The sequence below is a fragment of the Novacetimonas hansenii genome, from assembly GCF_014843995.1.
Classification (GTDB): domain Bacteria; phylum Pseudomonadota; class Alphaproteobacteria; order Acetobacterales; family Acetobacteraceae; genus Novacetimonas; species Novacetimonas hansenii.
Genome location: NZ_CP062147.1, coordinates 3,458,994 through 3,516,664, shown reverse-complemented (window position 1 = coordinate 3,516,664; position 57,671 = coordinate 3,458,994). Strand labels below are relative to the sequence as shown.

Annotated in this window: 50 protein-coding genes, 1 tRNA gene and 1 other RNA gene (2 of these 52 cut by a window edge); 27 read left to right on the top strand and 25 right to left on the bottom strand. The window is 62.6% G+C overall.

Annotated elements, in window-relative coordinates:
* Both ettA and IFJ82_RS15480 read right to left on the bottom strand, forming a co-directional pair.
* Positions 1–404 carry the beginning of an energy-dependent translational throttle protein EttA gene (gene ettA / locus IFJ82_RS15485; RefSeq protein WP_003617198.1) on the bottom strand. The gene continues 1,276 nt to the left of window position 1, outside the view, so 404 of the gene's 1,680 nt are visible here — the first part of the coding sequence; its start codon is at positions 402–404; its stop codon lies beyond the left edge, outside the window.
* 97 nt (positions 405–501) lie between these two features.
* Positions 502–575: transfer RNA gene (locus IFJ82_RS15480), tRNA-Ile, on the bottom strand.
* Positions 576–845: 270 nt separating this feature from the next.
* Between IFJ82_RS15480 and ppa the strand changes: the two genes are divergently transcribed.
* Positions 846–1,373, top strand: a complete 528-nt coding sequence (gene ppa, locus IFJ82_RS15475; protein ID WP_003617200.1) for an inorganic diphosphatase — start codon at positions 846–848, stop codon at positions 1,371–1,373.
* Positions 1,374–1,445: 72 nt separating this feature from the next.
* Here ppa and IFJ82_RS15470 read toward each other — a convergent pair whose 3' ends face one another.
* The 7 genes from IFJ82_RS15470 to IFJ82_RS15440 form a co-directional block, all read right to left on the bottom strand.
* Positions 1,446–2,762: a glycosyltransferase family 4 protein gene (locus IFJ82_RS15470; protein ID WP_192265162.1), complete on the bottom strand. Its 1,317-nt coding sequence runs from the start codon at positions 2,760–2,762 to the stop codon at positions 1,446–1,448.
* 77 nt (positions 2,763–2,839) lie between these two features.
* A complete protein-coding gene (locus tag IFJ82_RS15465; protein WP_192265160.1) occupies positions 2,840–4,159 on the bottom strand; it encodes a hypothetical protein in 1,320 nt (439 codons plus the stop codon).
* A gap of 142 nt (positions 4,160–4,301) precedes the next feature.
* Positions 4,302–7,379, bottom strand: a complete 3,078-nt coding sequence (locus IFJ82_RS15460; RefSeq protein ID WP_225578713.1) for a glycosyltransferase — start codon at positions 7,377–7,379, stop codon at positions 4,302–4,304.
* Positions 7,366–9,309 carry an SEL1-like repeat protein gene (locus tag IFJ82_RS15455; protein ID WP_192265158.1) on the bottom strand — a complete coding sequence of 648 codons (1,944 nt, stop codon included), beginning with the start codon at positions 9,307–9,309 and terminating at the stop codon, positions 7,366–7,368. Before IFJ82_RS15455 ends, IFJ82_RS15460 begins: the two co-directional genes overlap by 14 nt.
* A gap of 12 nt (positions 9,310–9,321) precedes the next feature.
* Complete coding sequence (locus IFJ82_RS15450) at positions 9,322–10,812, bottom strand: HlyD family type I secretion periplasmic adaptor subunit (RefSeq protein ID WP_075625230.1); 1,491 nt, start codon at positions 10,810–10,812, stop codon at positions 9,322–9,324.
* Entirely contained in the window at positions 10,809–13,064 is a 2,256-nt protein-coding gene (locus IFJ82_RS15445) for a peptidase domain-containing ABC transporter (protein ID WP_192265156.1), read from the bottom strand. Before IFJ82_RS15445 ends, IFJ82_RS15450 begins: the two co-directional genes overlap by 4 nt.
* 77 nt (positions 13,065–13,141) lie before the next feature.
* The gene (locus tag IFJ82_RS15440; protein ID WP_062808487.1) at positions 13,142–13,627 is read right to left on the bottom strand and encodes a hypothetical protein; all 486 of its coding nucleotides are present in this window, start codon (positions 13,625–13,627) and stop codon (positions 13,142–13,144) included.
* A 261-nt stretch (positions 13,628–13,888) separates the two neighbouring features.
* Between IFJ82_RS15440 and metH the strand changes: the two genes are divergently transcribed.
* The 6 genes from metH to ybaK all read left to right on the top strand — a co-directional run bounded on the left by metH (position 13,889) and on the right by ybaK (position 21,988).
* A complete protein-coding gene (gene metH / locus IFJ82_RS15435; protein WP_192265154.1) occupies positions 13,889–17,398 on the top strand; it encodes a methionine synthase in 3,510 nt (1,169 codons plus the stop codon).
* Positions 17,399–17,474: 76 nt separating this feature from the next.
* Entirely contained in the window at positions 17,475–17,915 is a 441-nt protein-coding gene (locus tag IFJ82_RS15430; RefSeq protein WP_075595685.1) for a nucleoside triphosphate pyrophosphohydrolase family protein, read from the top strand.
* A 232-nt stretch (positions 17,916–18,147) separates the two neighbouring features.
* A complete protein-coding gene (locus IFJ82_RS15425) occupies positions 18,148–18,813 on the top strand; it encodes a CvpA family protein (RefSeq protein ID WP_225578712.1) in 666 nt (221 codons plus the stop codon).
* 91 nt (positions 18,814–18,904) lie between these two features.
* Positions 18,905–20,380, top strand: coding sequence for an amidophosphoribosyltransferase (gene purF, locus IFJ82_RS15420; RefSeq protein WP_062809753.1), 1,476 nt, complete (start codon positions 18,905–18,907; stop codon positions 20,378–20,380).
* A complete protein-coding gene (locus IFJ82_RS15415; protein WP_192265152.1) occupies positions 20,380–21,144 on the top strand; it encodes an SDR family NAD(P)-dependent oxidoreductase in 765 nt (254 codons plus the stop codon). Before purF ends, IFJ82_RS15415 begins: the two co-directional genes overlap by 1 nt.
* A gap of 370 nt (positions 21,145–21,514) precedes the next feature.
* On the top strand, positions 21,515–21,988 hold the full coding sequence (gene ybaK / locus IFJ82_RS15410) for a Cys-tRNA(Pro) deacylase (RefSeq protein WP_192265150.1): 474 nt from the start codon (positions 21,515–21,517) through the stop codon (positions 21,986–21,988).
* 300 nt (positions 21,989–22,288) lie between these two features.
* Here ybaK and IFJ82_RS15405 read toward each other — a convergent pair whose 3' ends face one another.
* The 3 genes from IFJ82_RS15405 to IFJ82_RS15395 are packed head-to-tail and all read right to left on the bottom strand — an operon-like array spanning position 22,289 to position 23,661.
* The gene (locus IFJ82_RS15405) at positions 22,289–23,044 is read right to left on the bottom strand and encodes an OmpH family outer membrane protein (RefSeq protein ID WP_048859121.1); all 756 of its coding nucleotides are present in this window, start codon (positions 23,042–23,044) and stop codon (positions 22,289–22,291) included.
* Complete coding sequence (locus IFJ82_RS15400) at positions 23,034–23,204, bottom strand: hypothetical protein (RefSeq protein WP_155734120.1); 171 nt, start codon at positions 23,202–23,204, stop codon at positions 23,034–23,036. The genes IFJ82_RS15405 and IFJ82_RS15400 overlap by 11 nt, the downstream gene beginning before the upstream one ends.
* Before the next feature lie 4 nt (positions 23,205–23,208).
* Positions 23,209–23,661 (bottom strand): hypothetical protein, encoded by a 453-nt coding sequence (locus tag IFJ82_RS15395; RefSeq protein ID WP_003617230.1) that lies wholly within the window; start codon positions 23,659–23,661, stop codon positions 23,209–23,211.
* Positions 23,662–24,033: 372 nt separating this feature from the next.
* Between IFJ82_RS15395 and IFJ82_RS15390 the strand changes: the two genes are divergently transcribed.
* Positions 24,034–24,561 carry a GNAT family N-acetyltransferase gene (locus tag IFJ82_RS15390; protein WP_192265142.1) on the top strand — a complete coding sequence of 176 codons (528 nt, stop codon included), beginning with the start codon at positions 24,034–24,036 and terminating at the stop codon, positions 24,559–24,561.
* 249 nt (positions 24,562–24,810) lie between these two features.
* On the opposite strand, the gene IFJ82_RS15385 is transcribed toward IFJ82_RS15390, so the two are convergent.
* The 3 genes from IFJ82_RS15385 to thyX form a co-directional block, all read right to left on the bottom strand.
* A complete protein-coding gene (locus tag IFJ82_RS15385) occupies positions 24,811–25,428 on the bottom strand; it encodes an MlaC/ttg2D family ABC transporter substrate-binding protein (protein ID WP_192265140.1) in 618 nt (205 codons plus the stop codon).
* 24 nt (positions 25,429–25,452) lie between these two features.
* Positions 25,453–26,271, bottom strand: coding sequence for an MlaA family lipoprotein (locus IFJ82_RS15380; protein WP_003617235.1), 819 nt, complete (start codon positions 26,269–26,271; stop codon positions 25,453–25,455).
* Between the two features lie 387 nt (positions 26,272–26,658).
* A complete protein-coding gene (gene thyX / locus IFJ82_RS15375) occupies positions 26,659–27,612 on the bottom strand; it encodes an FAD-dependent thymidylate synthase (RefSeq protein ID WP_192265138.1) in 954 nt (317 codons plus the stop codon).
* 79 nt (positions 27,613–27,691) lie between these two features.
* Between thyX and ssrA the strand changes: the two genes are divergently transcribed.
* The 4 genes from ssrA to IFJ82_RS15355 all read left to right on the top strand — a co-directional run bounded on the left by ssrA (position 27,692) and on the right by IFJ82_RS15355 (position 31,149).
* Positions 27,692–28,037: a transfer-messenger RNA gene (ssrA, locus tag IFJ82_RS15370) on the top strand.
* Positions 28,038–28,325: 288 nt separating this feature from the next.
* The gene (locus IFJ82_RS15365; protein ID WP_192265136.1) at positions 28,326–28,931 is read left to right on the top strand and encodes an SspB family protein; all 606 of its coding nucleotides are present in this window, start codon (positions 28,326–28,328) and stop codon (positions 28,929–28,931) included.
* Positions 28,932–29,034: 103 nt separating this feature from the next.
* On the top strand, positions 29,035–30,705 hold the full coding sequence (locus tag IFJ82_RS15360) for a fumarate hydratase (protein WP_192265135.1): 1,671 nt from the start codon (positions 29,035–29,037) through the stop codon (positions 30,703–30,705).
* A gap of 51 nt (positions 30,706–30,756) precedes the next feature.
* On the top strand, positions 30,757–31,149 hold the full coding sequence (locus tag IFJ82_RS15355; protein WP_003617248.1) for a VOC family protein: 393 nt from the start codon (positions 30,757–30,759) through the stop codon (positions 31,147–31,149).
* 511 nt (positions 31,150–31,660) lie between these two features.
* On the opposite strand, the gene IFJ82_RS15350 is transcribed toward IFJ82_RS15355, so the two are convergent.
* Both IFJ82_RS15350 and IFJ82_RS15345 read right to left on the bottom strand, forming a co-directional pair.
* Complete coding sequence (locus IFJ82_RS15350; RefSeq protein ID WP_192265133.1) at positions 31,661–32,149, bottom strand: kinase inhibitor; 489 nt, start codon at positions 32,147–32,149, stop codon at positions 31,661–31,663.
* Positions 32,150–32,271: 122 nt separating this feature from the next.
* Complete coding sequence (locus IFJ82_RS15345; RefSeq protein ID WP_003617252.1) at positions 32,272–32,493, bottom strand: hypothetical protein; 222 nt, start codon at positions 32,491–32,493, stop codon at positions 32,272–32,274.
* Between the two features lie 242 nt (positions 32,494–32,735).
* Here IFJ82_RS15345 and queA point away from each other — a divergent pair, with 242 nt between their 5' ends.
* Genes queA through IFJ82_RS15320 form a run of 5 tightly spaced genes read left to right on the top strand, consistent with a single transcriptional unit; the run spans position 32,736 to position 37,189 of the window.
* Positions 32,736–33,794, top strand: coding sequence for a tRNA preQ1(34) S-adenosylmethionine ribosyltransferase-isomerase QueA (gene queA, locus IFJ82_RS15340; protein WP_192265125.1), 1,059 nt, complete (start codon positions 32,736–32,738; stop codon positions 33,792–33,794).
* The gene (gene tgt, locus IFJ82_RS15335; RefSeq protein WP_192265117.1) at positions 33,791–34,951 is read left to right on the top strand and encodes a tRNA guanosine(34) transglycosylase Tgt; all 1,161 of its coding nucleotides are present in this window, start codon (positions 33,791–33,793) and stop codon (positions 34,949–34,951) included. The genes queA and tgt overlap by 4 nt, the downstream gene beginning before the upstream one ends.
* Position 34,952: 1 nt before the next feature.
* Positions 34,953–36,053 carry a tRNA epoxyqueuosine(34) reductase QueG gene (gene queG / locus IFJ82_RS15330; protein ID WP_192265116.1) on the top strand — a complete coding sequence of 367 codons (1,101 nt, stop codon included), beginning with the start codon at positions 34,953–34,955 and terminating at the stop codon, positions 36,051–36,053.
* Positions 36,054–36,058: 5 nt separating this feature from the next.
* Complete coding sequence (locus IFJ82_RS15325) at positions 36,059–36,334, top strand: ribbon-helix-helix domain-containing protein (RefSeq protein WP_003617259.1); 276 nt, start codon at positions 36,059–36,061, stop codon at positions 36,332–36,334.
* Positions 36,335–36,361: 27 nt separating this feature from the next.
* Positions 36,362–37,189, top strand: a complete 828-nt coding sequence (locus IFJ82_RS15320; RefSeq protein ID WP_062808496.1) for a TerB family tellurite resistance protein — start codon at positions 36,362–36,364, stop codon at positions 37,187–37,189.
* 13 nt (positions 37,190–37,202) lie between these two features.
* On the opposite strand, the gene IFJ82_RS15315 is transcribed toward IFJ82_RS15320, so the two are convergent.
* Positions 37,203–37,523 (bottom strand): hypothetical protein, encoded by a 321-nt coding sequence (locus tag IFJ82_RS15315; protein WP_192265114.1) that lies wholly within the window; start codon positions 37,521–37,523, stop codon positions 37,203–37,205.
* Positions 37,520–38,647: an Mrp/NBP35 family ATP-binding protein gene (locus tag IFJ82_RS15310; protein WP_003617263.1), complete on the bottom strand. Its 1,128-nt coding sequence runs from the start codon at positions 38,645–38,647 to the stop codon at positions 37,520–37,522. Before IFJ82_RS15310 ends, IFJ82_RS15315 begins: the two co-directional genes overlap by 4 nt.
* Before the next feature lie 289 nt (positions 38,648–38,936).
* On the opposite strand from IFJ82_RS15310, the gene IFJ82_RS15305 reads away from it, so the two are divergent.
* From IFJ82_RS15305 to IFJ82_RS15285, 5 genes are all read left to right on the top strand, one after another.
* A complete protein-coding gene (locus IFJ82_RS15305) occupies positions 38,937–40,136 on the top strand; it encodes an OpgC family protein (protein WP_408901717.1) in 1,200 nt (399 codons plus the stop codon).
* 42 nt (positions 40,137–40,178) lie between these two features.
* Positions 40,179–40,856 carry an SGNH/GDSL hydrolase family protein gene (locus IFJ82_RS15300; protein WP_075625236.1) on the top strand — a complete coding sequence of 226 codons (678 nt, stop codon included), beginning with the start codon at positions 40,179–40,181 and terminating at the stop codon, positions 40,854–40,856.
* A gap of 110 nt (positions 40,857–40,966) precedes the next feature.
* Complete coding sequence (locus IFJ82_RS15295) at positions 40,967–42,517, top strand: DegQ family serine endoprotease (protein WP_371861372.1); 1,551 nt, start codon at positions 40,967–40,969, stop codon at positions 42,515–42,517.
* Positions 42,517–43,605 carry an FUSC family protein gene (locus IFJ82_RS15290; RefSeq protein ID WP_075595663.1) on the top strand — a complete coding sequence of 363 codons (1,089 nt, stop codon included), beginning with the start codon at positions 42,517–42,519 and terminating at the stop codon, positions 43,603–43,605. Before IFJ82_RS15295 ends, IFJ82_RS15290 begins: the two co-directional genes overlap by 1 nt.
* Before the next feature lie 886 nt (positions 43,606–44,491).
* A complete protein-coding gene (locus IFJ82_RS15285; protein ID WP_192265112.1) occupies positions 44,492–45,955 on the top strand; it encodes a mannitol dehydrogenase family protein in 1,464 nt (487 codons plus the stop codon).
* 137 nt (positions 45,956–46,092) lie between these two features.
* Here IFJ82_RS15285 and IFJ82_RS15280 read toward each other — a convergent pair whose 3' ends face one another.
* Complete coding sequence (locus IFJ82_RS15280; RefSeq protein WP_062809755.1) at positions 46,093–46,587, bottom strand: GNAT family N-acetyltransferase; 495 nt, start codon at positions 46,585–46,587, stop codon at positions 46,093–46,095.
* A 131-nt stretch (positions 46,588–46,718) separates the two neighbouring features.
* Here IFJ82_RS15280 and IFJ82_RS15275 point away from each other — a divergent pair, with 131 nt between their 5' ends.
* The 3 genes from IFJ82_RS15275 (at position 46,719) to mdoH (ending at position 50,889) form a co-directional block, all read left to right on the top strand.
* Entirely contained in the window at positions 46,719–47,060 is a 342-nt protein-coding gene (locus IFJ82_RS15275) for a winged helix-turn-helix domain-containing protein (protein ID WP_003617275.1), read from the top strand.
* A gap of 140 nt (positions 47,061–47,200) precedes the next feature.
* The gene (locus IFJ82_RS15270; protein ID WP_003617277.1) at positions 47,201–48,736 is read left to right on the top strand and encodes a glucan biosynthesis protein; all 1,536 of its coding nucleotides are present in this window, start codon (positions 47,201–47,203) and stop codon (positions 48,734–48,736) included.
* Positions 48,724–50,889: a glucans biosynthesis glucosyltransferase MdoH gene (gene mdoH / locus IFJ82_RS15265; protein ID WP_117129594.1), complete on the top strand. Its 2,166-nt coding sequence runs from the start codon at positions 48,724–48,726 to the stop codon at positions 50,887–50,889. The genes IFJ82_RS15270 and mdoH overlap by 13 nt, the downstream gene beginning before the upstream one ends.
* A 404-nt stretch (positions 50,890–51,293) precedes the next feature.
* On the opposite strand, the gene IFJ82_RS15260 is transcribed toward mdoH, so the two are convergent.
* Positions 51,294–51,773: a hypothetical protein gene (locus tag IFJ82_RS15260; RefSeq protein ID WP_192265110.1), complete on the bottom strand. Its 480-nt coding sequence runs from the start codon at positions 51,771–51,773 to the stop codon at positions 51,294–51,296.
* A gap of 742 nt (positions 51,774–52,515) precedes the next feature.
* On the opposite strand from IFJ82_RS15260, the gene IFJ82_RS15255 reads away from it, so the two are divergent.
* Positions 52,516–53,835: an MFS transporter gene (locus IFJ82_RS15255; protein ID WP_062808499.1), complete on the top strand. Its 1,320-nt coding sequence runs from the start codon at positions 52,516–52,518 to the stop codon at positions 53,833–53,835.
* A 230-nt stretch (positions 53,836–54,065) separates the two neighbouring features.
* Here the strand turns inward: IFJ82_RS15255 and IFJ82_RS15250 are convergent, their stop codons facing one another.
* From IFJ82_RS15250 to IFJ82_RS15235, 4 genes are all read right to left on the bottom strand, one after another.
* Positions 54,066–54,344, bottom strand: coding sequence for a hypothetical protein (locus IFJ82_RS15250; protein WP_040511321.1), 279 nt, complete (start codon positions 54,342–54,344; stop codon positions 54,066–54,068).
* A 165-nt stretch (positions 54,345–54,509) separates the two neighbouring features.
* Positions 54,510–55,571, bottom strand: a complete 1,062-nt coding sequence (gene hisC / locus IFJ82_RS15245; protein WP_003617291.1) for a histidinol-phosphate transaminase — start codon at positions 55,569–55,571, stop codon at positions 54,510–54,512.
* A gap of 138 nt (positions 55,572–55,709) precedes the next feature.
* Positions 55,710–56,258 (bottom strand): ankyrin repeat domain-containing protein, encoded by a 549-nt coding sequence (locus IFJ82_RS15240; RefSeq protein WP_192265108.1) that lies wholly within the window; start codon positions 56,256–56,258, stop codon positions 55,710–55,712.
* Positions 56,259–56,764: 506 nt separating this feature from the next.
* The gene (locus IFJ82_RS15235; protein ID WP_192266612.1) at positions 56,765–56,941 is read right to left on the bottom strand and encodes a hypothetical protein; all 177 of its coding nucleotides are present in this window, start codon (positions 56,939–56,941) and stop codon (positions 56,765–56,767) included.
* On the opposite strand from IFJ82_RS15235, the gene tkt reads away from it, so the two are divergent.
* On the top strand, positions 56,889–57,671 hold the start of the coding sequence (gene tkt / locus IFJ82_RS15230) for a transketolase (RefSeq protein ID WP_040510373.1). 1,335 nt of this gene lie beyond the right edge of the window; only the first 783 of its 2,118 coding nucleotides appear in the window; it begins with the start codon at positions 56,889–56,891; the stop codon falls past the right edge of the window. The genes IFJ82_RS15235 and tkt overlap by 53 nt on opposite strands.

Here is a 57,671-nt window from a genome sequence, read left to right as displayed (position 1 = left end):
ACTTCCTGTAGTTCCGCCTGTTCGGCAAGCAGGGTGTTCATCTCTTCGTCGGACATGGGTTCGGCGAACTTCATCGAAATTTCGTTGAAGCGGTCCACAGCCTTTTTCAGCTTCCCGAAGCCAAGGGCGACGTTCTCGCCCACGGTCAGGCTCTCGTCGAGCTTGGGCTCCTGTTCGAGGTAGCCGATGGTCGCACCTTCGGCGGCCCAGGCCTCGCCACCGAATTCCTTTTCGATGCCGGCCATGATTTTCAGCAAGGTGGACTTGCCCGCGCCGTTGACACCAAGGACACCGATCTTGACGCCGGGCAGGAACGACAGGGTGATCCCCTTGAAGACCTCGCGCCCACCCGGATACGCCTTGGTCAGGTCCTTCATCACATAGACATATTGCGTGGCGGCCATGACGGTCAGGCTCCCGAAAGCTGAAGGATATAGGAATGTGCAAGGAACATGGTTGAAGGCCCCTACGGCGAAGGGCCGCGTTCGTGCAACATGGGCCTGCGCCCGGCAGGACTTGAACCCGCAACCAAGCCGTTATGAGCGGCCCGCTCTAACCAATTGAGCTACGGGCGCGCAGGCAGGCCTTGATTCGCGCATGTGCGCGCTTTTTGCAAGATGCGATAGGGCCCGGGGATGCCGAATTTAGATCTTTTTTCACCGACACCCCCCTCACGGCAAAGATGACATACGTGTAACGTCCATGATCTGGCTCATGTCCGTGGGGCGCGATTGACTGTATCGGGCATGGACAGGACACGCGTGATGGCGGGGTGTTGCCCCGCAGGATCAGGCGTGTGAATTCGAAAGCGACAGAATAACCCTTTGCATGGCAGGAGCCATAAAGTGGACGTATCCAAGATTTCCCCGGGCAAGGACGTGCCCAACGACATCAACGTGGTCATCGAGATCCCGCAGGGATCGGGCGTGAAGTACGAAATCGACAAGGACAGCGGCGCGGTCGTCGTTGACCGTATCCTGTTCACGCCCATGGTCTATCCCGCGGCGTATGGGTTCATCCCCAACACGCTGGCGGCCGATGGCGACCCGACCGATGCGCTGGTGCTGCTGCCGGCTGCCGTGGTGCCGGGTTGTGTGGTGCGTGCGCGTCCCATCGGCATGCTGAAGATGGAAGATGAAAGCGGCCAGGACGAAAAGATCATCTGCGTCCCCCACGACAAGGTGCATCCGTACTATTCCAAGGTCGAGAAGCTTGAAGACCTGCCCGAGATCACCCTGAAGGAGATCGAGCATTTCTTCACGCGCTACAAGGACCTTGAAAAGGGCAAGTGGGTGAAGGTGTCCGGCTGGGCCGACAAGGAAGAAGCCGGCAAGGCGATCCTGGATTCCATCAAGGCCGTCACCAAGAAATAATGCCATTACGGGGTGGCGGGCCGGTCGGTCCCACCGCCCCCGTGGTTGCGTCAGGTTGCGTGTGCGTGGGGGTCAGGCCACCACGGCGCGTGCCTTGCGTGTCGGGGTCCTGCGTGTCTGGGCCTTGTGTGCCGCAGTTTTGTGTGCCTCAGCCTTGTGTGCCGGGGCCTTGTGCCCTGTCAGGCGTTCAATCAACGCCATGTAACGGGCCATGTAATCGCCCATGTCCAGCGTGCGGACAGCTTCCGCACGGACCCTGCCCCGCAGTCGCCGTGACAGCGTCTGATCCTCCAGAAGTTCAAGGACACCATCCGCGATGCGCCCTGGCTCCAGGAATGGTACCAGACGCGCGGTTCTGGCGTCCTGTAGGAATTCCCGTACAGGTGGGGTGTCGCTGCCGACGATGGCGCATCCGCAGGCCATCGCCTCCCGCAGGGACCATGACACCACGAACGGATATGTCAGATAGACATGCGCGTCGGAGCGTTGCAGCAGGCCAATGAAACGGTCATAGGGCAGCCTGCCGACGAAATGCACCCGCGTAGGGTCGATCCATGCGCCCAGTTCCGAGAGCATCCGCTCACGCCAGCACCCCTGGGGCGGCGGGGTGCCGTAACTGACGCCATCACCCCCCACCACGATCACCCGCACATCCGTCCGTGCGCGCAGGATACGCGGCAGCGCACGCATGAAGACATGGAAACCGCGATAGGGTTCAAGGTCGCGCGCGACATAGGTCACAAGTTTTTCGCGGGGGGAGATGCGGACATCCTCCAGTGCGAAGGGACGGGTCGCGGCGCGTGGGTCGGGACGGCACTGCGTCAGGTCCACCCCTTCATGCAGCAGCGTAATGCGTGGGCGTGCCCAGTCGGGATAGGTGTCGCGTTGGAAGCGTGTGGGGCAATGGCCCCATCCCGGCTGTGCCAGTGCCTGCAGGTTGAGGGTGTTGCGCGCACGCACCATGGGCGCCGACGCCGCGGGGAAGGGGAATTCGGGGTCAAAGCCGACATCCAGCCCCGATGGATGATAGAAGAATTCATAATATCCCAGCATCGGCACACCGGGATATACATCGCCAAGGTCCAGCAGTTCGCCCCAGCCATGATGGCCAATGATGATATCGGGGACGAAGCCAAGGTCACGCAGCGTGCGCGCCGCCTGCGCCACCTGTGCGGCGCGTTGCATGGCATGGGCGATTTCACCCACGGGGGGTGGCCCGCCAACCTTTGCCGGTGGGGGCATGCGGTATCCCACCCGCCTGACCCCGGGCATCATGCCCTGCCCGGTCTCGCTTATGAAAACAAGTTCATTGCCCCCCTGCGCATGAAGATGGCGCAGGAGGTGCAGGAACTGTCCGGGGAAGTTCTGGTGGACGAACAGGTATTTCACCTGTCACGCCCCCCTGTGCCCGCCCATGGCGCGGGGCCGGGCCGGGGCAGGTGTGGGCATGGTGATGGCATGATGCGTCAGGTCCGGCGCCGGGTTGCGGCCTTCTTGCGTGCCTTGAGCAGCGCCACCCGCGAACCCGGCGCCTTGCGACCGCGACCGGGATGGATATCCCTGGGCGGTATGTCCGTGGCATCGACCTGCGTGTCCCTGACCTGTGTGTCCTTGGCCTGTGTATTCACGGCCTGTGCATCCATGGCCTGCGTGCGCGCCCTGGATGCGGTTTTCGCTGTTACTTTCGCCGGGCTTTTCTTGGTGCCACGCGTTGTGCCCGCGCGTGGGGCGGTGGCCGCAGCAATGGCGGAGGGAGCCTGTTCCCCCGCCATATCCCTGCGCGCGGGGCGGCCGCCGCGTCGTGTGCGTGTTGCCGCAGGCGCCGCTTGTGCCGCTGATACCTCATCAAGCAGATCAAGTACCTGCGTATCATGCGCCATATCGACCGCCATGTCGGCATTTTCCGGCATGATGCCCCCCGTCATGTCGTCCTGTGCCGTGCGCGGGGTGATTTCGATCCTGAACGCTTCGAGTGGCGACAGATCATCGGACATGACGGCGATATCCTCCACCGGTCCGATATGGCTGCCATCGATAAAGGTGGCGCTGACGCGGCATATGAACTGTTCCGCGGCCTTGCCTGTCAGGCGCACGCGCAGTCCCAGCAGGGGCAGCGCCATGCCACGGCTGCCGCAATAGGTGCCCCCTTCCACCCAGGGGGAGAACCATCCCTGTCCGAGTACGGCCTGGTATTCGATCTGACCCGGTGTGACGGGATCGTCGGGCAGGATGGAGAAACCCTCAATCCACGCATGGCCACCGACCGTTCCCATCCATTCGTCACATGTGACATGCACATCCCCGCGCCGCTGGATATGGGCGACGATGCCGCTGCCACCGGTTTGGGGTGCGGCGATGGGGGGGGCGGTCGCGGGCCGGGGGGCAGCCTGTTGCATCGCGGTCGCCGGAGCGGCGAATGGCGCCGCCGCGGCGGCTGGTGTCGTGGGGGTATAAAGCCGGGCAACCTGCAGATTGGGCCGCACGTCGTCATGGGCGGGATCGTGATAGGTCGTGACCAGTATCCATGTGGGCCGGTTGTCCACCCGCACCAGCGCCGCACCACGATCGAGGCCAAGCCACCCGTCATCATCAAGGCCACGGATCGTGATCGCACCATCCGGGTCCGTGGGTGAAGGGGTCACGCGCACCCCCGGCAGGCCGCCAAGCCCCCCCATCCCGGGCGGGCGGGCGACGGGGGCGTGAAAGATGCAGAACGTCCCGGGTTCCAGCAGCATCAGTTGCGCGGAGACCCCGACATTGAGGATTCGGTCAGGCCGCCCGGTCATGCGGGGGCGTCCGGCTGGCGGGAATGTGCGCGGGTGGGCTGCACAGGACATGTCAAAGGCCGGGCATGGGCCGGATTACGGATCAAGGCCGGATTTCCCCCGTTGGCTGTATCGCGTGTCATGGTCGGGCATGCCCTGCCGGTCAGGGCGGCAGGGTGCGCGGCCCATAAGACATGAAAAACATGTTCAATTGGTGAACGCCCATCGACAGCGGCACGGTGGTCCCGCGCCGGGTTGCGCGGATGCGTTCAGCCACCGCCCCGATATCGAACGATACGCAGGGCAGCCCCGCCCGCCACAGCAGCCCCAGCGTAAAGCACCATGTTTCAGGACAGACGGAGGGGACGAACCCGATATCCGCCTGTTGCGCGCGGACAAGGGACAGGGCCTCGGCATCGCCATAACGTCCGGTGATGAAGACATGGCCCGTCGCCAGCAGTTGCGCGTCGTCGGCGGTGTATCCAGCAACGACATATTCCACCGGCAGGCCATGCGCGTGTGCATCGCGCGCCGCGTCACGCAGGATGTCATATCCTTTTTCCATCCCGATCGCGCCCGCCACAAGGACACGTACCCGGCCCGTGCGTGGGTGTGCGGCGATGGTGTGCATATCCTGCGGCACGGGGGTGGCCGCCACCAGTTCGGGGAGTGAAAGCGTGGGGCGGTCGTCTTCAGGCGGGCGGACATGTACGGCCTGCGCCGGGAAATGCCGCGCCAGTCGGCGCGCGACATCATGCGATGGCACGATGACCTGCCGTGCATGCGCCATGTCGTGCCCGAAACGGGTGCGCAGGGCCACGATGCCGCCGTCCCCTTCGTGTTCCCCTCCATCGGGGTCAAGCAGGCTGCCCAGTGCCGTCACGCAGCGGGTGCAGCCATCGATGTCGGGTTCCCCGCAGTAACGGCCCGACGGCCCGACCATGGCGATACGCGGGCACAGTCGCGCATAATCATGCACATACATTTCATAGGGGACGCCAAGCGCCATGCACAGTTCACGCAGGCGCGGCCCATGGCCCAGTGCATGGTGCCATTCCACGGCGCGCACGCCCTCTGTCCGCAGGAAGGCCAGCAGGGCATCGCGTTCCATTGGCCAGCGGAATGTCAGCACCGGCATTTTCAGCCCCTGCGTCCCGTCGCAGTCTTCCTCAATGCAGAAGCCTGGGGTGTCATGGGGGGAGCTTTCATTGGCGGGACGCAGGATCAGCGGACGTATGCCCCGTGCCCGCCACATGCGTGCGCGTTCGGTGATGACACGGTCCACCCCGCCGCGCATGGAATGGGTGGCCAGCACCACGGCACGCGAAAACCCCTGCGCGCGTGACATGCGCCGCCACAGCACCACCCCCATGCGCCGTCGCGCGGGGGCCAGCGGGTCGCGCGCCACATGATCGCGGATCAGGGCGTCATATCCGGGGTAAAGGCGGTTGATTACCCACAGATTGCGTTGCATCAGCGTATGGCGCGCCATTCCGAACGATGCGCCGCCCACATGCCCGACAAACGCGCCGGGGGCCGCGACATGACGCCAGCCCAGCCGTGTGGCCCGCATGCAGAAATCGTTTTCTTCTCCATATCCCTGCGCGAACAGCTCGGTCCGTAACGGGCCGGTCGCGTCCAGACAGTCATGGCGGATAAACATGCAAAAACCATGTGCGGTGGGGATATCCACCGCCCGTCCCGCATTGGCGGTGCGTGCGGCGTCCATCAGCATATGCACCTGTCGTGCATCGGGGGGCGGGATATCGCCGGTATCGGCGTGCGGGTCGGGCCATGTCAGGATGCTGGCATCGTTGGAAAAGGGGGTGACGGTGCCGGTGTCGGGCCGCCCATATGCCACGATCGCCAGTTCCTCCAGCCAGCCCGGCGCGACCAGGGCATCGCTGTTGAGGAGGACGACATCATCCCCCCCCGCATGCGCCAGCCCGGTATTGACGGCATGGGGAAATCCCCTGTTGGTTGCATGGCGCAGCAGCGTGATCGCACCGGTTGTCCCAAGACGGTCAAGGTCTGCGGCCAGCGTGGGGTCCGGTGTGGCATCATCCACAACGATGACAGACATCACAAGGCCACTGGCGGATTGCGGGCGGGCGTGCAGGACACTGTCGATACAGGCCAGTGTCAGGTCGCGGTTGCCATGGGCGGGAATGATGACATGCACCCGCCCATTGCGTGACGGCATGTCGCGACGCCGTGCGCCTGCCTGCGTCGTTCCCGCGCGCCGTGGGGTGGGCAGGGGGCCAAGCAGGATCGGGCTGCCGGGCAGGTCGCATCCGCCGGGGGTCTGCACATGCACGCAGCCGGTGGCGGGCAGGGCGTTGCGTGTAATGTGGAACGCGCGTGGCCGTGCCAGTGGCGGCAGGCCGGGGCAGGGGGGCGTGGCCTGTGTGGCGTCGTGTGGGGGGACAAGTGTCGCGCCATGGGCGTCGCGTATCAGGATGCGCGGCGTATGCGCCGGGTCTGCCGGGTGCCATGCCCATCCCCGGATTCCACCCCGGTCAAGCCTGACCGCCCCGACGATACGACGGATGGCGGCGGGGTGCAGCGGGCTGCCCAGCAGGTCGCGCCCATGGGGGTCCGTGGCCGTCATCGTCGCAGCACGTGCGGCCCGGTCGGGCAGGGCGTACGATGTGGCCGATCCATGGCCATCACGCGGAACCCGCATGTCGGCCCTGACCGCGATATCCCCGGTCTTCATGTGTGGGGCCACGCCTGCGGGCAGACCGCCCCAATGCACGGTCCCGTCGCCGGTCATGCCGATCCATCCCGGCAGGTCCAGCGCGGTGCAGACCCGTGTGGCGCAGCCCCCGATGGCATCATCGAACCCATGGCGTGACAGAACATGGGCGACGATCGTGCGGGCATCCGCCCATTGTGCAAGGGCGATATGCGCCAGCGCCAGCAGGGTCCACCCCTCGCGGAAGTCATGTCGGCGCATCAGGGGGTGCAACAGGCGTACGACACCCGCATGATCGCCCATGCCCATCCGGCCCACCGCCAGTGCGAATGCGATATCCGCATCCTGCGGCGCCAGACGCCACGCCCGTTCCAGCCATGGCCCGGCCATGGCGTCCTCCCCCCGTGCGATCAGTGATTGCGCATGGCGCATGGCGGCGTGGGCATCCCCACCGGTGGAAGAGTCGTGGGGGGGACTTTCCCCCGAACTTTTCCCCCTGGGGGCGTCCCCCGGTGGAAGGGGCGCAGCATTATCGCGTGGCACGTGCATCCCCCGATGCCTGCTTGCGTGCGGCTTCCCCCGGCATGGCCATGGGGGTGGCGGTGCGTATGGTATCAGGCGTTATGGCGTCATTTGCGGTGTCAATGGTGGGAGCATGTGCGGCGCCATGCGAAATGTCGGGGGCAATGTCGGGCACGCAGGCAACGGACAGGCGCGCCAGTTCCCGTGTCGCCTGCGTCACGCCCTGTGCCTGCGCGCGGCGCAGCCATATGCGCGCGCGCGCCAGGTCGGTCGTGCCCGCCAGCCCCCGGGCGAAGTAGCGCCCCAGCATCAGTTGCGCCAGCGGGTTGCCCCTTTTTGCGGCTTCGGCGAACCAGTGCTGTGCCTGCGCGCGGTCGGGGGGGACGTCATGCCCGCCACCATACATCGCCCCCAGCGAAAACATGGCATCGGCCAGCCCCTGTCGCGCAGCTTCGTAATACAGCGCCAGCGCACCGGCATGGTCACGGGGGCCACCCTGTCCCGTCACGCGCATCTGTGCCGCCACGGCCTGTGCTTCCGCCATGCCGCTGCATGCGGCCTGTTCGATCCAGTGGCGGCCCGTCACCGTGTCTGCCGTTACGCCCTGCCCACCTAGCAGCATGCGTCCGTACCAGTACTGCGCATTGACCACCCCTGCCTGTGCCGCCTGACGCATCCATTGCGCCGCGTGGATGGGATCGGGGGCGTGGCCGAACCCTTCAAGAAGGCATTTGGCGTAATTGAAGGCCGCGACCGGATCACCCCGCGCCGCCGCCCGTGCGAACCCGTCCGTCAGCGTGCGGTGTTCATCCCCGTCGGCCTCGCCGTCCCTGCCGGATGGTGTGTGGCGCGCGGGCTGGTCCGCGATGTTGTCGAGTATGGCGGCAAGGTCCGCCGTCGCCGCGTCGTCCCCACATGCAACCGCACGGCGCAGCCAGTGGGCCGCCGCGCGTGGGTCGGGCATGGGCAGGCCCCGGCCGGACATGCACATCATCGCCATCATGCGGCACCCGTCGGCGCGTCCCCCCTCCGCCGCGCGCCGGTACCATGCAACCGCCTCATGGTCACTGGCCATTTCGGCGATGCCGCGCGCATGCAGGTCCCCCACGACGATTGCCGCCTCCCGGTCGCCATGCAGGGCCGCGCGGCGCAACCATGTCTCCGCGCGCAGGACATCACGCGCCACCCCCCGTCCGCGCAGCAGCGCCATGCCATAACGCGCGCAGGCGGGACGGATATCCTGTTCGGCGGCCTGCTGGTACAGTTCCGCCGCCGCCCCAAGGTCCACCTTTCCCCCGCGCCCGGTTTCATGCAGCAGGCCCAGCACGTAACACGCACTGCCCAGCCCTCCTGCCGCCGCCCTTTGCAGGGCGTCCATCGCCGTCGCCGCATCCGCCTGCAACCGAGCAAGGCCCAGCCCCAGATATCCCTGCACGCATCCGGCTTCGGCCGCGAGGGTGCTCCAGCGTTCCGCCGCCGCGATGTCGCGTAATTCCTGTGGCCCGTTCGCCAGCAGGTGACCATACAGCGCCTGCGCATCAGGCAGCCCCATTTCCGCCGCGCGGCCGATCCATCGCGTGGCTTCCACCGGGTCGTGCTCAGGGACAGGCATTGCCTCCCCACCAGGCAGCAGCGTCTGCGCCTGGTCCGTGCGCGGGATGTCCAGCAGCAGCAGCATGCCGAACGTAAAACATGACTCCGCATGTCCCGCCTGCGCCCCGCGCAGCAGCCACCGCGCGCCCTCGGGAACACTTAGCGGCGTGCCGGTCCCGTCGAGATAGGCTTGCGCCACGCGATACTGCGCCTGTGGCATCCCCTCGCGCGCCATCTGGCCCAGCAGGGCGAACCCGCGCGCCGCTTCCCCCCCTTCAAGCAGGCGGCAGGCGTGCTCGTAGGCGGCCTTTGGTGCGATACCTGCAAAGAAACGGTCGAAAACGCGCGTGATTTTCATGGTGCCGGCAAATCAGGGTTCGCGCATGCCGTCAGTCATCGCAGGCACCAGCTTGTTCAGCAGGTACTGCATGATGGTGCGTCGCCCGACATGGATATCTGCCTCCACCGGCATGCCGGGCTGTGGGCGGAAGAAGGGTGGAACGCCATGCAGGGTATAACGGTCGATCGCCAGCCGCACGCGGTAATAGGCCGATTGTGGGTCGCCCGTCACATCCGGGGCGCCACCCTCCTGCGCCGTCATGCCGCCCGCACTGTTGCCCCCCCCGACAAAGGAGTCCGCGCTGATGACGCGCACCGTCGCGTCCGCCCCACCATATTGCGTATACGGGAAGGCCGAGAATTTCAGCAACGCCCTGTCGCCGGGCCGGACATAGCCGACATCCAGCCCCCGCATCACCGATTCCACCTCCAGCCGTCCGTCAACGGGCACAAGCGTCATCAGCGGTGATGCCGCCTGCAGCACCGATCCGGTGGACAGGCGCGCGATGCTGAGTACCACGGCATCCTTTTCCGCGCGCATCTGCACCAGCGTATGGTGCAGCATCGCCTTGCGATAGCTGCTGTCCGCATCGGCAAGGTGATGCTGCGCGACGCTGAGATCCTGATAGATCGTGGCCTGCCAGTTGCCGATATAGCCATCGCGCTGCGCCTTCATCGCGTCGAGGCGCGCGCGTGTGGCATCCGCGTCGTGGCGGGCGGTGATCTGTGAACGCACGACCTCCATCAGGCTGTCCTGCGAGGCAAGGGTGGACAGGCGGCTGCCGACCTGTTCGTGTTGCAGGCGTACGCGCATGTCGCGCACATCGCTTGCCACCTTCGCGCGTGCGGCATACATCGCCGTGCTGGCCTCATATCCCTGAAGGTCGCTTTGCAGCCCGACGATCTGGCGGTCGTAATTGGCCACCTTGGCCGAATATTCGGACCTGCGGCGCATGAAATCCGCCGCTTCCTGTATCGAGGCCGGGTCGGACATGTCCGGGGCGTAATCGTGGCCCGCCGCCTCCGCCGTCAGGCGCGCCACTTCCGCGCGATAGGACGCGGCCTGCTTGCGCATGTTTTCCACGTCGGCATCGCTGATGGTGGGATCAAGCTGCGCCAGTACGTCGCCCTTGTGGACAATATCCCCCTCATGCACGTCGATCGAACGGATGATCGACGTTTCCAGTGGCTGCACCACAAGGGTGCCATCCGCCGCGACCAGCCGCCCGTTGGTCATGACCACGCGATCCAGCGGCAGGAACGTCATCACCAGCAGGCCCGCAATGGCAAGCCCCCCGATCACCCAGATGATATACAGCGCCGCATCCTGTGGCGGCATGTCGATCAGCGCCGCGCTGGGGGAATAGAACTCCAGCAGGCCGGGCGGCATCGCCGGTGTCGTGTCGTTGTCGGCACGGGGGAGCAGGCGGGCGAGCCTGCGGCCGGTATCGGCACCTGTCGCGCCGTGTGTGCCGCCATCCGGGGCGCTGGCATCATGGGGGGGCATGTCGCGCTCGCTCATTCTTCGGGCTCATGAAGGTCGGGCAGCATGTCTTCGCCCGATGCGGCTGGGGGGGACGACTGGTGCCGGTTCTGCTGTTGCCACAGGGTGCGATAGATCTCGCATCGCCGGAGCAGGACCGCATGCGGGGCGATATCGACCACCTTGCCCTGATCCATCACGCAGATCTGGTCACATTCCATCAGCGATGACAGCCGGTGGGAGACGATGACCATCGTGCGCCCATGCGCCAGGCGTTGCAGGTTCGCGTTGACCAGAGCCTCGCTTTCGGGGTCAAGGGCGGATGTCGCCTCGTCCAGGATCATCAGGCGCGGGTCTGAAATCACCGCCCGCGCGATGGCAAGGCGCTGGCGCTGCCCGCCGGAGATGTTGGTGGACCCTTCCTCGATCCATGTTTCATACCCTGCGGGCATGCGTTCGATGAACTCTTCCGCCCCTGCAAGGCGGGCCGCGCGGACCACGGCCTCCATCGTCAGGCCGGGCCGGCCGGCGACGATATTGTCGCGGATGGTGCCACGGAACAGGAAGTTGTCCTGCAACACCACCCCACACGACCGGCGCAGGTAGGTCAGGTTGATTTCACGCAGGTCGATCCCGTCAAGCCGGAGATAGCCGGTATAGGACCGGCTGACGCCCTGCAGCAGGCGCGTGATCGTGGATTTGCCCGACCCGCTGCGTCCCACCAGTCCCAGCATGGTGCCCGCCGGGACATTGAATGTGACATCCGACAGCGCGGGTGTGGATGCGCCGGGATAGGTGAAGCAGACATCGGAAAAAGACAGCGCCCCGTGGATGGGCGGGCGCATGCCGGTGGTCAGGGCCTGCGTCTCGGTGGGGCGGTTCAGCACCGATCCCGCCTCGCCCAGGGAGGCGCGGACATCGTTGAGATCGTCGATCAGGCGCGCCAGCCCCACCAGGGGGGCCGCGACCCGGCCGCCAAGCATGCTGAAGGCCATCAGCGCCCCGGCTTCCAGCCCGGTGGAGGTGGAGCTGATGGCCAGATAAGCCCCGATCAGGATGATGCCGCGATTGATGAACAGGTCGAGCGGCATGACCATCATGTTGATCCAGTTGCCCATCCGCCCCGACGCCAGCGAGGTGCGCACGACATCGGCGGTGTGTTCGTCCCACAGGTGGCGACGGCTTGGTTCCAGCGCCAGCGTCTTGATGGTGCGGATGCCCGAGACGGTTTCATACATGACGGCGTTGCGCGCCATTTCCGCGTTGACCTGCCGTCCCACCAACCGGCCCATCGGGGCCATGCCGATGACGACCACCAGCCCGATTGCGCCGGCGGCGGCGATCGTCATCCATGCCAGCGTCGCGCTGAGCCAGAACAGCAGCGGCAGGATCACCACCAGTGTGAAAAGGTCAAGGAAGGTGGACAGCAGCCGCCCCGTCATGAACTGACGCACCTTGTAAATGGCGGACACGCGCCCGATGATGTTGCCCGCCTGCGCACGTTCGAAAAATTCCAGAGGCAGCGCCAGCAGCCTGTCGAAGACCGTGAGCGAGATTTTGGTATCAAGGCGCGTACTGATCACCAGCGTCAGTTCCCGCCGCCCGTAGGTCAGCAGGGTTTCATAGAAGCTCATGACGATCACAAGCCCGCTGATGGAAATCAGCGTCGCCATGGAGTGGTAGTTCACAACCCGGTCGATCACCTGCATGACGATCAGCGGCGGGAAGATCGCAAGGATGCTGATGACCATGGAGGCCAGGATGATATTGCGCAGCAGGGAACGTTCGCCCATCACCATGCGCGCCAGCCATGCGGCGTCGATCGGGGGTTCGGACTGGCGCGTCTCGCTACGCGCACGCACCAGCAGGACGTCGCCTGTCCATGCCTGGTGCATGCGCAGTTCGTCCACCGCCACAGGTGCGCTGCCGTCCGGGGCGAACGGGTCCACCAGCCAGACGACGCCGTCACCGGCATCCGCGCCAACCATCAGCCCCGCCGAACCGTCGGTGAACATCAGCACGATGGGCGGGATGTCGCGCATCTGGACCAATGTGGCCCACGGCATGTGCATCCCGCGTGCGCTCAGGCCGTTTTCTTCCAGCCAGCGGGCAAGGGACGCGACGGAGGGAACCTCCTCGCCCGGTTCCGCCCGGTAATCGCGGACCTCCAGGTCGATACCATGAAATTTCGCCGCCCGAACCACCGCCTGCAACCGTACCGTGACGGATGCGTGGGGGTCATCTTCCGGTGGGGGAAGGGCGGGATCTGTCTTCGGGTCCAGATAGCCCACGGCGATCCCCTGCTTGCAAGACTTTGGCCAGATGAAGCCTGCAAACTAGGTCCAGAAAGCAAAATGTTTCTTAACGCCTAGGCATTTTCGATATCCGTGGCGTCAACCACGCGATAACGCGCGCGGACAACGACGTCGGTCGTGACGTCGCGACGCAGCGCGGGCACGAAGGCGGCGTCGGCGATGACCACCACGCGCGTGAACCATGTGATCCCACCTGTCGCGCGCCTGCGGAACAATGCGCCCAGCAGCGTGCCGATTCCGCCGCGCCCGAGACAGCACCCACATCCCGGCCCATGCCCGAACGCGGTGGGCGAGGGCGTGGGCAGGATTTCCACCGCCGCCCACCCGTCCGCCGCCTGTCCATCCGTCGTCAACGTCGCCAGGGGCATCGCGTGGGGCGGCACCGCGTGGGGCACAGGCCCGACGCGCACGAGTACGGTATGGGCATCAGGTGGGGGAAGGGGGGCGGCGGTGGCATGCAGTTCAAGGCGGATGCGTCCGTCATGTGCTCCATGCGCATCATGTACGTCCATATCGGGGCGTGGCGCGATGTTGTGCATGACGGGTATCCTTATGTGATATCGTATGGCCCGGCGCCCACCCTGTGTGCCGCCCGGCACCTGGCCGGAACGTCGCGGGCGGGCGGGGGTGTGGCGCGAAGTGCGTCACTCCCGCATGCCCGAACTGGACAGGCATGCGGGAGTGAGGGAATAAGTGGGCGTGGACCGGTATGTTTGCGATACCGTTTGCAATTCATCCTCCATGCGGCCCCGTTCGCGGCGCGGTAACATCTTTTGCGCATATGACAGATCAGGATACCCATGACCACTCGTCCCCATCTCCTTGACGCCCTTCGTGATCAGGTCTTGCTGTGTGATGGCGGGATGGGGTCGCGCGTCCAGCTTCTCGATCTGGAGGTGGAGCGTGATTACTGGGGGCAGGAAAACTGCACCGAAATCCTGAACCTGTCGCGGCCCGAACTGGTGCGTGAAATCCACCGTGGCTATTTCGAGGCCGGGGCTGACATGGTGGAAACCAACAGCTTTGGTGGCTCTCCCATCACGCTGGGGGAATTCGGGCTTTCCGATCGGGCGCGTGAGATCAACCGCACCGCCGCCCATCTTGCCCGTGAGGCGGCGGAGCAGTTTTCGGATGGCCGCCACCGCTATGTCGTGGGGTCGGTCGGGCCAGGGACAAAGCTGCCGTCGCTGGGCAATATTGATTATGATACGCTTGAATCCGGGCTTGCGGAACAGTGCCGTGGCCTGATCGAAGGTGGCGTGGACTGCCTGCTGATCGAGACGTGTCAGGATACGTTACAGATCAAGGCGGCGGTCAACGCGGGCAAGATCGCGCGCGCCGAACTGGGCACCGATACCCCCATTTTCGTGCAGGTCACGGTGGAAACCACCGGCACCTTGCTGGTCGGTCCCGATATCGGGGCGGCGGCAACGGTGGTCAATGCGCTCGATGTGCCGGTGATGGGCCTGAACTGCGCCACGGGGCCGCAGGAAATGGCCGAACATGTGCGCTGGCTGTCGGAAAACTGGCCGGGCATGATTTCGGTCCAGCCCAATGCCGGCCTGCCCGAACTGGTCAATGGCAAGACGCATTATCCCCTGACGCCACAGGATATGGCAACATGGGTCGAACGCTTCATTGTCGAGGACGGGCTGAACCTGATCGGGGGGTGCTGCGGCACGTCCACGCCGCATACGCAGGCGCTTGACGCGATGCTGCGTCGCCGTGCGCAGGAGGCGGGCGGCAGCCTGCGTCCTGCCCCCGTGCCGCGCAGGCCGGTCTGGATCCCCTCTGTCGCCAGCCTGTATTCGCAGGTGCCGCTGCGCCAGGAAAACAGCTATTTCTCCATCGGGGAACGTTGCAACGCCAATGGGTCGAAGAAATGGCGGCAGTTGCAGGAAGCGGGCGACTGGGATGGCTGTGTCGCCGTCGGGCGCGAACAGGCGGCCGAAGGGTCCAACGCGCTTGATATCTGCACCGCGTTCGTCGGGCGCGATGAAATGCGCGAGATGAATGAGGTCATCACCCGCTTCACCTCCTCGGTCAATGCGCCGCTGGTGATCGATTCGACAGAAACCCCGGTCATCGAGGCCGCGTTGAAGCTGCATGGCGGCAAGCCGATCATCAATTCGATCAATTTCGAGGATGGCGAAGCTGCCGCCAATGACCGCCTGAAGCTGGCGCGTAAATTCGGTGCATCGGTCATCGCGCTGACCATTGACGAAGTGGGCATGGCCAAGACGGCCGAGGACAAGTTGCGCATCGCCACGCGCCTGGTTGATTATGCCTGCAACCAGCATGGCCTGCCGCAGGCCGACCTGATGATCGACCCGCTGACGTTCACCATCGGCACGGGGGTGGAGGACGACCGCAAGCTGGGCCTGTGGACGCTGGAGGGTATCCGCCTGATCCATGAGCGTTTCCCCGACATCCAGATCGTGCTGGGCCTGTCGAACATTTCCTTCGGGCTGAACCCGGCGGCGCGCGCGGTGCTCAATTCCGTCTTTCTTGACCATGCGGTGCGCGCAGGCATGACGGCGGCGATCGTGCATGTTTCGAAAATACGTCCGCTGCACCTGATCGCGGAGGAAGAGGTGAAGGTGGCCGAGGACCTGATCTTTGACCGCCGTGCGCCGGGATATGACCCGTTGCAGCGCATGCTTGAACTGTTCGCGGACCGCAAGGCCGCTGATGCGGTGAAAAAGGTGCGTGCCGAAACGGCGGCGGAACGCCTGAAGGACCGTATCGTCGATGGCGACCGCAAGGGGCTGGAGGATGACCTGGCAGAGGCGATGCGTGACATGGCCCCGCTGGATATCATCAATACCGTCCTGCTCGACGGGATGAAGGTGGTGGGCGAACTGTTCGGGTCGGGCAAGATGCAGCTTCCCTTCGTCCTGCAGTCCGCCGAGACGATGAAGGCCGCCGTCGCGTGGCTTGAACCGCACATGGAGCGCAAGGAAGGACAGGCGCGCGGCACGATGGTGCTGGCGACGGTCAAGGGCGATGTCCATGACATCGGCAAGAACCTGGTGGACATCATCCTGACCAACAACGGCTATCGCGTGATCAACCTTGGCATCAAGGTGCCGGTGGCGGACATGATCGCCGCCGTGCGCGAACATGGTGCCGATGCGATCGGGATGTCCGGGCTGTTGGTGAAATCGACCGTCATCATGCGCGAGAACCTGGAGGAAATGAACCGTCAGGGGATCGAAACGCCGATCCTGCTTGGGGGGGCCGCACTGACCCGCAATTATGTGGAAGAGGACTGCGTCGCTGCCTATGGCGAGGACGGGCGCGTGGCCTATGCCCGCGACGCGTTCGACGGGCTGTCGCTGATGGACAAGGTGGTGAAGGGCGAATTCGATGCCTATATCGCCGCCATCCAGTCGCGCCGCGCAACCAAGGCCGCACGCAGCACGCCACGTGATCTGGAACAGGCGGAAAATCGTGGCTTTGCCCCCGCCGACATTCCCGCCGTGCGTGCGCGGCGCGAACGCCTGACGCGTGATGAACCGGTGATTGCCCCCCCGTTCTGGGGCGCGCGCGTGCTGGAAGCGACGCCTGAAGCGGTGCTGCCGTTCCTCAATGAACGTTCGCTGTACCAGTTCCAGTGGGGGTTTCGTAAACAGGGGCGTTCCCTGGATGAATTCATGGTCTGGGCGCGGCAGGAACTGCGCCCGGTCATGCGCCGCATGCTGGCGATGTGCGCGCAGGATGACATCCTGCGCCCGCAGGCGTCCTATGGTTACTGGAAGGCGGCGGGCGAGGGGAATGACCTGATCCTGTTCGATGCCGATGGCACGACGCCGGTGGCCCGTTTCACCCTGCCGCGCCAGCCGCGCGCGGATGGGGAATGTATCGCCGATTTCGTGCGTGACATCGACGATGCGCAGCGCGACGTCATCGGCCTGCAGGTCGTGACCGTGGGGCAGAAGGCGTCCGACATCGCACGCCAGTGGTTCGAGGCCGACCGGTATCAGGATTACCTTTACCTGCATGGCCTGTCGGTGGAGATGGCCGAGGCGATGGCCGAATATACCCATAAACGCATCCGTGCCGAACTCGGCTTCGCGGCAGAGGACGCGCGCGACATGAACAAACTGCTGCAGCAGGGCTATCGCGGGTCGCGTTATTCCTTCGGCTATCCCGCCTGTCCGCGTCTGGAGGAGCAGGAACCGATCCTGAAACTTCTGGATGCTGAAAAAATTGGCGTGACGCTGACGGATGGCTTTCAGCTTCACCCCGAACAGTCGACTTCCGCGCTGGTGATCCTCAACCCCCACGCCAAATATTTCTCCATCTGATGGGGCGCATCGCGCGCGCAGGTGATGCCGCGTGCGCGTTGTTGACCGCGGACCCGTTGGCCTCCATCATCGGTCCATGTCCCATCCCGTCCCCCCTGACCGTGCCGATCCGGATTCTGGCCTGCGGGCCGGGAAGGTGATGGCGCGGCTTTATGAACGCCTGCGCGCGCGGGCGGGCAATGACGGCGCGGCCCCTGCGGGGATCGCGCCCGATGCACGGGAACTGGCGCATATCCGCGCGGCGGCGCGGCAGTTCACCATCCATGCCGAACAGTGCCTGCTGGCGCTGATGACCGAGGAACATGGCGAACTGGTGCGCCACAGTGCCGATGCCCTGTCCGAACTGGTGCGGACATGGGTGGCGTGTGGCGTCAACCCCGAGGATGTCTGGATCGAACTGGACCGTCGTACGCGCATGGGCAACCTGTTGCTGGCGTTGAACACGGCCGAACGGCAGAACACGGCCCCCGTCCTGCGCCGTCGCCCGTGGAAGATCCGCACGACCAAACTGCCGTAAGGTCCATCCTGCGCCGCGCATGGAAAACAAAAGAATTTTCTGGCGAGTTTTGTGCCCCTCCCCAAAAGAAGTGCCGCATTTTAAAAGAGGCGACACCAGAGATTTCTATCTTTCCGCCAGCGGTTCTGCCTCTCATCCGCAATGTTGGTCATGCGGGGGATGAATTGATGGTTTTCCCCCTATGAACCGTAACAGGCAGATGGCATAAGCACCCCGGCGGCGGGGCATCGCCATGGGTGCGGACGCCCTGTATTCCCGCCGGAACAGAAGGAACAGCGCGATCCATGGATCGGGTCCATGCCCGCAGCGTGCCTGCCATTGGGGCACGCAGGATTTTTGCCCGGTTGATCCCTCCCTGCCTGTTTTGCGGCGGATGAACTGGATCGACATTGCCTGCCTGTCCATTGTCGGGCTGTCGGCGGTGGTTGGCGCCGTGCGTGGCTTTTCACGCGAAGTGCTGGGCATTGCCGCATGGGCCATGGCGGGCGTCCTGTCTTTAAGCTGGCACGGTTTCCTCATTCCCTATGCCGCGCAATGGATACATACGCCGCTGCTGGCGCGTGCGGCCGCGCTGGGGATAATGTTCATCGCGCTCCTTGTGGTTTTCATCACGACAGCCCATCTGTCGGGTCAGGCCGTGCGTGGTTCCGTCCTGGGTGGAATCGACAGGGCGCTGGGGCTGCTGTTCGGGGTGCTGCGCGGGTATGCGTGCCTGCTTGCACTGTATATGGCGGTGTCTTTTCTCATGCCGCAGGACGCATGGCCCGACGCCATGAATGACAGCCGGATTGTCCCCCTTATCGGCGACAGTACGACGTACCTGTCGCATTTTACGTCCGATTCCATCACACCACATCTTGCGCAACCGGCGCGAACGCGTCATGACGCGCCAATCTGAACCTTCCGCCGGTCCCCGCCGCCGCTGTCCGCCAAGGAAAGATCGCTGATCCATGTCCCGCATCCGCTTCTCCGCCTCGTCCGGTTCTCCCATGCAGGCATGCGCGCCGAACGATGACGTTCCGGCCCAATGGCATGATGATGACAAGCCGCATGAGGAATGTGGCGTCTTTGGTGTATGGAACACCAAGGGGGCGTCGGCGCTGACGGCGCTGGGCCTGCATGCGCTGCAACATCGTGGGCAGGAAGCCACCGGCATCGTGTCCTATGACGGTGAACGTTTCCACACGCACAAGGGCCTGGGCCTGGTGGGTGATGTCTTTGGCGATGCGCAGGTAATGGCAACCCTGCCGGGGCACAGCGCGGTCGGCCACAACCGTTACGCCACCACGGGTGCGACCCTGATCCGTAATGTGCAGCCCCTGTTCGCCGATTTTGAATTCGGTGGCCTGGCCGTGGCGCATAATGGCAACCTCACCAATGCCGAAACCCTGCGCAAGGCGCTGGTGCGCCGTGGCTGCATCTTTCAGTCCACCACCGACAGCGAGGTGTTCATCCACCTGATCGCCATTTCGCTGTATGCCAGCGTGGAAGATCGCCTGATCGACGCGCTCAAGCAGGTGCTGGGCGCGTATTCGCTGGTGGCGCTGTCGCGTGACGCGCTGATGGGTGTGCGCGACCCGCTGGGTGTGCGTCCCCTGATCCTTGGGCAAATCCCTGGCGAGGAGGGCGAAGGCCCGACCTGGGTGCTGGCGAGCGAGACCTGCGCACTTGATATCGTCGGCGCGGAGTTCGTGCGTGATGTGGAACCGGGCGAGATTGTCGTCATCAATGATGAGGGCATTCGCTCCATCCGGCCCTTCAACACCAAGCAATCGCGTTTCTGCGTCTTCGAATATATCTATTTCGCACGTCCTGATTCCGTCATGGATGGCAAGGCGGTGTATGACACGCGCAAGCAGATCGGCGTCGAGCTGGCCCGCGAAAGCGCGGTGGAAGCGGATGTGATCGTGCCGGTGCCCGATTCCGGCGTGCCGTCGGCCATGGGCTATTCCGTCGCCAGCGGCATTCCCTTTGAACTGGGCATCATTCGTAACCATTATGTGGGCCGTACGTTCATCGAACCCACCGACCAGATCCGCAACCTTGGCGTAAAGCTGAAACATTCCACCAATCGCCCGGTACTGGATGGCAAGCGGGTGATCCTGGTGGATGATTCGATCGTGCGTGGCACCACCTCGCGCAAGATCGTGGACATGGTGCGCGCGGCAGGCGCAAAGGAAGTGCATATGCGCATTTCCTCGCCGCCGACAATGCATTCGTGCTTTTATGGTATCGACACGCCCGAACGCAGCAAGCTGCTGGCCGCACAGCACAACCTTCAGGAAATGGCTGAACTGATCGGCGTCGATTCGCTGGCGTTCATTTCCTTTGACGGGCTGTATCGTGCGCTGGGTTACAAGGACCGTGATGCGGCGTGCAACCGGTATTGCGATGCCTGTTTCACCGGCGATTATCCCATCGAACTGGTGGACTACAACGCTGAACATCCCAACGTCCCGGCGTGATGCCGCCCCTCGTGCGCCGATTGCCTGAAGGGTCGGTCGCACTTGTAACCGGCGCCAGCCGGGGGATCGGGCGCGCGATGGCCTGCGCCCTGGCCGAAGCCGGTGCGCACTGCATCCTTGTGGCGCGGACGGTGGGCGGGCTGGAACGCACGGATGACCTGATCGCCGCGCGCCATGGTGACGCGGGGGACAGGACGGCGCGGCGGGCCACGCTGCTGCCGATGGACCTTACCGATGGCGCGGCGCTTGATCTGCTTGGCCCATCGGTCATGGCCCGGTTCGGGCGACTTGATATCCTTGTTCATTGTGCTGCGACGCTGGGTGTGCTGACACCTGTGACCCATATGGATGTGGCGGCATGGCAGGACTGCCTTGCCCTGAACACCACGGCGGCATGGCGGCTGATCCGCACGACGGCCCCCCTGCTTGAAGGGGCGGCACATGGGCGTGCTGTGTTCCTGACGGATGCGCATGCCTGTGTCCCCGCGCCCTTCTGGGGTATGGTGGCGGCGTCACGCGCGGCGCAGGATGCGCTGGTGCGGACATGGGCGTGTGAAATTCCGGCAACGTCCGGCCTGCGGGTCAATCTGTTCGATCCCGGAATTGTTGCGACACGGATGCGCAGGCAGGCCATGCCCGGTGGTGATCCCGCCCCCCTGCCGCGCCCGGAACAGGTGGTACGGCAGATCGTGCCCCTGTGCCTGCCCGGTGAAATGCGACACGGACAGCGTATTGTCGCCATGCCTGTTGTGCAGCAGGGCTGATTCCTGGGTTTTTGGGACAGGCCCTGCCATAAATTTCTTTAGAGATTATTTGAAAACAAACCATTGGTAAAAAACAGGAAAAGTTTTTGGGTGTCGCCTTTTTTCAAAAAGGCGACGTCTTCTGAAGCTTTTTGGAAAAAGCTTCACCAAAAACCTTTATAATTTCAGGATGTAATCGCGCCTGATTTTTTAAATTCAAGGCGGCTGTCCGGGGGGCAGGCATTGCAGGGTGTGGCCTTGTGGTTTTGTGAGGTCATGCGCCCCAAAGGGGGGATATTCCTTGGCGGGTTACAGGGCAGCGTCCTGAGGAGTGTCACGGGCAAGCATTACGGTTGTGCATTTGGCCGTATCTGGCCCTATACTGCGCCACATGAGCAAGAGCACACCCGCGACGGCTGCCCTCGATGAGGCCGGTGTCGCCTATACGGTTATTCCGTATGAATATGATTCCAGTGCCGATCAGGTCGGCAATCATGCAGCCCAGGCAATCGGGGAACCGCCGGAACGGGTGTTCAAGACCTTGATGGTGGAGGTCGATGGCCGTGGTGCCTGCGTGGTCGTGCCGGTTGCACGCAGTATCAGCATGAAGAAGGTTGCCGCAGCATTCGGTGGCAAGTCCGCCCAGATGATGAAGCCACCCACGGCCGAACGCGCCACCGGGTTCAAGGTGGGCGGCATCAGTCCATTCGGGCAGAAGAAGCAGGCCCCGACCGCCATTGCGCAAGAAGCGCAGGACGAACCCTATATGGTCATCAACGGGGGAAAGCGTGGTCTTCTGGTGCGCCTGTCACCAGAAGACGCAATTCAGGCCAGTGGGGCATTCCCTGCCGACCTGCTGTCGTAACTGCCGCATGCCCGGACAGCGGGTGTGGGGGCATTTATGAAGGGGGCTGGTGACGCTTTTAAACACGCTGTGAAAAGATGTCGCCATTTTGAAAAAGGGCGACATCTGGCCGTTCTTGTGATCCGGTAGTGGATGTTTGGAGAGACTGTTTAAAACGTCAGGCTTGATACCATCCTGAAATCATAAAAGTTTTTGGTGAAGCTTTTTCCAAAAAGCTTCAGAAGACGCTGCCTTTTTCGATCGAAAGGCGGCACCCAAAAACTTTTCTTTTTTATCAATGGTTTGTTTTCAAGCAATCTCTTACTGCTGTTCGCCGCCCTGGTCATTCATCTGGAACGGTGCGACGGGGTATTTGCCGGACTTTGCGATTTCCTCAGGGTCTTCGTTGGGGCCGGGGATATAGACCGATGGCAGCGTGGTGTTGAGGTGGGTCACGACCTCGTTGCTGATATCGAGCGTATTGTCATGCAGCGCCGCAGTACCCGCCTGAAGCACCATCGTCATGCCGCGTGCGCGCGCAATGGCGGAGACGATCTGCTGGATTTCGCGCTGTACCTGGTTCAGGCCGACCTGCGCATCTTCTTCCAGGATACGGTTGCGATTACCGAACTTGGTCCGGTCATCCATGACACGCTTTTGCAGTTCCTGCTGCTGTGCGGGGGTGGGGGCTTTCCCGCTCTTGAGGATACCCTGACGGATGCCCTGCAACTGGGTTTCCTCCGCCCGGACGTCACTGACGAGGGATTCGCGACGGGTGCCAAGTTCCTTTTCGATTTTCTGCACCGCAACCGACTGTCCCATGATCATCTGGGTGTTGAACACACCAATCACGGGCGCCGTGGGACGCACGCCAGCGGGCAGCGGTTTGAATTCTGGCACCGCAGGCATCGGCAGGACCGGCGGCTGCTGGGGCTGGGCCTGTTCCGCGCCGGGGGCCACACCCTGCGCCATCGCCGCGACGGGCGTCACGCTCAGTGCCAGCGCCAGCGTGGCCCAGCGTCCGAACCCTGCCCGCTGACGGGTCGGGGCAAGCCCGGCATTGCGCTTAGCTGTCATAATCCATATCCATGATTGTTCCGCCATCGAATATCTTTGGGTAGCGGATCATATGGCGAATTAACAGCCCCGGCCCCATAAAAAAGCCCCTATAAAAAACATGTCGTTGCGCCATGCGCGGGGCCGACGTGACGGTGGCGGGGCACAGCATGCCCGCCATGGTGTCACAGGCGCCACAACAATGGTGTATGTGACAGGAAGATCACGAACAGCCCGCCGATGAAGGCGATGCGGAACCCACGGTTTGCCCCGGCCTCCAGCAACTGGTCGCGGGTCAGGACCTGCATGAAGGGGTCATACATCCGCCCACGCTGTGTTTCGGGCATGCCGGACAGACGCCCGCGCCACTCGTTCCTGTGACGCAACTGCTCGGTGGTGGAAATGTTGACACGTTCATAGAGCGAGGAGACATAAGCATCCAGATCCTCGATTCGGAACATGATTTCACGGGCGTTTTTTACGGCGGCATGGGGACCGGTCCGCACCAGACGCAGGCAGCGCAGGCGAAACGGGGTGATTCCGATATGTTCGGCCGCCTCAGGCATTGAAAGCATGCGCTTGAGGGGAAACATATGAACCGTAGCCTGCGGATCGTCAGAAATGATGGGGCCGGTCATGATATGTGATAAAATCGACCATCATTCCTTGCGGTGTCAAACGGAATATGGCCGTGGCGTAAGGGCTGCGCACATATGACCCATGCAGTGCCCCCCATGGTCCTGCCCGCCTGACCGGCCCTTCTGCGGCAGGCTTTGCGGGGTCACGGCGTCGTTCCCCGATGTGGCCCAGGGGGCCTGGAATATGTCGGGGGCGATATAAAAACGCAGCCGATATAAAAAACAGGACAAATGCCTTGTATCGCAGATAACATGACATGGGGCTGATGCGGGTCGGCTGATACGGTATGGGGCGATCCTTCCCCGGCCCCTGATATCCAGGTCGTCCCCGATGCGTGCATCGGGGTACGTCATGCAAAGGTGAGGTTACACATGGAACGTCGCATTCGCACCGGACGACTGGAACTCAAACCTGTTTCATGGCGGGACATTGATGACGTGGCACGCCTGAAGGCGAATGCCGGTGCCGTGGGGGTACGCTGCTGCGGTATTCGTTCCCGTGGGCAGAGCGAGGCCGATGTGGCCGCAAGCATCTTCAGCTGGGGCCGCAATGGCGTGGGTATTTTCGCCGTGCGGGAAATGGGCCGTTTTGTCGGAATGGCGGGGGTGCGTCCCGGCGGGGAGGAAGGGGTCTATGAATTCGAATTCGCCCTGTGCCCCACGCGCGCGGGCCGGGGCCTGACGCGGGAGGCCGCGGGCGCCGCACTGGCTTTTGCGCATGATGCGGGGGTGGAGCGCGTGATCGCCCACGTGCCTGATGGGGACATCATGGGACGTCAGATCATCGGGGGCAGCGGTATGGCCCTGTGCCAGCATTATGCCACGCCCGACGGGCGGCAGATGTTGCTGTATCACAGTGTCCGCCGCCCTGCCGTTATGCCGGGCGTGGCGATTCACTGACGCGATATGGGGGCCATCAACGGGGCTGTGCCGCATTGTTTCAGGAAGGGGCCGTGTCCGCCTGATGCCGCCTTGTGAACACGGCCTATGCCAAAGCTTTCTGGAATTCAGGGATATGTTTCGGGAACGGGGGCGGGTTTCAGGTCGTGGCCTGCCGATTCCATAAGATCCTGAGATGTCAGCCCTGAAACAGGAACGGGGCGGGACATGGTCCCACCCCGCACCAGCGCAGCGCGCGATTGCGCGTATTCAGTGATGGTTGGCAAGCTGCTTGGTCAGGGCATGCAGCAGGGCATCGACATTGCCGCCATTGCGCGCGATGTAGGAACTGTAATCCTGCCGTTGCGTCAGGCGCAGGCTGGCGCCTTCGCCCACGACATCCACGACCTTTGGCGCACCGCTGCTGGAACTGATGACCCATTCCGTATTGGCGGCCGGTTGCCCGGGGCGGTTGATGACGGTGGACACCGCAATATCTTCGCCTGAAGGCGTGGCCGGTCCTACGGTAAAGGAAACGCCACGATAATCGCCGATCTTGTCCGTGATGGCGTTGACAAGAACCTGGTGGAACAGTTGCAGGTAATGGGTCTGCTGTTCCGGTGTGGCAATGCGCCAGTAACGCCCGATGCAGTAACGCCCGATTGCATCGACATCGACATTCTGTTCCAGCAGGGGTTCGATCTGCTGTTTCTTCTGCGGCAGGGAAATGTCGTTATTGACGATGGCCACCAGCTTGTTGCCAAAATCATGGACAAACGTGCGGGCCTGCGCACCGCTGTCAACGGCATGGACGGGGGCTGTTACCGACAGGGTGCCGGCTATTGTAAGAAGACCCAGTGCATGGCGACGGGTGAAAGATGTCTGCATCGCTGTGTCCCTGTATGGTTTTTTTTATCTGTTGCTGTACCAATCCGGCACCGTGGCCCGGTGGTCGGCCTTGATGGCCGCGGCCTGCGCCTTGCGCTGCTGCTGATAGGCGCTGCGGATCGTGGCGTAGGGATCAAGCGAATCCTTCAGGACCTGATCGAGCGCATCGACATTGGTGGCCATGCCGTTGATGGTGCCCATGATGCTGTAGGCCCAGTTGAATGTCACCAGCCCATAGCCACGTGGCACGTAGTTCCATGGCGCAAGCCCGACATCAATGCCATACCCGATGCCGTCACGGAAGGAAGATGGCCCCAGCGCCGGCAGGAACAGGTAGGGTCCCGACGGAACCCCCCATGTCGCCATCGTCAGGCCCGCATCATTGTCATGGTGCTTGTACCCGGCATAGGCGGCAACGTCGATCAGCCCGCCAAGGCCTGCCGTCATGTTGATGCACCAGCGCACGAAGGCATCGCCCGCGCGACGGGATTTGCCCGCGCCCACGTCGTTAAAGAACACGACCGGTTCATTCATGGTCTGGTACAGGTTGCCGAACGAATTGCGCAGCGGACGCGGCACGGCCCAGATATATGCCTTGGCAACAGGGCGAAGCGTGTATTTGTTCGCCCACATGGTAATGGCGAAAGCCTTGCGGTTCAGCTTTTCATACCGGTCGTTGGCTTCGTTATATTCCGCCAATGCGTCCGGGTCCTTGGGGGGGGGCGTCGCGCATCCGGCAAGGGCCAGCAGGCCCAGGAACGCACCAGCCACACGCAATGCCGGACGACAGGAAAGCGGGGACGGGCGGGGCGACGAAGAATTCGATCCTGTCTCTGCGCGCATGCTCGTTTCCGCTTCCCTCTGTCTTCTAGGTCCCGGCGGAAGAACGCCGGAGGCTATGTATTTATAAAACCTTGTATGGGCCATGCCCGCTTGCGTCCCTCTCTAGCATGGGATGGCCGTTGTGCAATCCGCAAGCGGGGAATCGAACGGATATTGTGCCTGCATTGCAATGACGACATGGGAGTAAACCGGGTTTTCGTGCCGCCATGCAATGACATCCTATCATGCGATTGTCGCCACGGGTGTGGCCGGGAATCCACATCCGCGCCCGCACCGCGTGACCGACTTCCCCGCATCTCGGGCCATATTGCCATGCGAGGGGCGCGCGGGCATGGTCACGCGGTATTGAGGCACCGGCGGCAATCCGCCCGCCCGTCCGGTTCCCGTTCAGCCCCCGTTCAGGCGTGGGGCGATTTCGGGGAACAGGGTGGCAAGTTCCGTGATCTCGCGCCGTGACAGGCCCTCTGCCTTCGGGTCAACCGGTGTGCCCGCCATGACCGCGCGCAACACCCGCAATGCCGGGCCGGACAGCAGGGTTGCATCGCGCATATAGTCGCGAAAGGCCCCGAAGGTCAGGGGCACCCATTTTTCCACCAGGCCAAGGATGGCATCGGCATAGGCGCGGATTTCGTACTGTGCGTGGCTGTCGGCGCGCAGGCGCAGGAAATGCAGCAGGTTCCACAGGTTAATCTGCCAATAGAACTGCGTCATGATATTGACCGGCAGGTTCATCCGCGCCAGTTCGCGCGCGATCGACGGCCGGGTGGGATCGACGGTGCCGCCCGTAGCATCTTCGTTAAGCAGGTCGAGATAATGGTCGTAACACCGCGCCGCGTCGTCACGCAGCAGGTCAAGCACCTGCTGCGCCTGTTCGGGGGGCAGGGTGGTGCCGCGTCCCTGCTTGTTGCTTGCGGACTGCACGGCGATATCCTCGGGGCGGGGGAAGTAGAATTCCTTCTCCAGCACGGAATAGCGCGCGGAATATTCGTTGATGCTTGCGGTGCGGTGGCGGAACCACTGCCGTGTGACGAAAATCGGCGCGCGGACATGCAGCTTGATGACCGCAAGTTCGAACGGGCTGGTATGGCGGTTGCGCATCAGGTAGCGGATCAGCCCCCGGTCGTCGGATGTGCTTTTCGTGCCCTTGCCATATGACACGCGCGCGCCCTGCACGATGCCGTCATCGCCGCCCATGTAATCAACCAGGCGGACGAATCCCGTGTCCAGCACGCTGACGGGTTCGTACATCGCCTCCTCAAGCGCCGGGACGACAAGGCGCCGGGTCGGGGTCCATGCGGCGCGTGCCGCCTCGATTGCCGATTTCTGGTCGTTGGAAAACATGGGCCACCATTCGTGTTCGGGATTTGAGCGTTGCCGCGCATACCATGCCCGGCGTTGTTTTTTCCACCCATCTCCGCATCATCTTGCGCCCGGGTCCCATCCTCCCTATATCTGTTGGTGCAGGAGGGGTTCGCCCCTTGGCTATGGCGATAAACGGCGCGTGGAATAAGTGTTGTGGACCCGGGGGCGGTACCCGGCGTTTCCACCAGTTTTTTCGTGATCGGCGGCCCATCGGGCCTTCGCATCCGAAAGATGGGAACGAAACAGGCTCGACACGCATGGTAAAGACCCGCCTTTTGCCCGGCATTGTACCGCCGTTATCGGGCTAAACATACAAGTGCCAATGATAACACTGAGGTGCTCGCTGTCGCTGCATAAGCGATAAGCGCGGTTCGGGGGGGCACCGGGCAACAGAAGCCCCCTCACTTTGCCGCTGTTCATTATACCCCTGCTTAACTTTATCCCTGTCCACACAGGTCGGCGCCGCCCTGGTGTCCCTGCCATGGCCCTGTCAGGCCGCGTGGTCGCCCTGACCCGCCTTGCAGCCCCGTTCGTGCGCCTATCTGCTTCGTGAAGGTGATCGCGCCGCATGCTCCCTTGTCTTGAGGCAGGGTTTGACGCACAGCTTGGTGCTGTGGCACGGCGTGGTCTGAACCCGCATGTCTGATAAGGTCGGCCCGCGAATCCGGGGCCGCCGTTACGGAGAAGCCCGAATGTCCGATGATCACGACGAGGAAAATGGTTTCGAGACCAGCATTCCCGACAGCCTCCTGCCCTATGACGACTGGATCGAGGACGCGTATCGCGATGTGATGCTGCGCGCCTTTGAATATGTCGTGACGGAAGGGGGCCTGCCTGGTGATCATCATTTCTACCTGACATTCCGCACCGACTGGCCCGGCGTGGAAATGCCCGAACGCGTGCGCGCGCAGTATCCGCACGAAATCACCATCGTCCTGCAGCACCAGTTCCATGGGTTGAAGGTCGATCGTGCGGCGGGCACGATTTCCGTCAGCCTTGCCTTTGGCGGGGTGCCTGCGACGCTGGTGATTCCGGTGGCGGCGATTTCCGCCTTTGCCGATCCGTCGGTCAAGCTGCCCCTGTCCTTCCGCGTGCCTGAACACCCGCCACAGCCCGCCCCTTCGGCCGAGATCCATAATGTCTTCGGACAGGGACCGCGCGCGCCGCAACCCGAACAGGAGGCGCACGCCCCCGGTGCGCAGGACGCGACCCCCACATCGGCAGAGGAAACGCAGCCGTCCTCACCACAGGTCGTAAGCCTTGCCGCATTCCGCAAGCGGGGTACCGAACCGGGCTGAGCCACATTTTCATCCGGGCGCCCGGATGGGGCCGGGCGCCCTTGCCATAAAACCGTCACCTGGAAGCAATCCGGGGGCATCCATAAAGGCAGGAGACCGTCCGTTGAACACCACTACACCCACCAGGGCCGCAAAACCGGCCGCCAAGCCCTTTGTCTATGGGCCGCTATTCCCGCTTCATGACGACGATACACCGTGGAAGAAGCTGGAGATCGAGGGGGTCACGACCTCCGTGCTTGGCGGGCGCACGGTCGTGCATGTCCGGCCCGAGGCGTTGCGCGAACTGGCCGCGCGCGCCTTCAATGACGTTGCCCACCTGCTGCGCCCGGCGCATCTGGCGCAGCTTGCCAAGATCCTGAAGGACCCTGAGGCATCGGATAACGACCGTTTCGTCGCTCTCGACCTGCTCAAGAACGCCTGCATCGCTGCTGGTGGCGTGCTGCCGATGTGTCAGGATACCGGCACGGCCATCATCTATGGCAAGAAGGGGCAGCGCGTCTGGGTCGATGGTAACGAGGAGGAGGCGTTCTCCCACGGGGTGTACGACACCTATACCCGCACCAGCCTGCGCTATTCGCAGATGGCGCCGCTGTCGATGTTCCAGGAAGTCAATACCGGCACCAACCTGCCGGTGCAGTTCCATATCTCTGCCACGCCGGGTGATTACCATGCGGAACAGATGGACCTGATGTTCGTCGCAAAGGGGGGCGGGTCGGCCAACAAGTCATTCCTGTTCCAGGAAACCCGCGCCCTGCTGGCAAGCGAGGAACATTTGCTCACATGGCTTGATGGCAAGATCCGCGCGCTTGGCACCTCCGCCTGCCCGCCCTATCACCTTGCGGTGGTGATCGGTGGCATGTCCGCCGAACAGACGCTGGAGACGGTGAAGCTGGCGTCCACCAAGTGGCTTGATACCCTCCCGACCGAAGGCAGCGCGCTTGGTCATGCGTTCCGCGATGTCGATATGGAGCAGAAGATCCATAAGCTGAGCCAGCGGCTGGGCATTGGTGCGCAGTTCGGGGGCAAGTATTTCTGCCATGACGTACGTGTCGTGCGCCTGCCGCGCCATGGGGCGTCGCTTCCGGTGGGAATCGGTGTTTCATGTTCCGCCGACCGGCAGGTCAAGGCCCGCATTACCGCCGATGGCGTGTTTCTGGAACAGCTTGAGACAGACCCCGCACGCTTCTTGCCTGAAACAACGGACGCGCATCTGGGCGGGGAGGAAGTCGCCATCGACCTGAACCAGCCGATGGACGAAATCCGCAAGAAGCTGTCGCAGTATCCGGTGCGCACGCGCCTGTCGCTGACGGGGACGATGGTGGTGGCGCGTGACATCGCGCATGCCAAGTTCCGCGAACGCCTGGAAAAGGGCGAGGGCCTGCCGCAGTACCTCAAGGACCATCCCGTTTATTACGCCGGTCCCGCCAAAACGCCGGAGGGCCTGCCCACCGGGTCGTTCGGGCCGACCACGGCGGGGCGCATGGACAGTTATGTCGCCATGTTGCAAAAGGCGGGCGGGTCATATGTGATGCTGGCAAAGGGCAACCGGTCCAAGGCCGTGCGCGATGCGTGCAAGGAATATGGCGGGTTCTATCTCGGGTCTGTTGGTGGGCCTGCGGCGCGTCTGGCGCAGGACTGCATCCGCAAGGTCGAGGTGCTGGAATATCCCGAACTGGGCATGGAAGCGGTCTGGAAGATCGAGGTCGAGAATTTTCCGGCCTTTATCGTTATCGATGACAAGGGTAATGATTTCTACGATGGGCTGACGGGCTGAGGAATCGGTTCGTCATGACCTGTCGGGTTTGATAACCGGAGGCTGCGCGCCATGCGTTTTACCGTCGATCGACTGGACCATCTCGTTATCACTGTCCGGGATCTGGAAATCTCGTCCTCGTGGTATCAGCGTGTCCTGGGCATGGAACGGGAAGAGTATGGCCGCAACAACCGCACGGCCCTGAAATTCGGTGGGCAAAAGGTCAACCTGCGTCCCCATGGGGCGCAGGGATGGACCACGGCGCAGGACGCGCTGCCGGGGACAAACGACCTGTGCTTCATCACGGCCGTCAGCAGTACTGATGTGGTGGAACACCTGGAACAGTGCGGTGTACGCGTGACGGAGGGACCGGTCGCGCGCCTTGGCGCGTTGGGGCCTGTGACCTCGGTTTATTGCGAAGACCCCGATGGGAACCTGATAGAGATCGCCTCCTATCAGGGCTGAGGCGTTTTGCGGCAGACGGTCTGCGCGCGGCGAAGTGTCTGGGGAACAGAGGTTTCTGGCGCGTGCATTATCCGGAACTGCCGTGCCTGTTGGGGTTTTTGATAAGAGATTGTCTGAAAACAAATCATTGATAAAAAACAGGAAAAGTTTTTTGGGTGCCGCCTTTCGATCGAAAAAGGCGGTGTCTTCTGAAGCTTTTTAGAAAAAGCTTCACCAAAAATCTTTATGATTTCAGGATGTTATTGATCCTGACGTTTCAAACAGTCTCTATAATTGCGACCAGAACATCTGCACGGGGCTGTCTGGAATGCCAGGGCGAATCCTCTGCTGAAACATGACGGGCCGTTGGCAAGGATTGGTCAAAAAGCCTTGTCACGGATGCAGCCCTTTTGAAAAAGGCCAACACGCGCAAACCTGTGGCCATTCCCTGTCAGTGGGGTGTTTCAAAGCAGTCGCTGGCGTTGCTGAAGCTGCCTTTGGCATCCCCGTGCCCGAAGGCACGGGAAGGGGCTCATTTCTTGCTATATACCGCTGTCAGCGTGGCGGACCCCAGGCTGTGCTGGCCCACGACAAAACCGACCATCGCGCCACTGGCGTCGGTGGGCAGGTCGAGGCGTTGCAGGTTCAGCGCATGGATCGTGAAGACATAATGATGTTCACGCCCTGCCGGGGGGGCGGCGCCGCCATAGACATTCCCGCCAAAGTCGGTGCGCGTCATCACGGCATGTTCCGGCAGGTTGGCATCCCCCGAACCCGCACCCGCCGGAAGTGACGAGATGTCGGCGGGAATGTTGATGACAACCCAGTGCCACCATCCCGACCCGGTCGGTGCATCGGGATCGAACATTGTGATGGCAAAGCTCTTGGTGCCTTCCGGCGGGTCGGTCCATGCCAGCGGGGGGGAAATGTTCCCGCCGCAATAGCCCATGCCATCGAACACCTGCGCCTCTGGCAGGCGGTCGCCCTCGTGGAAGGCGCGACTGGTCAGTGTAAAGGTCATGATACCGGTTTCCTGCATGCGTCCCCGATCGGGGGCTATGGCATGCGAATGGGGTGATGGGGCAGGCTGCCGCGGTGCGGCGGCGGTGTCATGCCCATGACCGCCGCACCCGTCGGGGCAGGTTACCAGTTCTGGCTGATCAGCCAGAATTCTTCCGACGTCAGGGTGATGACCGGCGTGCCGTGCTTGCATTCCGCGGCCGCCATCGCCAGCGCGCCCATGCGCTGGATCATCAGGGTCTTGCGCTGGTGGGCCTCGGACTTCTCATCAGAGGCTTCAAGCGTGATCAGTGCGTTCTTGCAGGCCTTGGCAAGGCGGGCGGCATCAAGTGCGGCATAGGACATGGGTGGGGTTCCTTGTGTTCAGGCATCGCATGCGGGACCTGTCCCACATACGAATCACGGGCCATGTGTGTTTCTGGCCATAGTGTTTACTGCGTTGCCGGTATGTGTCCAACCATTGCCCCACCCGTGAGCGGTGCAAGGGGCCGCATGCCTGCCTTTCGTCCATGGCGCGGCATGCCGATCCATGCCGGCCTGCGTGTTCGTGCTGGCAAGGGGGCTGCTGATTCCCTAAAGGAAGGGTCATGACGGATCTCGTTTCTGATTTCGACTTCGACCTGCCCGTGGCGCTGATCGCCGATCACCCGGCCCGGCCCCGTGACAGCGCGCGCATGCTGGAGGTCCCGCCACAGGGGGCCTTTTGCGACCGCCATGTGTGTGACCTGCCCGGATGCCTGCGCGCGGGCGACATCCTTGTGGCCAATGACACCGCCGTCATCCCGGCGCAGCTTGCGGCCATGCGTGGGGCGGCACGTATCGGGATTACGCTTGACCGTATCCTGCCTGATGGCACGTGGCACGCGCTTGCGCGCAATTCGCGTCGCCTGAAACCCGGCGATATCCTGACATTCGCGCCCAGCGCGGTCACGGCCGAGGTCGTGGTGTGCGAGGACGCGGGCGGTATCGTCATGCGTTTCGATGTGGAGGGCGAGGCGTTTGACCAGTTCCTCCACGATACAGGCCATCTTGCCCTGCCGCCCTATATCGCGCGTCCCGATGGCCCGACGGAAGAAGACCGCAAGGATTACAGCACCATCTTCGCACAGCATCGTGGCGCGGTTGCGGCCCCCACGGCGGGGCTGCATTTCACGCCTGCCCTGCTGTCGGGGCTGGAGGCGGCGGGTGTGCTGCGCCAGACACTGACGCTGCATGTGGGGGCGGGGACGTTCCTGCCGATGCGCAGCGAACAGATTTCCGAACACCGGATGCATGCCGAACGTGGCACGATCACCGCGCATGCCGCGCACCGCATCAACGCGGCGCGTGCGGCGGGTGGGCGTGTCATCGCCGTCGGCACCACGTCGCTGCGGCTTTTGGAAAGTGCGACGGACGAGGATGGGGTGGTCCATCCCTTTCATGGCGAAACGGCGATTTTCATCCGGCCGGGATACCGTTTCCGCGCGGTGGACATGCTGCTGACGAATTTCCACCTGCCGCGTTCGACATTGTTCATGCTGGTCAGTGCCTTTGCCGGACAGGCGCGGATGCGGGCGGCCTATGAGCATGCAATGGCCGCGGGCTACCGGTTCTATTCCTATGGTGATGCGTGTCTGTTGCATCGTAATGACGGGGGTGCGGCATGACCGCGTTTCGCTGGCGGGCGCAGGCCTGTTCTGGTCAGGCCCGGGCCGGGTATCTGGAAACCGCGCACGGTACGGTGCCGACCCCCACCTTCATGCCGGTCGGCACGGTCGGCACGGTCAAGGCGATGACGATGGACGCCGTGCGTTCCACCGGCGCCGGGATCGTTCTGGGCAATACCTATCACCTGATGCTGCGTCCGGGGGCGGAGCGTGTGCGCGCACTGGGCGGGTTGCACCGGTTCATGGACTGGCCCGGGCCAATCCTGACGGATTCGGGCGGGTTCCAGGTCATGTCGCTTGGCCCGCTGCGCAAGCTTGATGCCGATGGCGTGACATTCCGTTCGCACATTGACGGGTCAAAGCATCGCCTGACGCCCGAACGTTCCACCGATATCCAGCATGCGCTTGATGCAACGATCAGCATGTGTTTCGACGAATGTCCCGCCCTGCCTGCCCCGCCCGAGACGATCGCGCAGTCCATGCGCATGTCCATGCGGTGGGCGGAACGCTGTCGCACGGCCTTTGTCGCGCGCCCCGGCTATGCCCAGTACGGAATCATTCAGGGTGGGACGGAACCTGAACTGCGTGCCGAAAGCGTGCGCGCCCTGACGGATATCGGGTTCGAGGGATACGCCATAGGTGGCCTTGCCGTGGGGGAGGGGCAGGAGCTGATGTTCTCCACCCTTGACGCCACGGTCGGGCTGATCCCGCAGGATGCGCCGCGTTACCTGATGGGGGTGGGCACGCCAGACGACCTGCTTGGCGCGGTGGAACGCGGGGTGGACATGTTCGACTGTGTCATGCCCACGCGCGCGGGCCGCACGGCGCGGGCCTATACCGAACGTGGGACGCTGAACCTGCGCAATGCGCGCCATGCGGCCGACAGCCGCCCGATCTCTGCGCATTGTGACTGTCTTGCCTGTTCACGCCACAGCCGCGCCTACCTGCATCACCTGTTCCGTGCGAATGAGATCCTCGGCCCCATGCTGCTGACGTGGCATAATCTGGCCTATTACCAGCGTCTGATGCGGGGCATTCGCGCGGCCATCGTGGGGGATACATTGCCCGAACATGCCGCCCATCTGCGCGCGCAATGGGCGATGGAGGACTGGTCCCCCGACGAGATGCCCTTCCCCGACATTCCGCCCGTACCCTGATATGGCGGCGCGTGCGCAACCCGTGGCCTGCCCCCCCGGTGAGCCGGGGGGGCTTGCGCGCCGGATTCATGATCGCGCGGTGGCGATCGGGTTCGATGCGGTGGGTTTCGCGCCCGCCATGCTGGATGACGCGGCCCGTGCGCGATTGCATGAATTCGTGCGGACCGGCCGTCATGGCGCGATGGACTGGATGGCGCAGCGCATGGCGTGGCGTGGCGACCCGCGCGCCCTGTGGCCTGACGTGCGCAGTGTGATCTCGCTCGGCCTGTCCTATGCGCCTGATGGCGATGCGCTGGCGACATTACGCAATCCCATGGCGGGGAATATCTCGGTCTATGCCCGACATCGCGATTATCATGACGTGGTCAAGGGCATGCTCAAACAGGTGGCGCAGTTCGTCGTGGCGCAGGGGCGCCGCCAACCCGGTGGCGAGGCATCGCCACCGGGGGTGAAGGTGTTCGTTGATACCGCCCCGGTCATGGAAAAGCCGCTGGCCGCGAATGCGGGGCTGGGGTGGCAGGGCAAGCATACCAACCTCGTCTCGCGCACGCACGGAAGCTGGCTGTTCCTGGGCGAGATCTACACCACGCTGGACCTGCCGCATTCCGCGCCTTCGGGCGGGGGGTGCGGCACATGTACCCGCTGCCTTGACATATGCCCGACATCCGCCTTTCCCGCGCCGGGGCAGATTGATGCGCGGCGGTGCATTTCCTATCAGACGATCGAAAACCCCGACCCCATTCCCCATGAATTGCGGCCGCTGATGGGCAATCACATCTATGGCTGTGACGACTGCCTGGCGGTATGTCCATGGAACCGTTTCGCGCAGACCACACGACAGATGAAGCTGCGGGCGCGGCCCGACCTTGTGGCGCCGGCGCTGCGTGACCTTGCGGCGCTGGACGATGCGGGATTCCGTACGCTGTTTTCCGGCTCCCCCATCAAACGGATCGGCCGTGCGCGGTTCGTGCGCAATGTGCTGATCGCCATTGGCAACAGCGCGCGCGCCGATCTGTGCGATGTGGCGCAGGGATTGTGCGATGACCCCGCCCCGGTGGTCGCGGATGCCGCGCGCTGGGCGGTGGAGCGCCTGATGTCATGAGGGGCATGCGTCCCGTCGCGCCGTCGCCCCTGTTGCACAAGCGCAGCATGATGCTGTCGGGCCATCGCACCAGTGTCGCGCTGGAACCTGAATTCTGGGGGGCGCTGGAACGCATGGCGCGCGCACGCGGGGTCGGGCTTACGATCCTGATCGCGCGCATCGATACCACGCGTGATCCCATGCGCACGCTGGCGTCGGCATTGCGGGTCGCGGCCCTGCTGGAATGGATGCCTGCCCTGCCGGCAGCAGGGGGGCAGGGCGGGGAAGAACAGTTGGGTTAGCACGCGCGTCGTGCTAGGTTCGCGGCCATGGCGATATGGGGAAAACTGTTTGGCGGTGTCGCGGGATTCGCTGTGGGCGGTCCTGTCGGTGCCCTTGTGGGAACCGCGCTCGGGCATGCTGCCGATAACGGTTCGTTGCTGGAAACACCGGCCGGTGGCTGGACCGACCGATGGGGTGGCCGCGCCAATGCCGACCCCAATGGTGCAGCCACCTTTGTCGCCGCCAAGCTTGCGGCGGCGATGGGCAAGCGCGACCAGATGTATGGTCTGGTCATCATTGTCCTGTCGGCCAAGCTTGCGAAGTGCGACGGGCCGGTCAACCGCGCGGAAATCGATGCGTTCAAGCGGCGTTTCAACGTCCCGGCCGAAAACATGAAGGAAGTCGGGCGCCTGTTCGACATGGCCCGGCAGCGCACCGACGATTACGAGAATTTTGCCCGTGAACTGGGCCGTGCATTTTCCAATCGCACGGAAATGCTGGAGGAGGGGCTGGCTTCCCTGTTCATCATCGCGCGCGCCGATGCCGGCCCCACGGGGGAGATCAATGCGCAGGAGGAAGAATTCCTGCGCCGTGTGCATAAGGCGTTCGGCCTGTCCCCCGGCGCGTGGGAACGCGCGCAGGATGGCCGTGCCCGCCCCAGCGTGAGCGAGGTTGACGCCTATGCCGTTCTGGGCCTGTCACGCACCGCAAGTAATGAGGAAGTGCGCGTGACGTGGCGGCGTCTGGTGCGTGAACATCATCCCGATATCCTGTCGGCCCGTGGTGCCGATGAGGCCGAGATGGCAAGGGGTGCGGCCCGTATTGCGCAGATCAACGCCGCATGGGACCGGATCAAGCGCGACCGCCAGATCTGATATCCACGAAGCTTCAGGAAAGATCAGAGCCTGTTTGAAAAGTCAGGCTCGATAACATATTGAAATTATAAAAGTTTTTGGTGAAGCTTTTTCTAAAAAGCTTCAGAAGACGCCGCCTTTTTCGCTCGAAAGGCGGCATCCAAAAACTTTTCCTGTTTTCTATCAATGATGTGTTTTCAAACAATCTCTCAGCGCCCGTTTTCCCGCACTGCTGGTCCAAAGACGTTCTTTTTTTGGGAAAACCCCGAAAAACGCTTGTTTTGATGAAAACCCCTGACCCGCCACCCGCTCTGGGTGCATGTTCTTTTCCTTCAGGATAAAGCAGCGCCGTCACTTCGCCTGCTTCTTGTCCAGCAACCTGCGCAGCGCCCCGCCCACCGTATGCGCCAAGGTGCGGTAGGCCTTGCCCGCCGGGCTGTCGGGGGCGGAGATGACGATGGGCGCGCCGTTGTCGCCGCTGGCACGGATATCGGCCAATAGCGGGATCTCGCCAAGGAAGGGTACGCCGGTTTTTTCCGCTTCGGCCCGTGCGCCGCCATGGCCGAACAGTTCGGTGCGGTGGTTACAGTTGGGGCAGCAGAAATAGGACATGTTCTCCACAATGCCCAGGACGGGCACACGCATCTTCTCGAACATCGCAACACCGCGCCGGGCGTCCAGCAGCGCGATATCCTGTGGCGTGGAAACGATGACCGCCCCCGCCAGCGCCGTTTTCTGCGCCAGCGTCAATTGCGCATCCCCCGTTCCCGGCGGCATGTCCACTACCAGCACGTCGAGTTCGCCCCAGTCCACATCCGACAGCAGTTGCCCGATCGCCCCCATGACCATCGGACCGCGCCAGATCATCGCCTTCGTTTCCTCCACCAGCATGCCGATCGACATGGCGGTGATGCCGTGGCCATGCAGGGGTTGCAGGCGGCCGTCGCGCACTTCGGGCTGGCTGTCCATGCCCATCATGCGCGGCAGGGACGGGCCATGCACATCCGCGTCGAGCAATCCCACGCGCAGCCCCTCCAGCCCCAGCCCGACGGCAAGGTTGACGGCCGTGGTCGATTTGCCCACCCCCCCCTTGCCCGATGCCACCGCGATCACCAGTCCCACATTGGGGGGCAGCGGTCCGGTCGGCTGTGCGCTGCCGGGCTTCGCACCAAGGTTGAGCGGACGGTGGCCGCCGCCCTGGGGGGATGGGGTTGCGGCTGCGGGCGCACGGTGGGACGTCAGGATGACGGAGGCGCCCTTTACCCCGGCTATGTCATGCGCCAGCCTTGCTTCGATATCGGCAATCATCGGGCGTATGTGTTCGGCGCGGTCGCGATCGGTGGCGATGGCGACATGCACGACCCCGTCGCGTACGGTTGTGGCGTCAAGCGTGCCAAGGTCCAGCGCGCATGCCCCCGTGCGTGGGTCGCGCACATCGCGCAGCACCTGTTCGATTGCCGACTGCGTTATCTGTGCCATGCTGCCCCTGCGCTGAAAAAAACTGGTGAAGGCCGGATATAGGGGCCATGGCCTGATGACGGAAGGGGGCGCGGGACGGCGCCCGTGCAAAATGCGAATGGCCGTGGTTATAAATTGGCCTTGGTGGCGTATTTATCCCTGTCGTATCGGAAGTGTGAAATTCCGTGTCCCCTGTCATCCGGTCCCGTCCGGGATACGGGCGGGGCATGCCCATCGGCGGGGAATACGCAGTGCAGGGAAGAAGTAGTACGTTGTCATGACATCATGCGTGCAGGCAGGTGGCCCCCACATGGCCGCCACCACGCCGCCGGGTGGGCGCGACGCCCCCCGCGATGCGTCCCGCACCGCCGGGCCGGCCGCCGCATCCGGTGATGGTACCGCCACGGCGGGACAGGGCGTGCCGCGGGTGCGCGATCACCGCGTGGACGCACTGCGGGGGGTGGCGTTGCTGATGATGTGCATCGACCATATCCCGCAGGATGTCCTTAACCGCTTTACCATGCGCAATGTCGGTTTTGCCGATGCGGCGGAGGTGTTCGTGCTGCTGGCGGGATATGCGTCGTGGCTGGCCTATGGCCGGGCATTTTCGCGGCAGCCATGGCAGGCTGTGGTCGAACGCATCGTGCGCCGGTGCGGGCGGCTTTATGTCTTTCAGACCCTGATGGCGGTGGTGACGATCGTCACCATCCGGGTCTGGCGGCATTACTGGCCCGTGCCGGTCGATTTCCTGGAACCCGAACTGGCCCATGGGCTGGATTCCCTGTGGCGGGTAATGCTGTTGCAGGCATTGCCGGGCAATCTCAATATCCTGCCGCTTTATATCGTGCTGCTGCTGGCCTTTGCGCCGTTGTGCTGGGTGCTGCGGCGGGTGGGGCCATGGCCCGTCCTGGTGGCAAGCGGTGCATTATGGGCGGTGGTCAATTTCGACCCGTCCCTCAATTTCCCCAACTGGCTGGACCCTGACGGGTGGTATTTCGACCCGCTGGCGTGGCAGTTCCTGTTCGTAATTGGCGCGTGCGCGTCCATACTGGCCGCACGACATGGCGGCAGCCTGCCGCTGTCGCGGCCGCTGGTGGTGGCATGTGGGGCGTATCTTGTCTTTTCGGCGGTGGAATCGTTCCCCTGGACCGGTTGGGGCCTGCCGGATATGCGCCCCATGGCCACGCCATGGACGGACAAGATGGTGCTCTCCCCGCTGCGGCTGCTGGACGTGCTGTGCCTGTTCTATCTTGTGCAGTCATCCACGCTGGCGACGCGCCTGTCACTGGGGCGGGCGGGACAGTTGATGGCGATGTTCGGTCGCCATTCGCTGGAGGTGTTCACCCTTGGCACCATCATCGACCTGTATGGGCGTCTGGTCTTTACCAACTTTGGCGTTGGCTGGGGCATGCAGGTCACGATCAATGTGGTGGGTTTCATAATGTTGTGGGGCATGACGCGCGAACTTGACCGCAGGCGTACGCTGGCCCGTGCCGCACGCAGGGCGTGAATGTCGTGCAGGATGGATATGACAGACAACAGAGGAGCGATCATGACGGATACGACTGTGGCGGGCGTACTGCCCCGCCTGACACGCCTTCTGCATGATGGAAAGGGTGTGCGTATCGCGCTGTTTGGGTCCTCCACCATCGAGGGGGTGGGGGCCAGCACGCCAGCGCACGCCCTGCCGGCCATCATGCAGGGCGTGCTGGCCCCGTTCGCACCCGGCGGGGTAAAGGTCATCGGCCACGGTGTGGGCGGTGATGATGCAGAGGCGATGCATGCGCGCATGGGCGGCATGCTGGCGGACCGGCCGGACCTGATCGTGTGGCAGACCGGCAGTAATGACCCGCTCAGGGGTGGGGATGTCGCGGCTTTTGTCGCGCGCACCCGCGATGATCTTGCCGCCATGCGGGCATCGGGGGCGGATGTTGTGCTGATGGACCAGCAATATTGCCCGCTCCTTGAAACCTGTCCGGCGTTTCGCGCGTTTTACGACGCGGTGCATCATGTCGCGGCGCAGGATCATGTCCCGCTGTTCACGCGATATGTGCGGATGAAGTCATGGTGCGCGGAACTGGGGCTGGACCCGGTGGACCTGTCGCCGGACGGGCTGCACCTGAACGACCGGGGCTACCGCCTGCTGGGCGAGGCGCTGGCGGCGTGGCTTATTGAACTGACGGGGCTGCCGGGAGGTGTCGCGTCATGCTATCAGGGAAACGGGGCGTGACATTCGCCCTGTCCGCCGCAATGGTGTAAACGCTCAGGCCCCGTCCAGATCAGGAAGCAACCAGCCACATGCCCGATCACGTTTCCGCTTTTTCCAGATCCAGTGCCGCCATGGGCATGGGGGCCGCATTGCTGGCGATGGTGACGGCACGGGCACATGCGCTGCCGCCTGCCGCCGCTGTTGCGCCGGTGGCCGCGAACGTCACGGCGGTCAGCGACCCCGTGCGCCTGCCCGCGCCCGGCCATGACACGCCCGACAGCTTTGCAGACCTTGCGGCCCGCCTGCTGCCCGCGGTCGTCAATGTCTCCACCACCGAGATGGTGCGTCCCGGCGATGAAGATGATGATGGTGACGAGGGGGACAGCAGCCCGCAGATCCCCAATTTCCCCGAAGGTTCCCCGTTCGAGAAATTCTTTCACGACTTCATGAACCGCCAGAGCACCCCCAATGCGCCGCCGCGCAAGATGCAGGCGCTGGGTTCGGGCTTCATCATCGACCCTGCGGGCATCGTCGTGACCAACAACCATGTCGTGCGCAACGCCGAACAGATCACGGTGACGTTGCAGGATAATACGGTGCTCAAGGCGCACCTGCTTGGCCATGACGACCGCACCGACCTTGCCGTGCTGAAGGTGGACAGCCCCAAGCCGCTTCCTGCCGTGCCGTTTGGCGATAGCGATCATGCGCGCGTGGGGGACTGGGTGCTGGCGATCGGCAACCCGTTCGGCCTGTCGGGCACTGTTACGGCGGGGATCATCTCTTCACGCGGGCGTAATATCGAACAGGGGCCGTACGACGATTTCATCCAGACCGACGCCCCGATCAACAAGGGCAATTCGGGTGGGCCGCTGTTCAACCTGCATGGTGACGTGATCGGCATCAACACGGCCATCTTCTCGCCCTCTGGCGGGTCGATCGGGATCGGTTTCGCCATTCCCTCGGCCGAGGCACAGGGCATCATCGCGCAACTGCGTCAGCACGGGAAGGTATCGCGCGGGTGGATTGGCGTGCGCATTCAGGATGTGACGCAGGACATTGCCGACGGTCTTGGCCTGAAGAGCGCGCATGGCGCCCTGATCGCCGGGGTGGAGGCCAAGGGGCCTGCCGCCGTGGCGCACCTGCAGACCGGTGACGTGATCGTCACGCTGGATGGCAAGGATATTGACGGTCGCGCGCTGCCCCGTCTTGTTGCACAGCTTCCGGCGGGCAGCGTCGCCCACCTTGGCATCGTGCGTCATGACCATCCGATGAATGTTGCGATCACCATCGGCGCCCTGCCGGAAGAAAAGACCGACAAGGCCGATGGCAAGCCCGCGCAGAAAACCCCTGCAAGCGGTAGCGTGGCGGTCGCGGGCCTTGGCTTTACCGTGGGGGCGATCGACGATATCGCGCGCCAGAAATACAACATGCCCGAAGGCCAGAAGGGTGTTGTCGTAACCGGTGTGACCGATGACAGCCCCGCTGCCGAACGTGGCCTGCGCAATGGCGACATCATTACCGAGGTCCAGCAGACCGCCGTTAACACACCCGCAGAACTGAAACACCAGATTGATCTTGTCCGTGCGCAAAAACGCCGCACCGTGCTGTTCCTGGTGCAGAACAGCGATGGCCTGCGCTGGGTGCCGTTCCCCCTTGCCGAATCGGGTGCGCATTCCGATTGATGGCGGTTTTCTCTTTTTCTTCTCTGCGGGATGTGTTTGTGGTGGCCGGTGGTGCATGGCGACAGGTCGTGCGCATGGTCGTCTCGCTTATCGGGTCGGGCTTCGTGGCCCATCTGGTCCACCTGCAGGAACCTGTATGGGCGCTGATCACCTCGGTCGTGGTGATTACGCAAAGCCGGATGACGCAGACGCTGTCCACCGGGCAGGACCAGATTGTCGGCACCCTGATCGGGGCCTGTGCCGGGATTTCCGCCATTGCGATGGAACAGTGGCTGTTCTGGCCCACTGACCTTGTCTTCTGGGTCATGCTGATGCCGGTGGCGGTGCTGGCGGCGGCACGGCCAAAGATGCGCGTTGCGGTCATTACGTTGATGGTGGTGCTGCTGTTTCCCGGCAATGGCGCGCCATTTGCGCGACCGTTTGACCGTATTGCCTCCATCATGATCGGGGTGGTGGTGTCGTTCGTGGTTTCCTTTTTCGTGCTGCGTAACGAGGCCCGGCGCGAGGTGCTGCGCAATTCGGCGCTGTTGCTGCGGCAGGTGTCGGATCTGCTGGAACTGGCGCTGCACCAGCATCCGGACAGTAACGCGATCGCCGCGATTGATGACAGGTGCCGGGCATTGTTGCAGGACCTTAATGACGGGGTGAAGGAAGCAGAGGTTGAACATCCCGGTTCGCTGGCGCGGCATGACCCGCTGGTGATGCGCCTGCCGGGGCTTTTGCGGAAGCTGCGTGCGGATGCGATCTTTGTCGCACGTGCCGCAGTGGAGGGGCAGACCGCCAGCACCGGCGACATCCTGCGTAGCGAGCGCGAGATGCTGTGCCATGTGCTGGGGCAACTGGCGGACCGGTGTGAACTGGCCGCCACCCGCAGTCGGGGCAAGCCTCTGCCGGACGAGGGGGTGGGGGATGTGCTGTCGCAGATCCATCAACCCGCTTCGCACTGGACGTCGGTGATGTGCTTTGCCATTGGGCTGCTGCATACCGACATGACGGTCCTGATCCGTAATGTCTGGTCCGATGGGCGTACGGATGAAGGGGCACCCGCATTGGGTGCGCCCCATGACAAGGCGGCACATGTGGGCTGAATGCCTGCCTGGGGATATGGGACAGTGTCCCGGATGACAGGGTGAAAGCAGGCAAGGATCGGGCGAAGCTGTTTTCCGGCGGTTTTGTAAGATGTTGTTGTTTCGGTCTGTTTGAAAACACCCCATTGGTCAGGAATGGGAAATTCAAGCCGTTACGTTATTTTTTGAATACTGCGATATCTTGAAAGGTTTTTTGGAAAGATATTTGCCAAGGAATTGCATTATTCAGTGGGACATTGGTACAAATTCCCAAACAGCTTCTGGCAGGCTGTCGGGTTGGGATTTTTCTACGTAATAACATTGCTTGAATTATGAAAATCATAGAATTTTCTATATAGAAAACAGAAATATGTTTTCATAAAAGATTATTTGGGAATAAATCATTAATAAAAAATAAGAAAAGTTTTTGGGGGTCTCCTTTTTCCAAAAAGGCGGCGTCTTCTGAAGCTTTTTAGAAAAAGCTTCACCAAAAATCTTTATAATTTCAGGATGTTATTGAACCTGACTTTTCAAGCAGCCTCTTGGCTTCCGATCCGACAGCCTACTGAAAATTTTCGAATAATGTTGTGTTTTTTGCAAATGCAATATCAAGACAATTTCCACATATCCTTTCCGATGGGTTCTTTTCAGGCAGGGGCGAAGGAAAAGTCCCCGGAAATTTCATGATTTATTCTCACAGGCCGGTGTCCCGGCAATGCCCCATGTCGTGGCATCAGGTGTCATTGGGGCATCGGTGGGGTATATGTCTGGTTTGTGTCATGATGCATGCCACCAACACCATGTTCGTGCGTTAGTACCGGCGGTGCCCCTGCGCGCGGGGGTGGGGCGTGACTGCATACGTGGGGTTGCGTGAGTGTCCATATCAAGCAGGAGTCTGGAAATAACCATGCTGAACAAAGCGATTCTTGGAAACCTTCCCAAAGGTGTACGCGGACCGGCCTATGACCCGGCAACGCTTGCACCAGGAATCGTGCATTTTGGCGTTGGCAATTTCTTTCGCGCGCATGAGGCCTGGTACGTCGAACGCTGCCTGGATCAGGGGGATCCCGGACCATGGGGTATCGTGGGCGTCGGTCTGACGGCGGGTGCGCGCAGCGAACGCAAGGCCGCGACCTTTCGCGCGCAAGATGGGCTGTATTCCCTGACGGAGGTGGATGCGCATGGCGCGCGCACCGTCCGGGTCATCGGGGCATTGCGCGGCTATCTGCTGGCCCCGGATGACCCGCAGGCCGTGCTGGCGCGCCTGTGTGATCCCGCGACCCGCATCGTCAGCATGACCATTACCGAAGGGGGATATAATATCGACGAGGAAACCGGCGAATTCCGTGTTGATAACGCGCTGGTGCAAGAAGACCTTGCCAATCCGCGGGCACCCGCCACGGTGTTCGGATATGTGGTGGAGGCCCTGCGTCATCGGCGTGATGCTGGTGTGGGGCCGTTTACGGTCATGTCGTGCGACAACCTGCGCCATAACGGGCAGGTGGCCCGTACCGCTTTTGTCGGTTATGCCCGGGCCTGCGATCCTGACCTTGCCACCTGGATCGAGGACCACGTGACCTTTCCGTGCAGCATGGTGGACCGTATTACCCCCAGCGTGGATGCCTCTACGCGCGACCTCCTGAACCGCGAAAGTGGGCTGGACGATGCGCTGCCGGTTCTGGCGGAGGATTTCAGCCAGTGGGTGCTGGAGGACAGTTTCTGTGCCGGGCGGCCTGCGCTGGAAACGGTGGGGGTGCAGTTCGTCAGTGACGTGACCGGTTATGAACAGGTCAAGGTCCGCATGCTCAACGCCGCGCATGTGACGCTAGGTGCGCTGGGGCTGTTGCTTGGACATCGCTATGTCCATGATGCCATCGCCGATACGGACCTGCACCGTTTCATCAATGCCTATCTGCAAAAAGACGTCATGACGCAGATCCATGCGCCGCAGGGGATGGACCTTGATGCCTATCGCCGCAAGGTCATCAGCCGGTTTTCAAACCGGGCGGTGGCCGATACGCTGCTGCGGATCTGTAGCGACGGGGCATCAAAGTCGCAGGTATTCTGGACCGACACCGTGCGCCGGTCGCTACAGTCGGGGCATGACCTGTCGCGTATCGCTTTTGGCCTTGCCGCCTATCTCGAAATGCTGCGCGGCGTTGACGAGAAGGGGGAAACCTACACCCCGCTGGAACCTACCCTGACGGAAGGGCAGGTTGCGCTGGCCCGTGCGCCCGACCTTGCCGCCGCGCTGGCCCTGCCGGCATTTGACGGGTGGCGTGACCTCCAGACCCCGCAATTGACACAGGCGATCGTCACCGCGCGCAGGGCGATCCGTGAACATGGGGTGCGCGCCAGCCTGCCGGACTGACCCGAAGTCACAAAGGCGCAAGGTTAAAACTTTTTTCAGAACTCTGCGTAAGGTTTCGTCTTTTTGCGAAAGGACGAAACCTCGGAACCGTTGCGGTTTTTATCCGGCCTTTATGGCTCAATGGCCTGGGATCGGCCTCATGTCCTGCGGGACATGAGCATGGCCCCATCGCCATAGGAGGCCGCCATCGCAGCACTGTCCGGCACAGGCGCAAAGCCCTGCCGTTCCCAAAATCCCACAGCCTGCCCCGTCGCCATCAGCCCGAGATGTGTCAGGCCTGCATGCCGTGCGGCGTGTCCCACAAGGTCCAGTGCACGGGTAGCCGCCCCCTGCCCACGCAGGGTGGGGGAGATGGCGATGTCATGGATGTACCAGCAATCAGGGGCCAGTGGCAGCCTGTGTAGCAGCGTGTTCAGCCGTGGTGGCGTGCGTAGCCGCCAGGGGTGGCTTAGTACATATCCCGCGATTGCCGCGCCATCTTCGGGGGCAAGGCCATGGCAACCCGCAGGGCAAAGGGCGAGGCGTTCTGTGAACACGGCCGCATCTTCGGGATAGGACGGATGAATCTGCCGTGCGAGGGCCTGTACATCTGGCAGGTCGGGATGGTACAGGGGGCGCCATTGTGCTGTCATTTTCACCATTGTGCGTATAGATGGGAAATATAATAAAACATTTCCCGGGCATTATTGGACGATATAGTCATATTCCGGTTATTCATGTCCCGACACCCACCCTTACCCCAAGTGCAGGAGCACCTGACAGAATGACGGATCTGCGTCTTACGCTACGTATTGATGCCAACGGCAAGCCCTTGCTGGGACATGGAAAGATCCGCCTTTTGGAACAGATCGAGGAAACGGGGTCCATCTCTGCTGCGGCCCGGGCGATGGGCATGTCCTATCGCCGGGCATGGCTGCTTGTGGAATCGATGAATTCGGTCTTCAGACAGCCACTTGTCGCCGCACGTCCGGGTGGTGGCGGTGGGGCCGGGCTGTCCGATGATGGGCGCAAGGTGCTGAAACTGTATAGGGAAATAGAAAAAATATCCCGTGATGCCGCCACAGGGCCGCTGTCGGACCTGTGTGGCATGTGCGAAGTGCCGTGAAAATGCCACGTCATGTGCATAGGGATCAAAGGTGACTGGACTGCCGCCGCGTGGGAATGACGCGGGTTCGATTGATAAAGAGGTCCACCGCAACCGCTGCGTGGTGGGCCGATAATGATAATGATCGGGGAATATTTTCAGTGTTGCGACGTGATATTGTAAAGGCTGGGGCAGGTTTGTCGGTTCTCTCCCTTTTCGGGGGGATTGATGCGCTTCGTGGCGCGCGTGCGGCGGATGCGCCGGATGCAGGCGTTTTTGATGACACCACCGTCAGGCAACTTGCGCACCGCCTGTCGCAACAGGCCTATCACCCACCCGAAGAAACGCTGCCCGCCGCGATCCGGGACATGAATTTCGATCAGTTCACCTCCATCGCCTATCGCCCGGAACAGGCCCTGTGGCATGGCGAGAATCTGGGGTTCGAGGTGGAGTTCTTTCCCCGTGGTTATCTTTATCGTCCCCGGATCGAGATGTATGAGGTGATCGACGGCAAGGCCGCGCCCGTGCCTTATTCCACGGACCTGTTCAGTTATGCCAACCCGGCGTTGCGGGTGGATGAAAATGTCGGGTTTTCGGGCCTGCGGATTCGTGCGCCGATCAACACGCCCGGCGTGATGGAGGAATTCTGCGTTTTCCTTGGGGCGTCGTATTTCCGGGCCGTGGCCAAGGGGCAGAGCTATGGCCTGTCCGCGCGTGGCTTCGCCGATGGTACGGGCGACCCAAAGGGGGAGGAATTTGCCCTGTTCCGTGCCTATTGGCTGGAAAAGCCGCGCTCTGGTGTCGATAGCGTGGTGTTGCATGCGCTGCTCGACAGTCCGTCGCTGACGGGGGCGTTCCGCTTTACCATCCGTCCTGGGGAAACGACGGTCTTTGATGTGCAGACCTACCTCTATCCGCGCAAGGACATCGTGCAGTCGGGCATCGCGCCGCTGACGGGTATGTTCTATTTCGACGCGAACGACCGCAACCATGTCGATGACTGGCGTCCCGCCGCCCATGATAGCGAGGCCCTGTCGATGTGGACCGGGGGCGGCCAGCAACTATGGCGTCCGTTGCGCAATCCGCAGGACCTGCAGTTTTCGGCCTTTGCCGATGTGCGCCCGCATGGTTTCGGCCTGATGCAGCGTAAGCGCAGCTTTGCTGATTTCGAGGATCTTGCCCTTAATTATGAAAAGCGGCCCTCACTGTGGATCGAACCGATCGGCGACTGGGGGGCGGGCAGCGTGGACCTGGTGGAAATTCCCACCCCGAACGAGGTCAATGACAACATCGTTTCGTTCTGGCGGCCGCGCGACACCATGACATCGGGGCATGAATATGCCTTTACCTATCGCATGTACTGGGGATGGGACACGCCGTGGCCCACGCACCTTGCCCGGATTGCCGCGACACGTGTGGGGGCATCCACCGATGGGTCGCATACGCGCTTCTTTGACATAGATTTCACGGGGGAGCCGTTCGCAAACCTGCCCAAAGATGCGAAATTCCATCTCCAGACCCGGACATCGGCGGGGGAGATCCGCAATGTCGTGGTGGAACCCAATCCCGATATCCATGGCTGGCGCGCCACGTTTGAATTCGACCCCAAGGAAGCCAAGATCGCCGAACTTGGCTGCTCGCTTGCAAATGACCAGGCCACCGTATCAGAGGAATGGGTGTACCGATGGACGCCGTGACGCACGGCGAAGCACCCGCGCCAGGGGGGAGGCCAGGGGGCACGCCGGGGGGCATGCTGCCACCGTCGTCACCGCTCGACATGCCGGTCCATTCGCTGTCGCAACTGCCGCCGGGTGAACGTCCCGGGACGCCGGTGACGCAGTGGTCGGGCATCGTGGCGCGCCGGACCGTCGTGCTGGGTGGCGCGTTGGGGCTGACGGGGTGGGCGGCGTATGAAATGAACCTTGTGTTCAACGCCATCAGCGTTTCCATCGCCGGTGTCATCATGCTGGCGCTGTTTGTGGTGCTGTTCTTGTGGATTGCACTGGCTTTTACGTCCGCACTGGCGGGGTTCTGCTCTTTGGTTTCGCGCGGGGGGGGGCTTGGCCTTGGCATCCACCCTGACGGGCCGCTACCGACACTTGTTGCGCGTACGGCACTCCTGATGCCTACCTATAACGAGGACCCCGGCCGTGTGATGGCCGGGCTGCGCGCGATCTGTGACAGCCTTGCCGCCACGGGGCAGGCAGGGGCGTTCGACCTGTTCGTCCTGTCGGATACGACCGATCCCGATGTCTGGGTGGCGGAAGAAGAGGCGTATATGGCGCTGTGCCGCGCGACGGAGGGCACGATACGGGTCTATTACCGGCGGCGGCCGCATAATATCGACCGCAAGGCAGGCAATATCGCCGAATGGGTCCGCCGTTTCGGTGCCGCGTACCAGCAGATGATTACCCTGGATGCCGACAGCGTCATGTCCGGTGACACCATCGTGCGCCTGACCGCCGCGATGGAGGCCAATCCCGGCGTGGGCCTGATCCAGTCGCTGCCGGTGATCGTCAATGGCACGACCCTGTTCGCCCGCATGCAGCAGTTCGCGGGGCGGGTCTATGGCCCGCTGATCGCGCACGGTATTGCCTGGTGGCATGGGGCGGAGGGGAATTACTGGGGCCATAACGCGGTCATCCGCACCCGTGCCTTTGCCGAACAGGCCGCATTGCCGCACCTGCCGGGGCGCAAGCCCTTTGGTGGGGCGATCATGAGCCATGATTTTGTGGAGGCGGCGTTGATGCGCCGTGGCGGCTGGGCCATCCACATGGTGCCTGCCCTGATGGGATCGTATGAAGAAAGCCCGCCGTCGCTGACGGATATCGCCATCCGCGACCGGCGTTGGTGCCAGGGCAACCTGCAGCACGCCAAGGTGGTGTCGGCAAAGGGGCTGCACTGGATCAGTCGCCTGCATATGCTGATGGGGATCGGATCGTACGTCACCTCGCCCCTGTGGCTGGTGTTCCTGCTGGCGGGTATCCTTGTCTCGTTGCAAAGCCGGTTTTCACGACCGGAATATTTTGGCGATACCAAGCTGTTATACCCCCACTGGCCGCATGTTGATCCGGTGCAGGCGCGCTTTATGTTCTTGTGTACGATGCTGATCCTGCTGGCGCCAAAGATGCTGGCCTATGTCGCGCTGCTGTTTGACGGGCGGTTGCGACGCGGATGCGGGGGGGCTGCACGCGCTGCACTGTCGATCATGGTCGAAACGGTTCTTGGTGGTCTGGTGGCGCCGGTGGCGATGCTGATCCAGACGATGGGTGTCATGTCGATCCTGATGGGACGCGATTCAGGATGGAATGCGCAACGGCGCGATGACGGCGGGGTGTCCCCCCTGCAGAACGCACGGCTGTACCTTGGCTATACCATCTTTGGTGTCGTGCTTGGCGTGGCTGCGTGGGTCGTATCGCTGTCTCTGTTCTTGTGGATGCTGCCGGTCCTGCTGGGGCTGGTGCTGGCGATCCCGCTGGCGATCCTGACCGGCAGTCGTGTCGCGGGGCAGGACCTGCGGCGTGCGGGCCTGCTGCTGATCCCGGAGGAGACGTCCCCCCCCGATGTTCTGGCACGCGCGGTCCGTAACCTGAGCGATATGGCGGGGCGGCCGATTGGCGATGCATTGCTGGTGCTGCGGGCGCATCCGGCGCTGCTGGCGCTGCATTGCGCCATGCTGCCGCCACCGCGTCACAGGGGCGGCGCAATCGATGCCAACCTGCTTGTCGGTCTGGTCAAGCTTAGGGAAGTGCCAGACCTGCAGGCGGCGCGCACGACGCTGAGTGCGCGTGAAAAGGCCGCTGTCCTTGGCAATGCCGAGGGACTGCATCTGCTGGAGGCATTGTCCTGACGATGTGTTTCAGGACGCCGCCGTTTCTTTGAAACAGCGGCGTCCTTTGTGGCTTTGCAGAAAAACTGCACCTGGAATTCCTGTCCAGCGACTGCCTGAAGGCGCAACGTCAGTCACCCACTGGGATCATAAAAGTTTCTGGTGAAGCGTTCTCCAGAAACATTGGAAGACGCCGCCGTTAAGAGACTGTTTGAAAAGTCAGGCGCGATAACATCCTGAAATCATAAAGGTTTCTGGTGAAGCTTTTTCTAAAAAGCTTCAGAAGACGCCGCCTTTTTCGATCGAAAGGCGGCATCCAGAAACCTTTTCTTTTTTATCAAGGATTTGTTTTCAAACAATCTCTTATCCGGCCTTGCCACTGGTCCTGTCGTGCCAGGCGTTTTGCAGCGCAGCGCCGACTGGCGTCAGCCCCCGCCACCATCGGAAGGCGAGGACCCTTCGGGTGGGGTGGCCATTTCCTCCCCTTCGCTGGAGCCATCTATGGACATCACCGCATCAAGGCTTTCGCAGGCCTGACGGAAATGGGCGTCCGACTGGAACTGCTTGCCATTGCAGAGCTTGGCCGCATCGGGGACGCAGCTTTCGGTTGCATCCTCGTAATCCGATTCCATGACATCATGGGCCAGGGACAGGTCGGGGTTGCGGGTGCCCTCGCTCGCCTTTTCGATCACGGCCTGAACCTTGTGGAGTTCCTGAAGCTTTTCAATGCAGCTCTGGCTGGCGGCGTCCGGCTTGAAATGCAGCACGTCCATGGCGTGCTGCACCTTCTGTGTCGCAATGCTCTGGGCCAGTGCCGGGGTGCAGAAATACGCAGGCAGCGCCACAAGGGCTGGAAGCGTGAAAAAAAGGGGACGTGCGAAGGGGCTCACTGTGAAACGTTCCATGACCTGAATATCCCGGTGACCCGATATCCCGGCCCCGGACGCCGATGGCGACATAGGAAAACCTGACATTTGCCGCAACGCGCGGCCTATCGCCACGCAAGAAGGGCAGGCCGGATTATGACAGCATGCCATGGCGGGGAAAAGGTGCGTCAATGTCTTAATGTATGTCAAAAAAATCTTTGTGTTATCAGCAACAAATGACAATCGTGGCAAAAATCAGAAAATTTGCTTACATTCCGATGTCATTTTGAGTATAAAACCAGCCATCTGATATATTGTGCTGCATAAAACCGGGAGGTGCAGAGACATATGCCCCTGCAAAATCATTCGATATCGTAATGATTTTGTGTATCCTAAAAATTCATGGTCCATCCATCGCTGCGTAAAAGCGAATTTACGCCCCTGATACAGGTGATACGGGATATGATGACTGTCACATATATGGCTGATGCCGATATCGTGACCCATATTTCAGCCGTGGGTGGACGACATAACAAGAACGGTTGGTAACGATCCGCAGGTTATCACGGACATGTCGCGCCCATGCGGCAGGCTGTCGTGGTTGTGGCGTTATCCCGTGCGCGCGGCGCCGCATGTGTGACCGCGCTTTTCCGTACCTGAGGTTCCGCGATGGCATCCCGGCATGCCGGTACATCGTGGACGCAGCCTGCATCGACGCTCCGCAATGAGGCGGAGCCCCTCAATCTAGTGTTGGCTGCCTGTGAAAGAGGAGTATCTCCCCTTGAAACAGACAGACATTCTGTCCCAGCGAACTTCGTTTGCCGATAAGCTTGGCATACCCACCCCCCTGTTCTGGGGGTTTGTCGGCCTGCTGTTCTTCATGATCGGTGACGGTGTGGAGGCAGGTTATCTTGCGCCGTATCTTGAAGAGCAGGGCATCTCCGGCCGTGACACCGCGCTGCTCTTCACGATTTATGGAGTGACGGTTTCCATTTCCTCCTGGGTTTCCGGCCCGCTGTCCGATCTGTGGGGGCCCAAGCGGGTCATGTGGATCGGCCTTGCAATCTGGGCCGTGTTCGAGGTCGTGTTCCTGTCCATGGGGGTTGCGACCAACAGCTATTCCATGATGCTTGCGGCCTATACGATGCGTGGCTTTGGCTATCCGCTGTTTACGTATGGCTTTCTGGTGTGGATTGCGGCGGCGACCCCGCGTCACCAGCTTGGCTCGGCGGCGGGCTGGTTCTGGTTCGCATTTTCCGGCGGCCTGCCGACGCTTGGTTCGCTGTTCGCAAGTTTCGCCATCCCCGTGATTGGCGAGATGATGACGTTCTGGAGCTCGCTGGTGCTGGTGCTGTTCGGTGGCCTTCTGGCGCTGCTGATGACGCGTGAACCCACCGGCAGCAGGCGCCTTGCCGCGCCGGGTGCTTCGGCGGGGACGATCTTCTTCAGCTCTGTCAGTATCCTGTGGCGCGAACCCAAGACGTTTATCGCCATGATCGTGCGCATCATCGACACGGCATCGGAATATGCATTCCTGGTCATCATGCCGGCGTTCTTTACCAAGGTCATCGGCTTTTCACTGTCGCAGTGGCTACAGCTCCTGTCGATCATCTTCCTGGCGAATATCCTCGTGAACCTCGTATCGGGCATGATGGCGGACCGTCTGGGCCATCGTTCGGTCGTGGCCATTGGTGGTGGGGTCGGTGCCGCGGTTACGGTGCTGCTGTTCTATTATGTGCCGCTGATGTTCCCTGGTAATTTCGCCATCGCCGCCGCCATGGGGGCGTTGTATGGCGCGACGGTTGCCGCCTTCGTGCCGCTGTCGGGCCTGATGCCGCAGATCTGCCCCAAGGAAAAGGCGGCGGCGCTGTCCGCGCTGGGCCTTGGTGCGGGGGCGAGTACCTGGGTCGGGCCGGCGGTCGTGACGTGGTTTGAATCCTGGCACGGGATCGAGGGGATCATCTGGATCTTCTCCGGCCTGTACCTGGTTTCGGCCCTGCTGACGATCACGTTGACGATTTCGCCTGAGGCGCGTCGTTACATGGACGAAGCCGCCGCCCGTGGCGACATTGCCGGGGAACTGGCCGCAGCCGAACACTGATCGGCTTTCCCCTTTGCGTGCATCTTGCATGCGAAGGGGCAGCCCAGCAGTCGGGGTATTTATTTTCGCGGCATTTATGTCCTGACATGCCCGCAAAAAAAAGCGCGGACCCGCCCCGGCAGGTCCGCGCTTTTTTCATAAGGAGGGCGCGCTATGGGCGCACCCACGGCCGCATACGCGCCAGGTGCTACCCATAGGCCGATACCCACGGGTGCATCATCCTTGCGGCCTCAGCCGCGTTCAGGGCGACGGCGGGGGGAGCGTGCGGGCGCGCGCTCTCCTGCTGCCGTGTCGCGCCCCCTGGCGGGGGGTGCCTTCATCGCGGGTGCGGCGGCGAGTTCGGCTTCCAACTGGCGGATGCGCTTTTGCACGCTATCGCGCAGAGCGGGTGCGGTGTGCGATTTCATGTTCGCAAGGGTTTCACGCAGGTCGCGCAACTGCTTCTGCTTTTCCGCCAGAGAACGGCGGATGGGCTGGTTGTCGGACATCTGTCCGTGGAATGCACGCATGATGATAATCCATTCGAATGGAAAACAAGACGTCTGTTGTTCAGGGTTGGGAAGAACGAACGCACGCCCCCACACCCATGAGAAGGATGTTCCCGTCATGGGGCATGGCGGCGATGGACCGGTCCGTATCAACCAGATGGCGCGTACGTGCGCCCGGGCGCGGTGTTATGTGGCCGTGATGTCAGCCAGTGCGTCACACAGCGCCTGACATTCGGCCTCGGTCCCGATGGTGATACGGAGCCATTGGGCGATTCGGGGTGTCCTGAAATGTCGCACGATGATTGCCCGTTCCCGCAGGGTCCGGGCAAGGGTCAGCGCGTCATGGCCAGGATGGTGCGCGAACACGAAATTCGCGCATGAGGGAAGAACCTCGAACCCCATTTCTCCCAGGCTGTGTGTCAGCCTGTCGCGTGATCTTATGATCCGTTCGCGTATGTTGGCAAGCCATTCCCGATCTTCGATCGCGGCGATCGCGCCCACCTGCGCCAGCCGGTCGAGCGGGTAGGAATTGAAGCTGTCCTTTACGCGGGTCAGGGCCTCGATCAGGTCGGGATGCCCCACGGCATAGCCCACCCGCAACCCCGCAAGCGCGCTGGATTTTGACAGGGTGCGCACCACCAGCAGGTTGTCATGGCGTGCGGTCAGGGGAATGGCGGTCTCGCCGCCGAAATCGACATAGGCTTCGTCCACCACGACCACCTGATCACGGTGATGGGTCAACAGTGTCTCGATATGCGTGAGGGAGAGCGCCATGCCGGTGGGGGCGTTCGGGTTGGGCACGATCACCCCGCCGCATGGGCGCAGGTAATCCGCCACATTGACGCGCATATCCGCATCAAGCGGCACCATCTGCGCCGTGATGCCGTAAAGCCCGCAATAAACCGGATAGAAGCTGTAGGAAATATCGGGAAACAGCAAGGGCCCATCATGTTTGAGCAGGGCCTGGAACGTATGGGCCAGAACCTCGTCCGATCCGTTGCCAACGAACACATGCCCGGCCGGGACATCATGGGCACGCCCGATCGCCTGACGCAGCGCCAGCGCCGACGGGTCGGGATACAGGCGCAGCGTATCGTCCGTTGCCGCCCGGATGGCCGCAAGGGCCTTTGGCGACGGGCCATAGGGGGATTCGTTGGTATTGAGCTTGATCAGGTTGGTCATCCGCGGCTGCTCCCCAGGGACATAGGGGGTCAGGTTGTGGACGACGGGGCTCCAGAAACGGCTCATTGCATTTGGGTTCCACTGAAATGCGAATAACGAATGCGCATGATGCCGGCCCGCATGGTGCGTGCCGGTGGATGGTGTAAATGGCGGACGACTCTTAAGGGCATATCAAACAGATGGATATGTGGGGTGCGACGGCCTTTATGCCTGCGTGGGCTTGGGACCCATCAGCGCCAGCAGTTCGGCATTGTCCTGCCGTGTCGCCAGCATGCGTGCGCTGACGCCCTCGCCATCGCGCAGGTCGGGGTTGGCCCCATGTTCAAGCAGCAGCGCCACCATCGGGTCGCGGTTGAACATGACGGCAAAGATCAGCGGCGTGCGCCCGACCCCGTTGGGGACATCAATCCTTGCCCCGTGCGCGATCAGGGTGCGTGCGCTGGGCAGATCCCCCTTGAACGCCACGCCCGCCAGCGCGGTGGCGCCTTTCTGGTCCTGCAGGTCAGGCGACGCCCCCCCTTCAAGCAGCGCGTGCACCGTGTCCGCATGGCCGTTGTACCCCGCCAGGATCAGGGCGGTATATCCCTTGTCATTGCGGATGTCGGGGTCGATTCCCGCGCGCAGGAATTCCCTGACCAGGTCCGTTTCCCCATCCCGCGCGGCGGACAGGTACAGGTCCGCGATCTGCGTGGTTGTAAATGTCTGCTCGGATGCGGTGGCGGCGGGGTCGCCGCTGGCGATTGTCTGGGTCATGTGCCTGCCTCGCGTGCGGGTTGGATCAGGGTGGCGGTGGGGCGGGGGCCGCCTGCGGCGCGGGCCGTCATGGCGGGTGCGCCGTGGCGGGGCGGCCGGGATGCCGCGCGGCGCCTGCCGTGATGATTACGCAATGCCGCGCCCCTTCGCAAGAGACGCCACGGCGCGTTCCTTTGTCATGTGGCACGGGGTCATGTCATTTTCATGGCCGCGCCGATGTTGCACGAAATACATTGGAAGCAGGCCCATGGCTGCCCGGCCGTTACGCGGTCGTATCATGGGGTCGAGCAGTCGTGATTCCACGGGGCTGGCATCGCGGGCGGTTCGGGCCTTCAATACAGGTGCCGTCGCGCCGGATGAGGTGGCTTGTTCCCATAAGGTGGTCGTGAGATTGTGTGTAAAACGGTTGCCCCATCAACCGTTTCGGACAGGCTGCGGCGTAGTTGCAGATCCATGCCCCGGCCCCCCATGGGGTGTTCGGGGGCGTTATGGGGCGTCGGCGCCTGTCACGTGATGCGTATCCTGTCGGACGGGTCTTGCCGGACCGGGGGATAGTGGCGGATTTTCCGCTGGCCCGGTGTTTCGGGCATGTTGCGGATCGGGGCAGTCAGGATGAAGGAGAGCGGTTTTATGCATTCATTGTTTCCCTGTCCCGCAAGGGCACCAGAAGGAGGCGGCAGCATGCCGGCCAACATCGACACGTTGTGCATCAACACGATCCGCACGCTGTCCATGGATGCGGTGCAGAAGGCCAATTCGGGCCATCCCGGCACGGCCATGGCGCTTGCCCCCCCGGCCTATACGCTGTGGCGCGATGTCCTGAACTATGACCCGGCCAACCCGCTGTGGCCCAACCGTGACCGCTTCGTCCTGTCGATCGGTCATGCGTCGATGCTGCTGTATTCGCTGATCTATCTTGCCGGGGTGCGTGAGCTCAGGGACGGCAAGGCGATCGACGCGCCGTCACTGACGATCAAGGATATCGAACAGTTCCGGCAGCTCGATTCCCGCACGCCGGGCCATCCCGAACACGGCCATACCGCAGGTGTGGAAACCACGACCGGCCCGCTGGGGCAGGGCTGTGGCAATTCCGTAGGCATGGCGATGGCGGAAAAATGGCTTGCCGCACGCTTCAACAAGCCGGAATTCAAGCTGTTTGACTATCACGTCTATACGTTCTGCGGTGATGGCGACAACATGGAAGGCGTCTCCAGCGAGGCCGCATCCATCGCGGGCCACCTCAAGCTGGGGAACCTGACGTGGATCTATGACAGCAACCGCATTTCCATTGAGGGCGATACCCACATCACCTTCACCGAAAATGTGCATAAGCGTTTCGAGGCCTATGGCTGGCATGTCCTTGAACTGCGTGATGCCAATGATACAGGTGATTTCAAGCGCCTGCTGGAAGAG

Excerpts from the sequence above, each read along its gene's own strand:
- IFJ82_RS15465 (WP_192265160.1), bottom strand. The coding sequence starts at position 4,159 with ATGACCGGGCGGCCTGACCGAATCCTCAATGTCGGGGTCTCCGCGCAA.
- IFJ82_RS15455 (WP_192265158.1), bottom strand. The coding sequence starts at position 9,309 with ATGAAAATCACGCGCGTTTTCGACCGTTTCTTTGCAGGTATCGCACCA.
- IFJ82_RS15450 (WP_075625230.1), bottom strand. The coding sequence starts at position 10,812 with ATGAGCGAGCGCGACATGCCCCCCCATGATGCCAGCGCCCCGGATGGC.
- IFJ82_RS15440 (WP_062808487.1), bottom strand. The coding sequence starts at position 13,627 with ATGCACAACATCGCGCCACGCCCCGATATGGACGTACATGATGCGCAT.
- metH (WP_192265154.1), top strand. The coding sequence starts at position 13,889 with ATGACCACTCGTCCCCATCTCCTTGACGCCCTTCGTGATCAGGTCTTG.
- IFJ82_RS15430 (WP_075595685.1), top strand. The coding sequence starts at position 17,475 with ATGTCCCATCCCGTCCCCCCTGACCGTGCCGATCCGGATTCTGGCCTG.
- IFJ82_RS15425 (WP_225578712.1), top strand. The coding sequence starts at position 18,148 with ATGGGTGCGGACGCCCTGTATTCCCGCCGGAACAGAAGGAACAGCGCG.
- purF (WP_062809753.1), top strand. The coding sequence starts at position 18,905 with ATGCAGGCATGCGCGCCGAACGATGACGTTCCGGCCCAATGGCATGAT.
- IFJ82_RS15415 (WP_192265152.1), top strand. The coding sequence starts at position 20,380 with ATGCCGCCCCTCGTGCGCCGATTGCCTGAAGGGTCGGTCGCACTTGTA.
- ybaK (WP_192265150.1), top strand. The coding sequence starts at position 21,515 with ATGAGCAAGAGCACACCCGCGACGGCTGCCCTCGATGAGGCCGGTGTC.
- IFJ82_RS15405 (WP_048859121.1), bottom strand. The coding sequence starts at position 23,044 with ATGACAGCTAAGCGCAATGCCGGGCTTGCCCCGACCCGTCAGCGGGCA.
- IFJ82_RS15400 (WP_155734120.1), bottom strand. The coding sequence starts at position 23,204 with ATGGCGGGCATGCTGTGCCCCGCCACCGTCACGTCGGCCCCGCGCATG.
- IFJ82_RS15395 (WP_003617230.1), bottom strand. The coding sequence starts at position 23,661 with ATGACCGGCCCCATCATTTCTGACGATCCGCAGGCTACGGTTCATATG.
- IFJ82_RS15390 (WP_192265142.1), top strand. The coding sequence starts at position 24,034 with ATGGAACGTCGCATTCGCACCGGACGACTGGAACTCAAACCTGTTTCA.
- IFJ82_RS15385 (WP_192265140.1), bottom strand. The coding sequence starts at position 25,428 with ATGCAGACATCTTTCACCCGTCGCCATGCACTGGGTCTTCTTACAATA.
- IFJ82_RS15380 (WP_003617235.1), bottom strand. The coding sequence starts at position 26,271 with ATGCGCGCAGAGACAGGATCGAATTCTTCGTCGCCCCGCCCGTCCCCG.
- thyX (WP_192265138.1), bottom strand. The coding sequence starts at position 27,612 with ATGTTTTCCAACGACCAGAAATCGGCAATCGAGGCGGCACGCGCCGCA.
- IFJ82_RS15365 (WP_192265136.1), top strand. The coding sequence starts at position 28,326 with ATGTCCGATGATCACGACGAGGAAAATGGTTTCGAGACCAGCATTCCC.
- IFJ82_RS15355 (WP_003617248.1), top strand. The coding sequence starts at position 30,757 with ATGCGTTTTACCGTCGATCGACTGGACCATCTCGTTATCACTGTCCGG.
- IFJ82_RS15350 (WP_192265133.1), bottom strand. The coding sequence starts at position 32,149 with ATGACCTTTACACTGACCAGTCGCGCCTTCCACGAGGGCGACCGCCTG.
- IFJ82_RS15345 (WP_003617252.1), bottom strand. The coding sequence starts at position 32,493 with ATGTCCTATGCCGCACTTGATGCCGCCCGCCTTGCCAAGGCCTGCAAG.
- queA (WP_192265125.1), top strand. The coding sequence starts at position 32,736 with ATGACGGATCTCGTTTCTGATTTCGACTTCGACCTGCCCGTGGCGCTG.
- tgt (WP_192265117.1), top strand. The coding sequence starts at position 33,791 with ATGACCGCGTTTCGCTGGCGGGCGCAGGCCTGTTCTGGTCAGGCCCGG.
- queG (WP_192265116.1), top strand. The coding sequence starts at position 34,953 with ATGGCGGCGCGTGCGCAACCCGTGGCCTGCCCCCCCGGTGAGCCGGGG.
- IFJ82_RS15325 (WP_003617259.1), top strand. The coding sequence starts at position 36,059 with ATGCGTCCCGTCGCGCCGTCGCCCCTGTTGCACAAGCGCAGCATGATG.
- IFJ82_RS15320 (WP_062808496.1), top strand. The coding sequence starts at position 36,362 with ATGGCGATATGGGGAAAACTGTTTGGCGGTGTCGCGGGATTCGCTGTG.
- IFJ82_RS15310 (WP_003617263.1), bottom strand. The coding sequence starts at position 38,647 with ATGGCACAGATAACGCAGTCGGCAATCGAACAGGTGCTGCGCGATGTG.
- IFJ82_RS15305 (WP_408901717.1), top strand. The coding sequence starts at position 38,937 with ATGGCCGCCACCACGCCGCCGGGTGGGCGCGACGCCCCCCGCGATGCG.
- IFJ82_RS15300 (WP_075625236.1), top strand. The coding sequence starts at position 40,179 with ATGACGGATACGACTGTGGCGGGCGTACTGCCCCGCCTGACACGCCTT.
- IFJ82_RS15295 (WP_371861372.1), top strand. The coding sequence starts at position 40,967 with ATGGGCATGGGGGCCGCATTGCTGGCGATGGTGACGGCACGGGCACAT.
- IFJ82_RS15290 (WP_075595663.1), top strand. The coding sequence starts at position 42,517 with ATGGCGGTTTTCTCTTTTTCTTCTCTGCGGGATGTGTTTGTGGTGGCC.
- IFJ82_RS15285 (WP_192265112.1), top strand. The coding sequence starts at position 44,492 with ATGCTGAACAAAGCGATTCTTGGAAACCTTCCCAAAGGTGTACGCGGA.
- IFJ82_RS15280 (WP_062809755.1), bottom strand. The coding sequence starts at position 46,587 with ATGACAGCACAATGGCGCCCCCTGTACCATCCCGACCTGCCAGATGTA.
- IFJ82_RS15275 (WP_003617275.1), top strand. The coding sequence starts at position 46,719 with ATGACGGATCTGCGTCTTACGCTACGTATTGATGCCAACGGCAAGCCC.
- mdoH (WP_117129594.1), top strand. The coding sequence starts at position 48,724 with ATGGACGCCGTGACGCACGGCGAAGCACCCGCGCCAGGGGGGAGGCCA.
- IFJ82_RS15260 (WP_192265110.1), bottom strand. The coding sequence starts at position 51,773 with ATGGAACGTTTCACAGTGAGCCCCTTCGCACGTCCCCTTTTTTTCACG.
- IFJ82_RS15250 (WP_040511321.1), bottom strand. The coding sequence starts at position 54,344 with ATGCGTGCATTCCACGGACAGATGTCCGACAACCAGCCCATCCGCCGT.
- hisC (WP_003617291.1), bottom strand. The coding sequence starts at position 55,571 with ATGAGCCGTTTCTGGAGCCCCGTCGTCCACAACCTGACCCCCTATGTC.
- IFJ82_RS15240 (WP_192265108.1), bottom strand. The coding sequence starts at position 56,258 with ATGACCCAGACAATCGCCAGCGGCGACCCCGCCGCCACCGCATCCGAG.
- IFJ82_RS15235 (WP_192266612.1), bottom strand. The coding sequence starts at position 56,941 with ATGCTGCCGCCTCCTTCTGGTGCCCTTGCGGGACAGGGAAACAATGAA.